Source organism: Nocardia sp. BMG51109, assembly GCF_000526215.1.
Lineage (GTDB): Bacteria > Actinomycetota > Actinomycetes > Mycobacteriales > Mycobacteriaceae > Nocardia.
This window is the reverse complement of the sequence record NZ_JAFQ01000004.1, coordinates 3,843,887-3,901,557: the sequence shown is the minus strand read 5'-3', so window position 1 is coordinate 3,901,557 and position 57,671 is coordinate 3,843,887. Positions and strand designations below refer to the sequence as shown.

General features: G+C 67.9%; 49 protein-coding genes, 1 tRNA gene and 6 pseudogenes (1 of these 56 cut by a window edge). 30 read left to right on the top strand and 26 right to left on the bottom strand.

The features are described 5' to 3' along the window. The first annotated feature begins 76 nt into the window (after positions 1-76). From D892_RS0119280 to D892_RS0119270, 3 genes are all read left to right on the top strand, one after another. The gene (locus tag D892_RS0119280) at positions 77-502 is read left to right on the top strand and encodes a hypothetical protein (protein ID WP_024802825.1); all 426 of its coding nucleotides are present in this window, start codon (positions 77-79) and stop codon (positions 500-502) included. A 102-nt stretch (positions 503-604) separates the two neighbouring features. Continuing rightward, positions 605-1,693 carry a TIGR03857 family LLM class F420-dependent oxidoreductase gene (locus tag D892_RS0119275; RefSeq protein WP_036567244.1) on the top strand — a complete coding sequence of 363 codons (1,089 nt, stop codon included), beginning with the start codon at positions 605-607 and terminating at the stop codon, positions 1,691-1,693. Positions 1,694-1,703: 10 nt separating this feature from the next. Then, positions 1,704-2,759: a phosphotransferase family protein gene (locus D892_RS0119270; RefSeq protein WP_024802823.1), complete on the top strand. Its 1,056-nt coding sequence runs from the start codon at positions 1,704-1,706 to the stop codon at positions 2,757-2,759. A gap of 50 nt (positions 2,760-2,809) precedes the next feature. On the opposite strand, the gene D892_RS0119265 is transcribed toward D892_RS0119270, so the two are convergent. Then, positions 2,810-3,418 (bottom strand): TetR/AcrR family transcriptional regulator, encoded by a 609-nt coding sequence (locus D892_RS0119265; RefSeq protein WP_024802822.1) that lies wholly within the window; start codon positions 3,416-3,418, stop codon positions 2,810-2,812. Between the two features lie 143 nt (positions 3,419-3,561). Between D892_RS0119265 and D892_RS0119260 the strand changes: the two genes are divergently transcribed. From D892_RS0119260 to D892_RS0119250, 3 genes are read left to right on the top strand one after another with little or no spacing between them, the layout of a single operon-like run. Further along, on the top strand, positions 3,562-4,935 hold the full coding sequence (locus tag D892_RS0119260; RefSeq protein ID WP_024802821.1) for an NAD(P)/FAD-dependent oxidoreductase: 1,374 nt from the start codon (positions 3,562-3,564) through the stop codon (positions 4,933-4,935). Continuing rightward, positions 4,932-5,879: an alpha/beta hydrolase gene (locus tag D892_RS0119255; RefSeq protein WP_024802820.1), complete on the top strand. Its 948-nt coding sequence runs from the start codon at positions 4,932-4,934 to the stop codon at positions 5,877-5,879. The genes D892_RS0119260 and D892_RS0119255 overlap by 4 nt, the downstream gene beginning before the upstream one ends. Further along, a complete protein-coding gene (locus D892_RS0119250) occupies positions 5,876-6,655 on the top strand; it encodes an SDR family NAD(P)-dependent oxidoreductase (protein ID WP_024802819.1) in 780 nt (259 codons plus the stop codon). The genes D892_RS0119255 and D892_RS0119250 overlap by 4 nt, the downstream gene beginning before the upstream one ends. Before the next feature lie 72 nt (positions 6,656-6,727). Here the strand turns inward: D892_RS0119250 and D892_RS0119245 are convergent, their stop codons facing one another. Then, positions 6,728-6,883 (bottom strand): hypothetical protein, encoded by a 156-nt coding sequence (locus D892_RS0119245; protein ID WP_156959577.1) that lies wholly within the window; start codon positions 6,881-6,883, stop codon positions 6,728-6,730. 47 nt (positions 6,884-6,930) lie between these two features. Here D892_RS0119245 and D892_RS0119240 point away from each other — a divergent pair, with 47 nt between their 5' ends. The 3 genes from D892_RS0119240 to D892_RS0119230 all read left to right on the top strand — a co-directional run bounded on the left by D892_RS0119240 (position 6,931) and on the right by D892_RS0119230 (position 8,934). After that, on the top strand, positions 6,931-7,383 hold the full coding sequence (locus D892_RS0119240; protein ID WP_024802817.1) for a MarR family winged helix-turn-helix transcriptional regulator: 453 nt from the start codon (positions 6,931-6,933) through the stop codon (positions 7,381-7,383). Between the two features lie 61 nt (positions 7,384-7,444). Beyond that, positions 7,445-7,795, top strand: a complete 351-nt coding sequence (locus tag D892_RS0119235) for a hypothetical protein (RefSeq protein ID WP_024802816.1) — start codon at positions 7,445-7,447, stop codon at positions 7,793-7,795. An 89-nt stretch (positions 7,796-7,884) separates the two neighbouring features. Then, positions 7,885-8,934 (top strand): crotonase/enoyl-CoA hydratase family protein, encoded by a 1,050-nt coding sequence (locus tag D892_RS0119230; RefSeq protein WP_024802815.1) that lies wholly within the window; start codon positions 7,885-7,887, stop codon positions 8,932-8,934. A gap of 8 nt (positions 8,935-8,942) precedes the next feature. Here D892_RS0119230 and D892_RS0119225 read toward each other — a convergent pair whose 3' ends face one another. Next, positions 8,943-9,410 carry a MarR family winged helix-turn-helix transcriptional regulator gene (locus D892_RS0119225; RefSeq protein ID WP_024802814.1) on the bottom strand — a complete coding sequence of 156 codons (468 nt, stop codon included), beginning with the start codon at positions 9,408-9,410 and terminating at the stop codon, positions 8,943-8,945. A 110-nt stretch (positions 9,411-9,520) separates the two neighbouring features. Between D892_RS0119225 and D892_RS0119220 the strand changes: the two genes are divergently transcribed. Together D892_RS0119220 and D892_RS0119215 are read left to right on the top strand one after the other, a co-directional pair. Next, positions 9,521-10,498, top strand: a complete 978-nt coding sequence (locus D892_RS0119220) for a pirin family protein (protein ID WP_024802813.1) — start codon at positions 9,521-9,523, stop codon at positions 10,496-10,498. Positions 10,499-10,669: 171 nt separating this feature from the next. After that, the gene (locus D892_RS0119215) at positions 10,670-10,981 is read left to right on the top strand and encodes an excalibur calcium-binding domain-containing protein (protein WP_024802812.1); all 312 of its coding nucleotides are present in this window, start codon (positions 10,670-10,672) and stop codon (positions 10,979-10,981) included. A gap of 96 nt (positions 10,982-11,077) precedes the next feature. Here the strand turns inward: D892_RS0119215 and D892_RS0119210 are convergent, their stop codons facing one another. Beyond that, entirely contained in the window at positions 11,078-11,302 is a 225-nt protein-coding gene (locus tag D892_RS0119210; protein ID WP_024802811.1) for a DUF3618 domain-containing protein, read from the bottom strand. 110 nt (positions 11,303-11,412) lie between these two features. Here D892_RS0119210 and bcp point away from each other — a divergent pair, with 110 nt between their 5' ends. After that, entirely contained in the window at positions 11,413-11,916 is a 504-nt protein-coding gene (gene bcp / locus D892_RS0119205; RefSeq protein ID WP_024802810.1) for a thioredoxin-dependent thiol peroxidase, read from the top strand. Positions 11,917-12,054: 138 nt separating this feature from the next. Here the strand turns inward: bcp and D892_RS0119200 are convergent, their stop codons facing one another. Then, the gene (locus D892_RS0119200) at positions 12,055-13,326 is read right to left on the bottom strand and encodes a hypothetical protein (protein WP_024802809.1); all 1,272 of its coding nucleotides are present in this window, start codon (positions 13,324-13,326) and stop codon (positions 12,055-12,057) included. Between the two features lie 282 nt (positions 13,327-13,608). On the opposite strand from D892_RS0119200, the gene D892_RS0119195 reads away from it, so the two are divergent. Further along, on the top strand, positions 13,609-14,235 hold the full coding sequence (locus D892_RS0119195) for a TetR/AcrR family transcriptional regulator (protein WP_232236355.1): 627 nt from the start codon (positions 13,609-13,611) through the stop codon (positions 14,233-14,235). Positions 14,236-14,281: 46 nt separating this feature from the next. Beyond that, positions 14,282-14,950 (top strand): Uma2 family endonuclease, encoded by a 669-nt coding sequence (locus D892_RS0119190; RefSeq protein ID WP_024802807.1) that lies wholly within the window; start codon positions 14,282-14,284, stop codon positions 14,948-14,950. 60 nt (positions 14,951-15,010) lie between these two features. On the opposite strand, the gene D892_RS0119185 is transcribed toward D892_RS0119190, so the two are convergent. Together D892_RS0119185 and D892_RS0119180 are read right to left on the bottom strand one after the other, a co-directional pair. Beyond that, positions 15,011-15,442, bottom strand: coding sequence for a holo-ACP synthase (locus tag D892_RS0119185; RefSeq protein WP_024802806.1), 432 nt, complete (start codon positions 15,440-15,442; stop codon positions 15,011-15,013). Between the two features lie 381 nt (positions 15,443-15,823). Continuing rightward, positions 15,824-25,225: a type I polyketide synthase gene (locus tag D892_RS0119180; protein ID WP_024802805.1), complete on the bottom strand. Its 9,402-nt coding sequence runs from the start codon at positions 25,223-25,225 to the stop codon at positions 15,824-15,826. Positions 25,226-25,610: 385 nt separating this feature from the next. Between D892_RS0119180 and D892_RS0119175 the strand changes: the two genes are divergently transcribed. Together D892_RS0119175 and D892_RS41535 are read left to right on the top strand one after the other, a co-directional pair. Then, positions 25,611-25,692, top strand: a tRNA-Leu gene (locus D892_RS0119175). Positions 25,693-26,254: 562 nt separating this feature from the next. Beyond that, positions 26,255-26,542, top strand: a complete 288-nt coding sequence (locus D892_RS41535; RefSeq protein ID WP_036567241.1) for a DUF433 domain-containing protein — start codon at positions 26,255-26,257, stop codon at positions 26,540-26,542. A gap of 127 nt (positions 26,543-26,669) precedes the next feature. Here the strand turns inward: D892_RS41535 and D892_RS0119165 are convergent, their stop codons facing one another. Next, complete coding sequence (locus tag D892_RS0119165; protein WP_369801828.1) at positions 26,670-27,962, bottom strand: LuxR C-terminal-related transcriptional regulator; 1,293 nt, start codon at positions 27,960-27,962, stop codon at positions 26,670-26,672. Positions 27,963-28,158: 196 nt separating this feature from the next. Here D892_RS0119165 and D892_RS0119160 point away from each other — a divergent pair, with 196 nt between their 5' ends. The 3 genes and pseudogenes from D892_RS0119160 to D892_RS48615 all read left to right on the top strand — a co-directional run. Further along, positions 28,159-29,244 (top strand): S-(hydroxymethyl)mycothiol dehydrogenase, encoded by a 1,086-nt coding sequence (locus tag D892_RS0119160; protein ID WP_024802803.1) that lies wholly within the window; start codon positions 28,159-28,161, stop codon positions 29,242-29,244. Beyond that, complete coding sequence (locus D892_RS0119155; protein ID WP_024802802.1) at positions 29,241-29,873, top strand: MBL fold metallo-hydrolase; 633 nt, start codon at positions 29,241-29,243, stop codon at positions 29,871-29,873. The genes D892_RS0119160 and D892_RS0119155 overlap by 4 nt, the downstream gene beginning before the upstream one ends. 130 nt (positions 29,874-30,003) lie before the next feature. Next, positions 30,004-30,219 (top strand): annotated as a pseudogene (locus D892_RS48615) (sulfurtransferase FdhD); the annotation flags it as partial. On the opposite strand, the gene D892_RS45350 reads toward D892_RS48615, so the two are convergent. The 6 genes from D892_RS45350 to D892_RS0119130 are packed head-to-tail and all read right to left on the bottom strand — an operon-like array spanning position 30,151 to position 35,310. Continuing rightward, a complete protein-coding gene (locus D892_RS45350) occupies positions 30,151-30,594 on the bottom strand; it encodes a transposase (RefSeq protein WP_232236118.1) in 444 nt (147 codons plus the stop codon). The pseudogene D892_RS48615 and the gene D892_RS45350 overlap by 69 nt on opposite strands. 59 nt (positions 30,595-30,653) lie before the next feature. Then, positions 30,654-31,913, bottom strand: a complete 1,260-nt coding sequence (eutH, locus tag D892_RS0119150; protein ID WP_232236117.1) for an ethanolamine utilization protein EutH — start codon at positions 31,911-31,913, stop codon at positions 30,654-30,656. Positions 31,914-31,933: 20 nt separating this feature from the next. Beyond that, positions 31,934-33,139, bottom strand: coding sequence for an NAD(P)/FAD-dependent oxidoreductase (locus tag D892_RS0119145; RefSeq protein ID WP_024802800.1), 1,206 nt, complete (start codon positions 33,137-33,139; stop codon positions 31,934-31,936). After that, positions 33,136-33,459: a 2Fe-2S iron-sulfur cluster-binding protein gene (locus tag D892_RS0119140; protein ID WP_024802799.1), complete on the bottom strand. Its 324-nt coding sequence runs from the start codon at positions 33,457-33,459 to the stop codon at positions 33,136-33,138. Before D892_RS0119140 ends, D892_RS0119145 begins: the two co-directional genes overlap by 4 nt. Positions 33,460-33,495: 36 nt before the next feature. Beyond that, entirely contained in the window at positions 33,496-34,866 is a 1,371-nt protein-coding gene (locus D892_RS0119135; RefSeq protein ID WP_024802798.1) for an NAD(P)/FAD-dependent oxidoreductase, read from the bottom strand. Between the two features lie 39 nt (positions 34,867-34,905). Next, positions 34,906-35,310, bottom strand: a complete 405-nt coding sequence (locus tag D892_RS0119130) for a hypothetical protein (protein ID WP_084161125.1) — start codon at positions 35,308-35,310, stop codon at positions 34,906-34,908. 181 nt (positions 35,311-35,491) lie between these two features. On the opposite strand from D892_RS0119130, the gene D892_RS41530 reads away from it, so the two are divergent. Then, positions 35,492-36,100: a TetR/AcrR family transcriptional regulator gene (locus D892_RS41530; RefSeq protein WP_084161124.1), complete on the top strand. Its 609-nt coding sequence runs from the start codon at positions 35,492-35,494 to the stop codon at positions 36,098-36,100. 135 nt (positions 36,101-36,235) lie between these two features. On the opposite strand, the gene D892_RS46800 is transcribed toward D892_RS41530, so the two are convergent. After that, the gene (locus D892_RS46800) at positions 36,236-36,394 is read right to left on the bottom strand and encodes a hypothetical protein (protein WP_156959576.1); all 159 of its coding nucleotides are present in this window, start codon (positions 36,392-36,394) and stop codon (positions 36,236-36,238) included. A 316-nt stretch (positions 36,395-36,710) separates the two neighbouring features. On the opposite strand from D892_RS46800, the pseudogene D892_RS48610 reads away from it, so the two are divergent. Next, a pseudogene (locus D892_RS48610) lies at positions 36,711-37,077 on the top strand (IS3 family transposase); the annotation flags it as partial. Positions 37,078-37,094: 17 nt separating this feature from the next. Beyond that, a pseudogene (locus tag D892_RS46795) lies at positions 37,095-37,232 on the top strand (aldehyde dehydrogenase family protein); the annotation flags it as partial. Between the two features lie 169 nt (positions 37,233-37,401). On the opposite strand, the pseudogene D892_RS0119110 reads toward D892_RS46795, so the two are convergent. The 4 genes and pseudogenes from D892_RS0119110 to D892_RS0119100 all read right to left on the bottom strand — a co-directional run. Further along, positions 37,402-37,866: pseudogene (locus tag D892_RS0119110) on the bottom strand (oxidoreductase); the annotation flags it as partial. Positions 37,867-38,027: 161 nt separating this feature from the next. Continuing rightward, complete coding sequence (locus D892_RS43805; protein WP_024802793.1) at positions 38,028-39,002, bottom strand: helix-turn-helix domain-containing protein; 975 nt, start codon at positions 39,000-39,002, stop codon at positions 38,028-38,030. A gap of 310 nt (positions 39,003-39,312) precedes the next feature. Next, positions 39,313-39,480, bottom strand: a pseudogene (locus tag D892_RS46790) (IS481 family transposase); the annotation flags it as partial. Between the two features lie 423 nt (positions 39,481-39,903). Further along, positions 39,904-40,647, bottom strand: a pseudogene (locus tag D892_RS0119100) (NADPH-dependent F420 reductase); the annotation flags it as partial. A 323-nt stretch (positions 40,648-40,970) separates the two neighbouring features. On the opposite strand from D892_RS0119100, the gene D892_RS0119095 reads away from it, so the two are divergent. Beyond that, positions 40,971-41,339 carry a hypothetical protein gene (locus tag D892_RS0119095; protein WP_024802791.1) on the top strand — a complete coding sequence of 123 codons (369 nt, stop codon included), beginning with the start codon at positions 40,971-40,973 and terminating at the stop codon, positions 41,337-41,339. Between the two features lie 73 nt (positions 41,340-41,412). Here D892_RS0119095 and D892_RS0119090 read toward each other — a convergent pair whose 3' ends face one another. Further along, complete coding sequence (locus D892_RS0119090) at positions 41,413-42,315, bottom strand: helix-turn-helix transcriptional regulator (RefSeq protein ID WP_024802790.1); 903 nt, start codon at positions 42,313-42,315, stop codon at positions 41,413-41,415. A 483-nt stretch (positions 42,316-42,798) separates the two neighbouring features. Here D892_RS0119090 and D892_RS41515 point away from each other — a divergent pair, with 483 nt between their 5' ends. The 4 genes from D892_RS41515 to D892_RS0119070 all read left to right on the top strand — a co-directional run bounded on the left by D892_RS41515 (position 42,799) and on the right by D892_RS0119070 (position 46,733). Further along, positions 42,799-43,272: a hypothetical protein gene (locus D892_RS41515; RefSeq protein ID WP_024802789.1), complete on the top strand. Its 474-nt coding sequence runs from the start codon at positions 42,799-42,801 to the stop codon at positions 43,270-43,272. Positions 43,273-43,457: 185 nt separating this feature from the next. After that, the gene (locus D892_RS0119080; protein ID WP_051499104.1) at positions 43,458-44,372 is read left to right on the top strand and encodes an SAM-dependent methyltransferase; all 915 of its coding nucleotides are present in this window, start codon (positions 43,458-43,460) and stop codon (positions 44,370-44,372) included. Between the two features lie 31 nt (positions 44,373-44,403). Beyond that, the gene (locus D892_RS0119075) at positions 44,404-45,111 is read left to right on the top strand and encodes a DUF6081 family protein (RefSeq protein WP_024802787.1); all 708 of its coding nucleotides are present in this window, start codon (positions 44,404-44,406) and stop codon (positions 45,109-45,111) included. A gap of 245 nt (positions 45,112-45,356) precedes the next feature. Continuing rightward, entirely contained in the window at positions 45,357-46,733 is a 1,377-nt protein-coding gene (locus D892_RS0119070) for an NAD-dependent succinate-semialdehyde dehydrogenase (RefSeq protein WP_024802786.1), read from the top strand. A 181-nt stretch (positions 46,734-46,914) separates the two neighbouring features. Here D892_RS0119070 and D892_RS46785 read toward each other — a convergent pair whose 3' ends face one another. Continuing rightward, positions 46,915-47,439 carry a hypothetical protein gene (locus D892_RS46785; protein WP_156959575.1) on the bottom strand — a complete coding sequence of 175 codons (525 nt, stop codon included), beginning with the start codon at positions 47,437-47,439 and terminating at the stop codon, positions 46,915-46,917. A gap of 506 nt (positions 47,440-47,945) precedes the next feature. On the opposite strand from D892_RS46785, the gene D892_RS0119055 reads away from it, so the two are divergent. Further along, positions 47,946-49,295 carry a cytochrome P450 gene (locus tag D892_RS0119055; protein ID WP_024802784.1) on the top strand — a complete coding sequence of 450 codons (1,350 nt, stop codon included), beginning with the start codon at positions 47,946-47,948 and terminating at the stop codon, positions 49,293-49,295. 163 nt (positions 49,296-49,458) lie between these two features. On the opposite strand, the gene D892_RS0119050 is transcribed toward D892_RS0119055, so the two are convergent. Further along, positions 49,459-50,067, bottom strand: coding sequence for a TetR/AcrR family transcriptional regulator (locus D892_RS0119050; protein ID WP_024802783.1), 609 nt, complete (start codon positions 50,065-50,067; stop codon positions 49,459-49,461). Positions 50,068-50,222: 155 nt separating this feature from the next. On the opposite strand from D892_RS0119050, the gene D892_RS0119045 reads away from it, so the two are divergent. Together D892_RS0119045 and D892_RS0119040 are read left to right on the top strand one after the other, a co-directional pair. Further along, positions 50,223-51,356, top strand: coding sequence for an FAD-dependent monooxygenase (locus D892_RS0119045; protein ID WP_024802782.1), 1,134 nt, complete (start codon positions 50,223-50,225; stop codon positions 51,354-51,356). Beyond that, entirely contained in the window at positions 51,356-52,831 is a 1,476-nt protein-coding gene (locus D892_RS0119040) for an MFS transporter (RefSeq protein WP_024802781.1), read from the top strand. Before D892_RS0119045 ends, D892_RS0119040 begins: the two co-directional genes overlap by 1 nt. A 134-nt stretch (positions 52,832-52,965) precedes the next feature. On the opposite strand, the gene D892_RS45335 is transcribed toward D892_RS0119040, so the two are convergent. From D892_RS45335 to D892_RS0119020, 4 genes are all read right to left on the bottom strand, one after another. Continuing rightward, complete coding sequence (locus D892_RS45335; RefSeq protein ID WP_198036930.1) at positions 52,966-54,366, bottom strand: tryptophan 2,3-dioxygenase; 1,401 nt, start codon at positions 54,364-54,366, stop codon at positions 52,966-52,968. A 357-nt stretch (positions 54,367-54,723) separates the two neighbouring features. Beyond that, complete coding sequence (locus tag D892_RS0119030) at positions 54,724-55,623, bottom strand: alpha/beta hydrolase (protein WP_024802779.1); 900 nt, start codon at positions 55,621-55,623, stop codon at positions 54,724-54,726. Beyond that, positions 55,620-56,948 carry a pyridoxal-dependent decarboxylase gene (locus D892_RS0119025; protein WP_156959574.1) on the bottom strand — a complete coding sequence of 443 codons (1,329 nt, stop codon included), beginning with the start codon at positions 56,946-56,948 and terminating at the stop codon, positions 55,620-55,622. Before D892_RS0119025 ends, D892_RS0119030 begins: the two co-directional genes overlap by 4 nt. 98 nt (positions 56,949-57,046) lie before the next feature. After that, positions 57,047-57,671: the 3' portion of an SDR family NAD(P)-dependent oxidoreductase gene (locus D892_RS0119020; RefSeq protein WP_084161603.1), read on the bottom strand. Its footprint extends 356 nt past the window's final position; only the last 625 of its 981 coding nucleotides appear in the window; its start codon lies off the right edge, out of view; its stop codon occupies positions 57,047-57,049.

Here is a 57,671-nt window from a genome sequence, read left to right as displayed (position 1 = left end):
CCTGTCTATCCTGTTGTCCGGAACACCCTTTCGCCAACTGAGGATCGGGCGCCGTCCCGGACAGAGGAGGCCCACCGTGACGAAGGTTCCCACCCGGAAAGCTCGACTGGCACACGCCGCCAAACACGCCGAACTATGGAACGCCGGCCGGAAAGAAGAGTGGGTCGACTCCTGGCGCACCATCATCCCGGCCGATGTCCGCCTGTTCGATCCGGTCGGCACGGAGGAGAAGACGGGCTTCGCCGCGGCCACCACCCACGCCTGGGACCTGTTTCAGCAACTCCTGCGGATCACGATGCTGACCGTGCAGGTCAACGGCGACGAGATGGCATGGGTGTGCGAGAACCGATTCGGCACCGGCGATGACACGGTGACGGTCCACAGCATCGAGACCTTCGCGTGGGACACCGAAGGCAATCTACTGATCAAGACGTACTATCCGATGCCCGAGCACATCAGCGCCGAGGATGACCCCTACGCGCACATCCTCGAGGGGAACTGACACGCCTCTCTCGCAGCGCTTCGAGATCGGTTGCCCAGGACCGCAGTAGACATTTTCCCGAATCTGTACACAGGTTGCTGCAACTGGTTCTAGATTTGGCCCATGGGCGATACCGTGACCGCGCTGCTCCCCGAGCTTGGTTACTACGCGCTGTCCCGGCATCCGGTGCGGCCGGCCGAACTCGTCGCGGAGGCGGGCGTGGCGGATCGGGCCGGGCTGGGGGCCGCGTTCGTGTCGGAGCGGTTCAATGTCAAGGATGCCGCGGTGTTGTCGGGCGCCCTCGCGGCGGCCGCGCCCCGGCTGGGGGTGGCGACGGCGGCGACCAATCATCACACCCGGCATCCGCTGGTCACGGCCACGATGGGAGCCACGCTCAGCGAGTTGAGCGAGGGGCGGTTCGCGCTGGGGCTGGGGCGCGGCATCACCGCTCAGTGGCAGGTCCTCGGGCTGCCCACCGTCACCGGCGCGCAACTCGACGAGTTCGTCGACGTCCTGCGCCGGTTGTGGCGCGGTGAGACCATCGTCGGGCACGACGGTGCGATCGGCGCGTACCCGGTGCTGCACCTGGGTGTCGACCTGGCGGCCCCGCCGCCGATCCTGTTGACCACCATGGGTTCTCGCACGCTGGAGCTGGCCGGCCGCAGTGCCGACGCGGTCGTGCTGCACACCTTCCTGAGCGACGAGGCGGTCACCGCCGCGGTCGGCACGGTGCGCACCGCGGCCGAACGCGCCGGACGCGACCCGGCCGCGGTGCGGATCTGGTCGGTGCTGGCCACGGTCGACGATCAGCACCCCGAGGAGGAGCGGCTCCGCCGGTTGTACGGCCGGCTGGCCACCTACCTGCAGGGCTACCCGGACTCTGTGATGCGCGCGAACGGTTGGCACACAGCGGATCTGGACCGCGTGCGGGCGAGCACGGCGTTCACCGGCGCGCGGGGAGCGATCGATGCCACCGCGACACCGGCCGAACTGCGCGAGCTGGCCGCGACGATTCCCGAAGCGTGGGTGCGTGATTGCGCAACCGGGTCCGCCGCCGCCTGCGCGAAGGCCGTGGCCCGCCAGTTCACGCTCGGTGTCGATTCGGTGATCCTGCACGGCGCCACGCCCACCGAGCTCGCGCCGGTGGTGGACGCCTACCGGGCGGTCCGCCCGGTCGACCGTGATCTGCCCGTGAATCCGGGTGCGAGTTAGCGAGGTAACCATGTCGACCGATATCCCCACGCGCGCAGAGGATCTCACCGCCGAGTGGCTCACCCGGCTGCTGCGGTCGGGAGGTCACGAAGCGACCGTCGAGGAGGTCGCGGCCACGCCGGTCGGATCGGGTCAGATGGCCGGAAGCTATCGGCTCGACCTGCGCTATCGGGGCGAGTGCGCGCTGCCGGACCGAATGGTCGCCAAGCTCGCTACCGGCCCGGAGGAGCAGCGCAGTTTCGGCAGCGGCGCGTTCCGCAACGAGGTGTGCTTCTACCGCACCCTGGCCGCCACGGTGCGGGTGCCGCTGGCGCGGTGCTACGCCTCGGCGCTGTCGGAGACCGGCAGCGAATTCGTGCTGCTGCTCGACGATCTCGCGCCCGCCACCCAGGGCGACCAGATCACCGGATGCAGCGCCGGACAAGCACGGGCCATCGCCGTCGCCGTGGCGGGACTGCACGGACCGCGCTGGTGCGACGAGACACTGCTCGGCGAGCCCGGGATGACCCTGCCGACCGCCGCGGACCGGGAACTGATGGACTCGGTGCTGGCCCCGATGACCACCACCTTCAGGGAACGGTTCGCCGACCGGCTGACCGGGCTCGAGTCCGCGGCGCTCGACTGGCTGGTCGCGACCGCGGGCGACTGGCTGGTCACACCGCTCCAGCACTTCGCCCTGCTGCACGGCGACCTGCGCGTGGACAACGTGATGTTCGCCTCCGACGGCACCGTGACCATCATCGACTGGCAGGCGATCACTCCAGGGAACCCGTTGCGCGACATCGCCTTTCTCCTGGGCACCAGCCTGACCGTCGACGACCGCCGCACCCACGAACGAGCGATCCTGGCGGAGTATCACGGCGCCCTCCTACGCCACGGCGTCGAGAACTATTCCCTGGAGCAGTGCCGGCGCGACTATGCCACCGGGCTGATACAGGCCCCGCTGATCATCGTATTCGGCAGCGGCGCAGCACAACCCACCGAACGTGGCGACCTGATGTTCCACACCATGCTCTCCCGCGCCGCGGCCGCGATCGACGATCTCGTACCGGGGGCGCTGCGATAGGCGACGCCAGGCATCCGGCCGAAACCGCGCCGACGGCACCAGGAGCCGTGCTACCGCTCGGGCACCGAGTTCGCGCGCAGGCCCGGCAGCACGAAGCGGTGGAGCTGGTGTCGCACCGCGGCCGGATCATCGGCATCGATCGTCTCGCCGGGCATCGTGCACAGGCTGATCAGCACCCGCGCCACCCACTCCGACGCCTCGCGCAGGTCGTGGTCGCGGTGGACCTCGCCCCGGCCGGCCGCCGCCTCGACGTAGGGCAGCCAGAACGCCGCCAGATCCGGGACCAGCCCCGAGACGCCGGCACCCGCGCAGGCCGCGAACTCCTCCGGTTCGGCCACACGCAACCGCAGCGGCAGCGCACCCGGATCGTCATAGGCGCGGCGGCCGATCCGCACGCCCGCCACCAGCCGCTCGGCGAAGGTGTCGACGGTATCGAGTTCGGCGCGCGCATCGGACCAGAACGAATCGGTCAGCCGGACGATCGCGGCGCCCAGCAGCGCCGACTTGTCCGGGAAGTGCCGATAGAGCCAGGCGCGCGACACCCCCGCCTCCTCGGCGACCTCGATCACGGTGGTCGCGCGAATCCCCTTGCGCGCCAGCAACGTCTGGGCGGCGTCGAGCAGCCGGTCCCGCACCTGGGTCGTCGGTGCCTCGGTCACGCGCCCCGCTTTCGCTCGAAGGTCCGCACGCGGCGGATCACCACCGGTTCCGCGAAAACGATAGCAAGCAGTGGACATATCTGAGATTCTGTCCATCAGTAGACAGAACTTTGCATCTGTCTACGGCTCGGAAGGGATTCGACATGGATCTACCGCGGACCGCCGTCATCGGTGCGGGCATCAGCGGACTGACCGCGGGCAAGATGCTCAACGACTACGGCGTGCCGTACGTGTGTTTCGAATCCTCCGACCGGATCGGCGGCAACTGGGCATTCGGCAATCCCAACGGACACAGCAGCGCCTACCGGTCGCTGCACATCGACACGTCGAAGCATCAGCTGTCGTTCCGCGACTTCCCGATGCCCGCCGGCTATCCCGACTTCCCGCACCACACGCAGATCAAGCAGTACCTCGACGACTATTGCGCGGCATTCGATCTCGCGGCGGCCATCGAGTTCCGCAACGGCGTCCGGCATGCCCGGCGGCTGCCCGGGGGCGGATGGGAACTCGAGACCGAGCGCGGGGAGGTGCGGCGGTTCGATCTGCTCGTGGTGGCCAACGGACATCACTGGGATCCGCGCCTCCCGGACTTTCCGGGCGAGTTCACCGGCGAGACCCTGCACGCGCACCACTACATCGACCCGCGCACCCCGCTGGACTTCCGCGAACAGCGGATTCTGGTGGTCGGCCTGGGCAACAGCGCGGCCGACATCGCGGTCGAGCTGTCGTCGAAGGCGCTGGACAACCGGCTGACCCTCTCGACACGCTCGAGCGCCTGGGTCGTGCCGAAGTACCTGTTCGGCCGCCCGGGCGACAAGTATTTCCGCACCACCCCGTATCTGCCGCTGTCGTGGCAGCGCAAGGTCATTCAGTGGGGCCACGTGCTGACCTCGGGGAGGCCGGAGAACTACGGGCTGCCCACCCCGAATCACAAACTGTTCGAGGCACATCCGACGCAGTCGGTGGAACTGCCGCTGCGCCTCGGCTCCGGCGACGTGATCGCCAAACCCGATATCGTCCGGCTCGACGGCCGCACCGTGCACTTCCAGGACGGCAGCAGCGACGAGTTCGACGTCATCATCTATGCCACCGGCTACAACATCACCTTTCCGTTCTTCGATCCCGAGTTCGTCGGCGCCCCGGACAACCGGATCGACCTGTACAAGCGAATGTTCCTGCCCGGCATCGAGGATCTGGTGTTCGCCGGGTTCGCGCAGGCCACGCCGACGCTGTTTCCGTTCGTGGAATGTCAGGCCCGGCTCGTCGGCGCCTACGCCGTGGGCCGGTACCGGCTGCCGGACGAGGCCGAGATGCGCCGCGTGATCGTGGCCGACCAGCAGCACCACTCCGGGCATATGCTCGATCGCCCACGGCACACCCAGCAGGTGGACTACTTCCTCTACGAGCACGACATGCGCGTGCACGAACTGCCGGCCGGTGCGCGCAGGGCGGCCGACGCCGGGCCGCCGCCCTGGTCACGAGCGGGCGAGGACGTGACGCGGGAGGTGCTGCGGTGACGGCGGATTACCGGCGGATCGAGTTCGACTCGAACGGAACGCTCTGCGACGCATGGTTTTTCGATCCCGCTCCGGGCGGCGCGTACGAGCGGTCCGGCGGCCGTCCGGTGGTGGTGATGGCGCACGGATTCGGCGGCACGAAGGATTCCGGGCTGGCGCCGTTCGCACGGGCGTTCCGCGATGCGGGCCTGGCCGTGCTCGCCTTCGACTACCGGGGTTTCGGCGCCTCGGCCGGCGAACCGCGGCAACGGGTTTCGGTCGCGGCGCAGACGGCGGACTACCGGGCCGCCGTCGCCGCGGCGGCGCGGCAGCCCGGCGTGGACCCCGAAGCGGTGGTGCTGTGGGGAGTCTCGATGTCGGGCGGGCACACGCTGATCGTGTCCGCCGGCCGGGCCGACGTCGCCGCGGTGATCGCGGTGGTTCCGCTGGTCTCCGGCCCCGCGGCCGGGAACCTCGTGCTGCGGCAGGCGGGAGCCCGGACGGTGGCCCGATCGACGTCCGCCGCCGTGCGCAGCCGGTTGGCCACCCGGCTGGGGCGCGCGCCGCTGACGATCCCGCTCGTCGGGCAGCCGGGCGAACGCGCCGCTTTGACCGGCGGCGGCTATTACGACAGCTACCTCGAGCTCGCCGGTCCGACCTGGCGCAACGAGGTGGATGCCGCGGTCGGCATGGAACTCGGCGGTTACCGCGCCGGCCGGCACGCCGACCGGATCACCGCGCCGATCCTGATGCAGATCGCCGATTTCGACCGTGCGGCACCACCGCACGCGGCGGCGCGGACCGCCTTCAAGGCACGCGCCGAGGTCCGCCACTACCCGTGCGACCACTTCGACCTGTTCCCGGGCCGGCCCTGGTTCGACGCCGCGGTCGACCACCAATTACGTTTCCTGCGAAGGCATCTCGCTTCGGCGCCGGGAGATGTGCGTTCGGGGCGTCCGGCATGACGGCGGCCGGCCGGACGGCCGTGGTGACGGGCGGCGCGTCGGGAATCGGCGCCGCCACGGTGCGAGCCCTGGCCACCGAGGGCTATCGGGTCGTCGTCGCCGATATCGATGAGTCCGCCGCCCGGGACCTCGCCCGCGAACTGGGCGACGCGGTCACGGCCGTCCGGATGGACGTCACCGATGAGGACTCGGTCGCCGCGGGATTCCGCACGGCGGCCGGTGCACACGTCGTCGTGCACTGCGCGGGCTCCTCGATACCCGGCGCCCTCACCGAACTCGAGCTGGCACAGTGGCAAGCCACCCTGGACGTCTGCCTGACCGGGACATTCCTGGTGCTCGAGCACGCCGGACGACACGTGGCCGACAACGCGAGCATCATCTGCCTGGCCTCCCTCAACGGCCGGCAACCGGGCACGGGAATGGCGTCCTACTGCGCCGCGAAGGCCGGCGTACTCATGCTGGTCGAGGTGGCCGCCCTGGAACTGGCCGAACGCGGCATCCGGGTGAACGCCCTCTCCCCTGGCCTGGTCGACACGCCGTTGGTCGCCGGAGTCGCACTGGTACCCGGCCTCCGCGAAGAATACGTGGAGAACACCCCACTCGGCCGCAGCGGCCGCCCGGAGGAAATCGCCGAAGCCGCAGCCTTCCTGGCCTCCGACCGTTCCGGCTGGATGACCGGCGCGACGATAGACCTCAACGGCGGCGCCCATCTCCGCCGCTACCCGGACGTCCTCGGCCGGGTCCGAGCCATGGCCCAGACCCCTCCGAACCCATAAACCGTTGCACCGCAGGGGTTTCGCCATCCCCCTACGAACCCGGCCCCCGGTCACCGCACATCACCGAGGTTGCTACTCGTCGGGAGTACTAGCACCCGTGCCGGTGCGCCCGGGTCGGCGACGGACGACCGCACTCGCGAAGACGCTGCCGAGTAGCAGTTCCCAGACCAGGATGGTCAGGTCGTTCGCCCCGTCGTCGACGTCGCCGATCGCGGCGGTACCCGGCACCGCGTGTGAATGCTGCCCCGCGAGTGGGTCTTTGCCATGATGCATCCATGCCGAGCCGCACCGCCGCCCAGGACCTGCCGATGCTGTTGCTGGCCGCCGCCGCGAACGTCACCGATGCCATCCGCGAGGGAGTCACGGCGGCCGGATTCGCCGATGTGCGGCCCGCGCACGGTTTCGCGTTCGGGCGCATGACGCCCGACGGTGCGACGGTCGGCGAGATCGCCGGGCATCTGGGGGTCACGAAGCAGGCGGCCAGTCAACTGGTCGACGACCTCGTGAACAAGGGCTACGCACAGCGCAATCCGCACCCGGACGACGCGCGGGCCCGGCTGGTCACCCTCACCGGCCGCGGCCGGGCCGCCACCCGTGCCGCCGACGCCGCCGCGACCGAGTTCGCGGCGCGCTGGGCGGCCGGTCTGGGCACGGAGCGGGCCGCCGACCTGCGCGATGCCCTCGCCAGCGTGGTCACGCCCGGGAGGACGCGCCCGTCGATGCGATGAGCGACTACGGTCGGGGGACGAGCGACCACGCTCGACGCCGCCCCTGCGATTCGAGTCCACCATGCCCGATTACGCACATACCGACCACGCCTCGAAGGGCCGCGCCGACAAGGCCCGGCGCTTGGCGGCCTACGTCTGGCACCGCGGCATCTCCGGCGCCGAACTGCTCGCGCTGCCCGCACCGGCCCGCCGCAAGCTCGCCCGCGCCGCCGGCACCAACCCGCCCGGCACCGACGAGACCTGGACGCTGGTCGCCCGGCTGCTCGACGAGAAGGACGCCTGGGCCGCCCGGCACCCGGACCACCCTGCCGCACAACGCGAGTGCCCCGACGAGAAGATCCTCTGGGTGAAGCCGCCGGTACGGCCGTGGACCACCGGCGGCACCGCGACACCCGACCGACACCCGAGCTGAACGGCAAGACCTCTCGACGTTCCGGCGTGCGCAGCTCCCGCGACAGGCCGCACTTGACTCAAGAAATGAACCGATGTTCACTTCTTGGTGTGGCACCCGACGACGAGCACCCCGGCACCCGCCCCGCGGCCTGGCGCGACGATGCGACCGGCGGCGACTCCCCCTACGCCGGCCGCCCCGCGCCCGACGCCGATATCGCCTATCGCACACTGACTTACGAGGTGACCGGCCGCATCGCGCGAATCACCTTCGACCGGCCCGAGCGCGGCAACGCGATCACCGCGGACACCCCGATCGAGCTGGCACATGCGGTGGAGCGTGCGGATCTGGATCCGCGCGTGCACGTGACGGTGCTGTCCGGGCGCGGCAAGGGCTTCTGCGGCGGCTACGACCTGTCGATCTTCGCCGAGGACGGCCTGTCCCCCACCTCCTCCGCGCAATCCACGGCCGGCACAGTGCTCGACCCCACCGTGCAGGCCCGCAACCACGACCCGGCCGGCACCTGGGACCCCATGATCGACTACCAGATGATGAGCCGGTTCAACCGCGGTTTCGCCAGCCTGCTGCACGCGAACAAGCCGGTCGTGGCCAAGCTGCACGGTTTCGCTGTCGCCGGCGGATCCGATATCGCGCTGTTCGCCGATCAGATCATCTGCGCCGACGACACCAAGATCGGCTACCCGCCGACGCGGGTCTGGGGCATTCCGGCCGCGGGCATGTGGGCACACCGCCTCGGCGATCAGCGCGCCAAGCGGCTGCTGTTCACCGGCGACTGCCTGACCGGCAGGCAGGCCGCCGACTGGGGCCTGGCGGTGGAATCGTGCCCCGCCGAAGAACTCGACGAACGCACCGAGCAGTTGCTGAATCGCATTGCGCGAGTGCCGATCAACCAGCTGATCATGACCAAGCTGGCACTCAACAGCGCCCTGCTCAACCAGGGCGTGGCGAACTCGGGCATGGTCGGCACCGTATTCGACGGTATCTCGCGGCACACCCGCGAGGGCTATGCCTTCCAGTCGCGCTCGACCACAGCGGGGTTCCGGCAGGCCGTGCGCGAACGGGACGAGCCGTTCGGCGACTGGAAGCGAGCGGGGGGCGACAATACCTCGGAGACAAACGCCTCGGGGACAAGCGAATAAGCCCTCACTCACCCGATGTCGACGGCCGCGGTGCGCTCCACCTCCGTGGCGACCTTGTCCGCCAGTGAGCGCACCGCCTTCGCCTCGTCCCCGCTCATATCGTCGATGAACAACCGGCGCACCAGTTCCACGTGGTTCGGCGCGGCCTGCTCCAGCGCCTCCCGGCCCGCCGCGGTCAGCCGCACCGAGATGCCCCGCGCATCGTCGGCCGCCTGCGTCCGCCGCACCAGCCCGCGCCGATCCATCCGCGCCAGATGCTTCGACAGCCGGCTCTTGTCCCAGCAGATCTCGGCGGCCAGATCCTTGGCCCGCAGCAGGTCGCCCGGCGCCGCCGACAGCGCGACCAGGATCTCGTAGTCCGACATCGACAGCCCGTCCCGGGCCAGCCCGGCGGCCATCGCCGCCTCCAGCCGCTGCCGCATCCGGATGTACGCCGACCACGTCGCCTGTTCCTCGTCGTCGAGCCATCGCACCATGGGAATGATCCTAGCGAGAAGTTGGTTGACACGGACACCAAGCACAGTAGAGCCACCAACCACGGCAGAGCCACCACCACGACCCTGCCACCGACCACCGGGAGGTTCCGATGCCCGCCGTCACCGTCGACGACATTCTGGTCCTGCCGCGGCTGCCCCGCCCCGACGGCACCCTGCGGCAGCGCCCGGTGCGCGGCGTCGGCACCGCCCACCGGCAGCGGGAGGGCGCCGGATTCGAGGTGCGCCGCCCGTTCCCGAGCCCGGAGCTGCGCTTCGCCGACCCGTTCATCCTGCTCGACCAGATGGGCCCGGTCGCCTACCAGCCGTACGAGGCCAAGGGCGCGCCGTGGCATCCGCATCGCGGCTTCGAGACCGTCACCTACATGCTCGACGGCACGATGGTGCACCACGACTCGAACGGCGGCGGCGGTGTGATCGGCGAGGGCGACACCCAGTGGATGACGGCCGGATCCGGAATCCTGCACGACGAACTCCCCGCCGAGGACCTGGTGATCTCCGGCGGGCTGTTCCACGGCATCCAGCTATGGGTGAACCTGCCGCGCGCGCAGAAGCGGACGCCCCCGCGCTACCAGGACCTGCGCGCGAGCGAACTGACGCTGGTGAGCTCGCACGACGGTGGCGCGCTGGTGCGCATCATCGCGGGTGAGATCGGCGGATTCACCGGCCCCGGCTCCACCCGCACGCCGATCGCCTATGCGCACGCGTCGATCGGCCCCGGCGGTCGGCTGGAAACACCGTGGCCGCAACGCTTCTCGGCGATGGCCTACGTGCTGTCCGGCAGCGGCCGCGCCGGCGTCGAGGGCCGCCCGCTCGCCGAGGGGCAACTCGCGACGTTCGGGCCGGGCGATGCGCTCACCCTGACCGCCGACGACCGGCAGCACACGCCCTCCGGCGAGCTGGAGGTGCTGCTGCTGGGCGGCGAGCCGATCCGGGAACCGGTCATGCAGTACGGGCCGTTCGTGATGAACTACCGGCACGAAATCATCGAAGCCGTCGAGGATTTCGAGGCCGGCCGGATGGGCCGGATTCCGGCCGAAGATATGACCGGCAAACGCCTCGGCCAGTAGGCACGCCCCGCGAGCGAACCCCTGACACGCGCCCCGCATCGGCGACTCTTCGTCGCCCGGTTGACAACAGGGCTACGCATAAGAACAGTAGACCCGGCGGTTCCCGGTTCAGCTACCGCGGGGAGTGCCGACCGGCCCGTCGTAGTCGACCCCTTAGACATCGAGGAATACATGAACGTTCGCAGGCTCATCGCGACCGCGGGCGCGGGACTGATCACCCTCGCGGCCCCGATCACCCTGTCCGCCCCGGCCTTCGCCGATTACGTCCCCTCCGGCTCCGCCGGCACCGGTTCGTCGGGCATCGACGATGCCATCGGCGCCACCGGATCGGCCGGACTCGCCCAGACCGGTTCGGCGGGGGGCACCTTCAAGAATTGTGACGAGGCTCGCGCCGCGGGCCGGGCGCCGCTGTTCCGCGGCGAGCCCGGCTACTCCCCCCACCTGGACCCCGACGGCACCGGAATGGCCTGCCCGACCGTCTGACCGGCCTCGGCGGCTCCCCGAAAGCGACGACACCCGGTGTGGCACTGCGCCACACCGGGTGTCGTATTTTGTCGGGACCGCTATTTCCCGGGACCGCTAGCGGCGGAAGATCCGGAGCAGCAACAGGAGCACGACCAGGATGCCGGCACCGGCCAGGCTGTACTTCACCTTGGGCTGGTTCACCTTTGCGACAACGGCCTGTTTGGTATTGCCGGCGATCCGCTGCGGATCGGCCCGCACCGCGAGTTCGTCGAGTGTGTTCGCGAGCCGGTTGCGCGCGGCTTCGATCTCCCGCTCGATGCTCTCGGTTTCCTTCGCCACAGTGTCTCCTGAAGTTCTGTCGTCGGTCGGCGTGCGTCGCTAGGGACCGAGTCTATCCGCCGACCGAATGTCGTCGCCGTTGTCACAGCCGTCGATTACCGTGCTTGGATATGACCGAGAATCGAGACGCGGCGGGCGGCAGCGCCACCGCCGAACGGCTCCGCCCCGGCGATACCGCGCCGGAGTTCAGCCTCCCCGATGCCGACGGCAAGACGGTGTCCCTCGCCGACTACCGCGGCCGGAAGGTGATCGTGTACTTCTATCCCGCCGCGAGCACGCCGGGGTGCACCAAGCAGGCCTGCGATTTCCGCGACAACCTCGGTGAACTGAGCGGAGCCGGCATCGACGTCGTCGGCATCTCCCCCGACAAGCCGGCCAAGCTGGCCAAGTTCCGCGACAACGAGAAGCTCACCTTCCCGCTGCTGTCCGACCCCGATCGCGAGGTGCTCTCCGCATGGGGCGCCTACGGCGAGAAGATGATGTACGGCAAGAAGATCACCGGCGTGATCCGCTCCACCTTCCTCGTCGACGAGCAGGGCACGATCGAGCTGGCCCAGTACAACGTGCGCGCCACGGGCCACGTGGCCAAGCTGCGCCGCGACCTGTCGCTGTAGCGGGGGCACTGTCGCCGTAGCGGGGGCACTGTCGCCGTAGTGGGCACAGAACGAGCAATGGCCCGGGACACCACGTCCCGGGCCATCTTTTGTGCGGCAGCCAGGCTCGCGCGCACGAGCCTGGCTGCGGGTGCCGGGTCAGGTGCGGGGCATCATCTGCGCCGCCCACTGCGTCATCATCCGCCAGTGGTTGTCCCACCACCGGCCGAACTCGGCCGTGCCGATCTGCGGCGGCGTCGGCTCGCCGGGGAACAGCAGCGAGCCGTTGGGCGCGCCGACCGGGCCGTTCGGGGCCGAGGGCACCGACGGCGAGGCCGCCGGTGCGGGATGCGGATCGGACTCCCGGACGAGGGGCCCGCCGTCATCCGAGGGCTCGGAGTCGAACCCGCGCACCCCGAGGCGATCGGAGTCCTGCGCATCCTCGCTGCCGGCCGCCGGATCGACGGTGAACACCTCGGAGCCCGAGTCGCCCGGCGCCGCACCGGGATTCGCGCTCTGTTGCTGGTCGGGCTCGGGCCACAGGATCGGATGCGGGACCGGATTTCCGGCCGGACGGCCGCGGTGCGCCTGGGCCGCGACCCGGGAATCGGTCAATGCCACGGCCGCATCCGTCCGCGTCTTGCCGGTCATCTGGTGGACGCCGACGACGGCCAGCCCGCCCGCGAGCACACCGGCCGCCGCGAATACGGCCGTGGTGCGGCGGGATAACCGGGCGCGGCCACCCGCCTCGGCGGCGCCCGCGGCCTCCGGCCGGGCCACCAGCGCCGCGCCGATCGCGGAGCCGGCCTGCGCCACCTTGCAGGGGACGATCGACGCGCCGAACCCCGTCCCGAGCGCCGACGCGACCGCGGGATCACCGGCGGCGGAACCGACCAGCACGACCGCGTCGGGACGGACGCCGGCCGCCTCGAACTGGTCCCACGCGGCCGTGACCGACGGGCGCATGCTCTCCCGCGTGACCGTGCCGCCGGCCGCGGTCAGGCCCGCGACCACCCGGTCTCGCTCGGGTGAGATCAGCGAGAAGCCCTGGTAGCCGGGCACGACCTCGCAGATCACCAGGTGCCCGAACTCGTCGACCCAGGTCATCGCGCGGGCCAGGGCCAGATGGGCGGATTTGGCCGACACCAGGGACGCCGCGCGCCACGGCCCGGACGCGAGACCGGTGACGATCGCGCGGCGCTCGGCCGCATCGCGGTAGGTGACGGCCGCGCCGACCGCCTCGTCGTCGGGGCCCAGCTCGGCGGCGAGATCATCCAGGACCGCGCCGACCGCCCGCACGAGACCGTGGGTGTCGTCGCCGGAGAACTGCCGGGTGCGATGGTGCAGTATCCGCTCGGGCAGCCCGCCCGCGCCGCCGCCCAGCGCCACCGCCTGCACGGCACCGCGTTCGGTGGACACACCGAATGTCACCGGTGAACGAACTGCCGCCGGTGAATGAGCTGCCGCCGCTGAACGAGCCACCACTGATCAGCCTTCCGCCGTGTCGAGGTACGCACTCGGTTATGAGTTCGTCACCGCACCGGATGCGGATGGGTTATGACCGACAACCAAATCGGACACAGTCGGCACCGCCGCATGTCCTCCGCGTGTCGCTACCGTTAGCCTGGTGAGGTGGTGGATGCGCGCACGGCAGCGGGAACGGACCGACGTGCTGACCCCGCATTGGAGTTGCAGGACGACCCGCAGGAGCTGATGCCGCGGCGCCGGCCCACCCAGGAACGCAGCAAACGCAAGTTCGACGCGTTGTTGCAGGCGTCCCGGGAGCTGCTCGTCGAGGTCGGCTTCGAATCGTTCACCTGCGAGGAGGTCGCGACCCGCGCCGAGGTGCCGATCGGCACGCTGTACCAGTTCTTCGCCAACAAGTACGTCATCGTGTGCGAGCTGAACCGGCAGGACCTGGTGGCGGTGTCGCAGGAGCTGGCCGATTTCCACGGCGAGGTCCCGTCGATGGACTGGCTGCGGCACATGAACAAGCTCGTCGACCACCTGGCCGACCTGTGGATGACCGACCCGTCCCGGCGCGAGGTCTGGCTGGCCATGCAGTCCACCCCGTCCACGCGGGCCACCGGCGCCATTCACGAGAAGGAATTCGCCGAGGTCGTGCAGCAGATGCTGCGCCCGCTGATGCCCCGCACCCCGCGCGCCCGCCGCTCGATGATGGCCCAGGTGCTGGTGCACGTGGTCTATTCGATGATGAACTTCTCGGTCCAGGACGGCCTCAGCCACGAGGCCGCGGTAGCCGAACTCAAGCGCCTGATGGTCGCGTATCTGCTGGTCGCGGAGAAGGACTCGCGCCTGGGCGGCCAGCGCGAGGGGTAGGTCGGATCGACGACTTGCTGTCGGACCTGCTCGCTACTATGGGTCCATGTCGATCCCGCATGTGGAGCCTCCGAATCTTCCCGAGACCATGACATGGGATGAACTCGAAGCGCTACCCGAGGAGGTCGCTCAATTTATCGAGCTGCACGATGGTCGGCCTGTGTGGATAGCCGACGAGGTCATTGCTCGACATGGGCCGGACGAACATCAGGTCTACTCACGGAGGTTCACCAACGCGCTCGAAGGCATAACGCGAAGGATCACGGCCGAATCCCTGGGTCCTTGCTGGCGATCCGGCATGGAAACGAACGTCTTCTTCACCGCCGATAGATCGAGCTTTGTGACGCCGGATTTCATGGTCTTCCGCTGCCTGGACGACGAGTTCGACTGGGTCTACGCCCAAGACGTCGTGCTCGCCGGCGAGATTCTCTCGCCAGCAAATACCCCCAGCAAGGTCGAGGAGAAGAAGATTCGGTACGCCGAGGGAGGAGTCCCCTGGTACTGGGAGGTCACACTGGCCCGCAATCCTCGGCGCGTCGATACGGTCCGCGCGTACGCCCTCGCAGTCGGTCACTTCCCATTGCCACCGGGTGTGACCCCTCTGCACCGCGCCAACTATATTCAGGTCGACGAATGGATTCCCGGCGACCACGACAGCGTAGAAACCATTCACCCGTTCTCGATCAAGATTCCCTGGGCCGACCTCGCCTACTGAGTCGGCGCCGGAAGTCGCACACCTCGGTCGATGTGCGGCTCGGCGCGGAGTGCGATCGTGTCAGCGCTCGCGGGATTCGATCAGGTCGGCTAGCTCGCCCGGATCTTCCAGGACCACCATCGCCGCGGCGGTGTCGCCGTCGTGGGTCAGCGAGAGGTGGACGCGGACGCGGGGCAGGAAGTCCGCGGCGAGGCCGTGCAGTTTGATGCTGGGGCGGCCCCAGGCGTCGTTGACCACCTCGATCAGCGGGTACGGGTTGTCGCCGATCTGCGGGCTGCGGGCGAAGCGGGACGAGGCCCATGCCTTGAGCACCGCCTCCTTGGCCGCCCACCGCGCCGCGTAGCTGCGGGCCGGCTCGGTGCCCTTGCTCTCGCAGTAGCGCCGCTCCCCCGGGGTGAAGCTCTCCCGGAGCATGGTGGTTCCGGCTCGCTTCATCTGTTCGGCGAAGTCGGTGATGGTCACCAGGTCCAGCCCGATCCCCAAGATGGTCACAGCGTCGCAGCTCCTCAGTACTGTCGGTACACGGCGGCATGGTCGGCCGCCGCCCGTCGGCAAAACTCGAACACGGTGACCACCGCGAGTGACGGCGGTCACCGACCCGGCAGCAACATACCAGTGGCGCATCCACTCCCGGAGCCCACGTGGCACCGTCCCCGACCGCACCGGCCCCGAACAACCATGCGCACCACCGGACATCCGGGAGCAGTGCGCACGGCGGCGAGACCGGTTGGCCGGCAACGCAACCGCCCGTCCGCAACGAGACTCGGAGGGCGCCGAGAGGGTTCACCGCTCGTCACGACCGACTCGGACGAGACGGCGCGGGAACCGCTGCCACAGATCCTGCTGTGCGGCAACGGTTCCCGTCGCTCGTGACTACCGGTCGGCCGGATCCCCGTCGACGACGTAGATGCCGTCCTCGGCCAGCCGGGCCTGATCCGACAGCAGCATGTCCGCCTCCAGGCCCCGGATCCGGTCGGCCGGAGTACCGTCCGCGCCCAGCCGGCGGTCGACGGGCCGCTCGTACAGCGGTGCCCCGCCGCACATGGCCTCGGTGAACCGCTGCCGACCGGCCAGCTGCCGCCGCTCGGCCCGGCGCAGATACTCCTCGCGCCGCTGCGGGTCGACGGCCTGGACGAACGCCTGCGGATGCACGATCGCCAGCAGCCCGGACACGTGCCCGAAGCCGAGCGAGGTGACCAGACCGGCCTTGAGCGCGAACCGATCTCCGAACCGCAGCGGCTCCCGCGCCCACACCAGGTGCGGGTACTCCCGCATCTTGTCGTCGACACAGTCGAGGCTGCGGTTCGGCGGCACCACGCCCTGTTCCAGCACCTGGCACAGGCCGATCAGCTGGAAGGCCGCCGCACCGCCCTTCGCGTGCCCGGTCAGCGACTTCTGCGAGACCACGAACAGCGGCGCGCCGTCCGAGCGGCCCAGCGCACCGGCCAGCCGCTCGTGCAGCTCGGACTCGTTGGGATCGTTTGCCGCCGTGGAGGTGTCGTGCTTGGAGAGCACGGCGATGTCGTCGGGTGTCACACCCAGCTTGCGCAGCTCGGACGCCAGCCGCGACCGCGCACCGCCGCGCCCGGCGCTCAGCGCGCCCAGCCCCGGCGCCGGGATCGAGGTGTGCACGCCGTCGGCGAAGGACTGCGCGTAGGCCACCACGCCCAGCACCGGCAGACCCAGCTCCAGTGCGACGTCACCGCGGGCCAGCAGAACCGTTCCGCCGCCCTGGGATTCGACGAATCCGCCGCGGCGGCGGTCGTTGGCCCGGGAGAAGTAGCGGTCGCTGATGCCCTTGGCGCTCATCGCCGCCGAATCCGCGGTGGCCGACATGTTGCCGAAGCCGACGATGCCCTCGATACCGAGATCGTCGAAACCGCCCGCGACCACGACGTCGGCCTTGCCGAGCCGGATCTTGTCGGCGCCCTCCTCGACCGACACCGCGGCCGTCGCACAGGCCGCGACCGGATGCACCATCCCGCCGTAGCTGCCGATGTAGGACTGAACCACATGTGCCAGAGCGACATTCGGCAGCGCCTCCTGCAGGATGTCGTTCGCGTGCGGCTCGCCGAGCAGGTTGTCGATGTACAGCGAGCGCATCGAGGACATGCCGCCCATGCCGGTGCCCTGGGTGTTGGCCACCAGCGACGGGTGGATCCAGCGCATCAGTTCGGCCGGGCCGAAGCCGGCGGACAGGAACGCGTCGACGGTGCAGACGATGTTCCACAGCGCGACCCGGTCCACCGAGCCCGCCATATCCGGCGAGATGCCCCACTTGGTCGGATCCCAGCCCGCGGGGATCTGGCCGCCGACCGTGCGGGACAGCTTCGCCTTGCGCGGCACCCGAATCTCGGTGCCCGCCTGGCGGGTCACCTGCCAGTCGCCCGAGTCGGGCACCGGCGTGATCACCGTGTGCTCCGGGTCGGCGGCGTGGAAGGTCCGCGCCTCGGCCTCGCTGGTGACCACGAACGACAGGTCCTTGTCCAGGAACACCGAGGTCAGCAGCGGCGCGGCGTTGTCGACCATGGCACCGTCGTCGCCGTAGCGGCGCACGCCGCAGCGCTCCACGACCGTGTCGTGGTAGCGGTCGGCCAGCTCGGACTCCTCGACGTACTCCCCGGACTCGGCGTCGTACCAGCCCGGCTCGGGATCGTTCTCCCAGGTGACCAGGCCGGTCGTCCAGGCCAGCTCGAGCACTCCGGCCGCGGACAGCTCGTCGGAGACCTCCATCTCGAAACGGGTCCGCGCGGAACCGTACGGGCCGAGTTCACCCGCACCGACGATGACCACCATGTCGGTGAGATCGGCCGTCACCGAACCCCATTCGGGTACCGGCAGCGCCGAGGTCAGCGTGGGCGGGGCCGGCAGCGCGGGAATCGTGCGCTCGGCCTCGGATCCGGTTGCGGCGGCCCCGAACTCGGCCTGCTCGGCCTGCCCGGCCTCCTCGGCCTCCCTGGCCAGCGCGGGCAGATCCAGCTTGGCGCGCGCCAGGCCACCGGTCAGGTCGATCTGCTGCGGCCCGGACGCGGTCACGACGCGGGCCCGGTTGGTGCACCACTTGAGCAGCTCGTCGGCGATCTCCACCGTGGACCAGGTGTGCACACCGGCCTTCTCGACCGCGGCGACCAGGGGATCGTTGTGCCCCATCAGCCCGGTGCCGCGCACCCAGCCGATCAGCGCGTGCACCAGGGTGACCCGCTGCGACCACGACTTCTCCACACGCCACTTGGCCACCACGGCGTCCAGCGCCGCCTTCGCCTCACCGTAGGCACCGTCACCGCCGAAGATGCCGCGGTTCGGCGAACCCGGCAGCACCACATGCAGTTTCGCGTCCACGTCGTGATCGGCGCCCAGCTTCGACAGACCGCCGATGAGCCGCTCCACCGACCACAGCAGCACCCGCATCTCCATCTCGGCGCGGGCACCCGCGTCGGACAGGTCGCCCGCCACGCGCGGCGCCGCGAACGGCAGCAGCAGCGTCGGGGTCATCGCCGGCTTGACGAGAACCTTTGCGCCACCGGCGTTGTCGGTCTGCTCGTTGCCCACCCAGTCGATCAGCGCGTCGACATCGGAGTAGGACGCCATATTGGCGGGCACCACCCAGAGGGCGGCGCCGTGCCGCGCGTTGTCGCGGTAGAGCCGCTTGTAGAACGACAGCCGATCGTCGTCGAGCCTCGAGGTGGTGACGATGACGGTCGCACCGCCGGCCAGCAGCCGACCGGCGCTGGCGGCCGCGATGGATCCCTTACTGGCGCCGGTGATCACGGCGATATCCGACGTCCAGGCCCCCACCTGCTCGGCGTCCAGCGCCGCCTCGGCGATCGCCCGGTAGGCGCCGGCGAGTACCGAGCGAGCCTCCGACATCGCCCGCTGCCGCCACCAGTTCGCCTGCGCCGCAACGGCTTCGCCGGACCCGCGGTAGCCCTCGACGGACAGGTCGGCAGCGCCCACGGCGGCATCGTCGGCGAGCCACAGCCGCGCCAGATCCTCGCGGGCGCTCGCCCAGCGGTCGTCGATCAGCACCGCCTTGCGGCCGTCGAACGCGGGCGCGACCAGCCGCGGCCAGTCCGACCCGAGTTCGGCCGACACCAGATCCACCAGCGCCTCGTCGGACGCCTCCGGGGCCGACACCTTCTCGTCGAGCCCCAACTGCTCGAGCACCACCCGGGCCGCCGTGGCCAGTACGCCGTGGCGGCCGGTGATCTGCTCGGTGAACTCGCCCAGCGCCGCCGCGTCGACGGTCGCACCGCCGCCGCCACCGGCCGAGGGCAGCGAGACGCTGATCCCGCGCCGCGCCGCCACCGACTGCACGGCGGCGTCGATCGCGGCATCCACCGCGGCACCGTCGCCGAGCGCACCGGCGACGAGGCCACCCAGGTCGCCACCGCGAACGCTGGCGCCCTCGCGGGTGCCGAGCGACACCTCGGCGGTGACGTGATGGGCCCAGCCGTCGCCGAGCTCCCAGACCTTCTTGACGCGGTCGGCGATGGACGCCGGCCGCTTACCGGAGGGGCCGAACACCTTGCGCAGATGGTCGCCGACGGCGTCGGACAGCACCGAGCCGAACGGCTTGTAGGTGCGGGCCAGCCGCTCCACGGTGGCCGACAGCGCGCCCATATCGGCATCGGCGGCGCCGTCGATGGCACCCAGCGACAGCTCCGACCCGAGGTCGACCAGCAGCTGGTTGCGCCGCGAGGACACGCCGTCGCACAGGGCCTCGATGGTGTCCACCGGGCCGATCTGGTCCAGGCGCAGCTTGGTCCACAGCGCGATCAGGACCCGGGTGGCATCCGCGGCGGTGAACGGGATGTCGTCCGGCCGCGGGCCTCCGGCGGGCACCGGGGCCGGGGCGGCCGCGGGCGCCGGGGTCGCGGGTGTCTCCGAGACCTGCTCGGCCACAGCCTCTTCCGGCTCCTCCACCGGCGCCGGATCGGTGTCGGTGGCGTACACGACGCCGGACTCGCGCTCGATGTTGAGCACCTCCACCTTGGCGGTGGAGAACTGCGGCTGCTTGAGCGTGTTGGTGGCCATGTTCGCCACGGTCGGCGTTGCGGCCAAGCCGATCTCGACGAACCGCTCGACCCCGAGACCGCCCTCCGCCGGATCGGCGAACAGCAGATCCTGGGTCTCGATCCAGCGCACCGGGCTGGCGAACTGCCAGGCCAGCAGCTCGATCAGGACCAGCCGGCACAGCTCGGCCGGGCGCGCCGACCAGTCGTCCCAGTTCGCCAGCACCTGTGCGAGCGGCTCGGACGGCACGTACCCGGCGATCTCGGCGATGAAGTCGTGCTCCAGCGAGAACGGCCGCGGCACCAGGTTCGGAACGTAGCGCCCGGCAAGGATTTCCGGATCCACGTTCGCCGGCAGCAAATCCGCCAGCCTGTTCCGGAACTCCGGCACACCCTCGCGCAGCACGGTGGAATGGAACGGCACGTCGATGCCGGGCACCAGCACGAAGGCCCGCTTGCCGCCGAACTCGGCGCGGCGGCGCTCGATTTCGGTCTCCAGCTCCTCGAGGCCCCTGACCGTGCCCGCGATCGCGTACTGCGAACCGCGCAGGTTGAGGTTGACCACCTCCAGGAACTCTCCAGCACGAGCTCCGATTTCGCCGATGAAGCCGATCACCTCGGCGTCGGGCAGCCCGATCTGCGACGGCCGGATGGCAGCCATCCGATAATCGCTGCGGCCCTGCGCATCCCGGGGCACCAGCTCGTGCATCGCCGACCCGCGCTGGAACACCACCTCCAGCACCGCCTCCAGCGGCAGCACCCCGGCCACGGCGGCCAGCGCGTTGTACTCGCCGACCGAATGCCCGGCCAGCATCGCACCCTCGACGAAGGCCCCGGACTCGCGCAGCTCGGCCACCTGGGCGACACCGAGGGTCGCCATCGCGACCTGGGTGAACTGGGTCAGGTGCAGAACACCCTGCGGGTGGCGGTATTCCACGCCGCGGGCCTTGAGGTAGGTCGGGTTGTCGCGCACCACGGCCAGGATGGAGAAGCCCAGCGCCTCGCGGGTGTGCTTGTCCGCGCGATCCCAGATCTCCTTGGCGGCCTTGGAGCGGGACCGCGCGTCCAGGCCCATCCCCTTGCTCTGGATGCCCTGGCCGGGGAAGGCGTAGACGGTCTTCGGCGCGGCCAGCCGGCCCGTCGCCGTCATCACGAGGTCGCCACCGGCGCGGCAGGACACCTCGACGATCTCGCCGCCCCGGTCGAGGGCGATCCGCTCGACGCGCACGTCGATCTCCGCGCCCGGGCGCACCATGCCGAGGAACCGGGTGGTCCACGCGGTCAGAGACCGTGCGGGGACCGGAGATTCGGGATCCACGGCCGACACGGCGTGCTGCGCGGCGGCAGACAGCCACATGCCGTGCACGATCGGGCTGCCCAGCCCGGCCAGCTTGGCGGCATTGTCGCTGGTGTGGATCGGGTTGTGGTCACCGGACACCGACGCGAACGCGGCCATGGCGCGCGGGGCGACCATGGTGAGGTCGCGACGGCGGCGGCGCGGCGTGTCGACGGCGTCGCCGGAGACCGTGCCCGCCGCCCGCGGCGGATCGGTCAGCTCGCCGGCTCCGTTGCGGCCGCGAATCGCGAACCGCTCCACCAGCTTCGCCACGGCCGGGGTCTCGAGGCCGTGATCGCGCATGACGCCGACGGTCACGGTCACCTCGACGACGCGGCCCAGGTTCGTGTCGAGCACCTCGCCCGATTCGGCGCGCACGGTGAGAACCGCGGCGCTGTCGGGCAGTTCGCGCACCAGCTCGATCCGGTGGTCGAGGTGCACCAGGTCGAGCATGCCCTCGATGACGCCGATGGCGGTCTCGCCCCCGGTGCGGGCCGCGCCCAGCACGGCGAACACCGCCGGCCAGCAGGCGCCCACGAGCACGTCCGGCACGGTGCGGCCGATGGTGCTCAGGGTCGGCGGCAGGCCGGAGCCGGTGACACCGGAGTGGTCGGCGATCAGGTCCGGGGTCCACGCCAGATTCACGTGCGCGACATGGCTTTCGGCCTCGCCCGCGCCGCCGGTGACGGACTTGACCTCCGGCAGCGACTGTCCGGCCGCGACGGCCAGCAGCGCCGACATGGCCTGCTCGGCGTCGGCCTCCGTGATCACCGGGGCACCGCCGTTGTAGACCGAGGCGGGGACCGTCATCCGGATCCGCACCGCCTGACCCGAATCCGGGCCGCCCGAAAGCGCCAGCGGCACCGTCAGTTCCACGTAGGCGTGGTCGGTGTCGGGCCCCTCGGTGGCGCTCAGCGTGGCGCCGGTCGGGCGGTGCACGGCGCCCCGGCCGTTGACGGTCCACTCGTGCAGATCGCCGAGCCGGTGGATCGGGTTGACCGTGGTGCGCCCGGCCCACTGCACGTCCGGTGCGGCGAGCACGATGTCGATCGCTCCGGCCGCCACCTCGACGCGGCGGCGGCCGTCGACGGCCTGCGGGGTGACGCCGCCACGCATCAGCGAGTAGGCGGTGTTCTGCTCGAACCGGTCCAGCAGCTCGCCGACGGGCTCGTCGGCGCGGGTGATGCCGGCGACCGAGACGGTGCCCGGAATGACGCACACCTGGTCGGCGGAGTAGCGCGGATCGTGTGCCTGCCACAGCGAATCCGAGCGCCACCAGCGGCGCACGTCGGCGTCCACGACCGGCACGAAGTTCACCGGCTTGCCGGGGGTCTTGCACAGCGAGACGAAGAACGGCACATCGGCCGGATGCAGCACGGTGCTGTCGATGGCCGAGTACCGTTCCCGCAGTGCGCGGATCGCCTCCACCGGCCGCTCGAACGCGGTGTCGTCGGCGAACAGCGTCGGGATCTCGCCGCGGTCGGCCGGATGCAGCCGGGATTCGGTGCGGCGCATCATCTCCGCGAACCGGTCGCGCCAGGTGATGTCCACCCACACCGAGCGGGTGGCGTCGGCGATGGCGTCGCCGAGGTCGGTGCCGCAGTCGAAATCCTTGCGGCGGTCGAGTGCGGGGCGAGCCTGCGGAGTGTCCGCGGCGAGTTCGACGTAGCGCTGCAGCCATTCCAGGTAGGTCATGCCGGCGACGTCCCCGAAATACGGCTTGGCCGTGCGGTCCAGCGCCTCGATGATCTCCGCGCGCCGCTCGGCGACCGCCGCACCGTCGCCCGCCACCTCGTCGAGCAGCCGGCCGGTGCGCGAGGCGGAGTTGTCGATCTCGTGGATGTCGGCGCCCAATTGGCTACGGCCGGAAGCCATTCCGCCGGAGGCCGTGCCCGCACCGACCCAGTCGGGGGTGCCGGGGGTGTCGACCAGCAACTGCTTGACCTCGGGCGCGGTGGTCGACTCCAGCGCCGCCATGGCGGCGGTGCCGACCAGCACACCGTCCAGCGGCATGGCCGGATAGCCGTGTGCCACAGCCCATTCGCCGGTCAGGTACTCGGTGGAACGTTCGGGGGTGCCGATGCCGCCGCCGACGCACACCACGACGTTGGCGCGGTTGCGCAGTTCGGCGTAGGTCTCCAGCAGCAGGTCGTCCAGGTCTTCCCAGGAATGGTGCCCGCCGGCCCGGCCGCCCTCGACGTGCATGATCACCGGGTAGTCCGGCACCGCGTCGGCGATCCGCAGCACGGCCCGGATCTGCGCGACCGTGCCGGGCTTGAACGCGACGTGGGTGATGCCGACCTCGGTGAGCTCCTCGATCAGCGCCACCGCCTCGTCGAGTTCCGGAATGCCGGCGGTGACGATCACGCCGTCGAACGGAGCGCCCGCCGAGCGGGCCCGCTGCACCAGCCGCTTGCCGCCCAGCTGCAACTTCCACAGGTAGGGGTCGAGGAACAGCGAATTGAACTGCACCGCACGGCCCGGCCGCAGCAGCGTCTTCAGTTCCTCGACGCGATCGGCGAAGATCTGCTCGGTGACCTGGCCGCCACCCGCGAGTTCCGCCCAGTGGCCCGCATTCGCCGCGGCGGCAACGATTTTCGCGTCGACGGTGGTGGGCGTCATGCCGGCCAGCAGGATCGGCGAACGCCCGGTGAGCCGGGTGAAGGCGGTCTCGACCACGACGCGGCCGTTCGGCAGCCGCACCGGCTTGGGCGCGAACGCCGTCCACGCGGACGCCACCTCGGGCGCGGCGCCGGGGGTGAACAGGGCACGCTGACCGGCACGGGTCGCTACCGCAACCGCACCGACGCCGGTGCCCTTCAGGGAGCCGTGGGTGAGCCGGGTCAGCAGGTCACCGGGCCCCAGATCCAGGATCCAGTGCGCACCGGTGGCCGCCACCTCGTCGACGGTGCCCACCCAGTCCACCGGTTCGACCAGGATCCGGCGGGCCAGCCGCTCGGCGGACTCGGTGTCGATGCCGCACTGACCCGCCCACGCCGTCACCAGATCCACGGTGTCGGTCAGCGCGGGGTGGTGGAACCCGATCTCGACGCCGACATACTCGAAGACCGGCGCGAACACCGACCCGCCGCGCTTCTTCGCCTCCCGGTCGCGGGTCTGTGCGTCGTGGATCTCCGCACACCGCTGCCGCACCCGCTCCAGCTGAGTCACGGTGCCCGACAGCACGACTCGGCGGCGCCCGTTGCGAATCGACACGGCGGCGGCGGCATTCGGATCCACCCCCTGTGCGACCTCGTCCACCACGGCCTGCAACTGCTCGGGATCGACGTTGGACACCGCCATCATCGGTGACTTCTCGCCCACCGGAATCGAACCGCGCCGCCGGCCCACCAGAGTCGCCGCCGCGCCGATCAATTGGGCCAGCGCCAGCAGCTCGGCATCCCGCGCGCCGCGCGCCTCGACCGCCTCCACCGCCAGCAGGCCCTGGGAGTGACCGACGACCGCGACGGGCGCATGCTCGGCCGGGTCCAGCCCCTGCAGCCGCAGCGCCCGCAGCGCCGCCACCTGCGCCAGGCACACCCCCGGCACGGAGATCGCGGCCGAGCGCAGCACCTGCTCCGGCGGCGCCGCCGACACCTCTCCCTGGTCGGGATCGGCGAGGTCGTCCTCCAGCATCCAAGCGACCGGATCGAAGCCGACCGGCCGCACCACCAGCAGTTGGTCCGCCACCGGCTGCAACATCGCGGCCGCCTCGTTCACGAGTGCGGTCAGCTCGGGCTCGAGTGCGCTGTCACGCCCGATCTGCTCCAGCTCCCCCAGCCACTGCGCGCCCTGCCCGCCGAAGGCCAGCGCATACGTCTCCCCGGCCAGCAGCCGGTCCAGCAGTGACGACTTGATCGCCGTATCCGAAGTTCCCCCAACCATCTTGGCGTCCGATCCGGTTCCGGTGCTCTCGTTGATCGTCAAGACGTTCGACTTCCTAACTCGTGGCGGCTGGTCCCTCGTGGGGGCCGCTGTCCATGCGCAGGTGTCCCTCGCCCCTGAGGACCTGATGAAACCCGAGGATGACACAGAATCATGAGGAAATCCTCACGTTTGCCACCGCCCCCGACCGTTACCCCGGAGTATTTCGGTACGTCCGTACAAGAACACCCCGAAACATGACCCTCCCTCATATTTGAACCCGCTGGTCCACCCGGTTACACCGCCGTAGGAAAGTTGAGGGTCCCTCATATTGCCCGTTACCGCATTGTTATAATTGCAGGTGGGGTTACTCATGGGTACGAAACACCCGAAGGGAACTTCGCGTTGCCGGTCAAGCCCGGTAGAGTTTGGACGGTCGTACCATCACGCGCGAGTGGCGGAATTGGCAGACGCGCTGGATTTAGGTTCCAGTGTCTTCGGACGTAGGGGTTCAAGTCCCCTCTCGCGCACAGATTCCCGGCAGATCCGCCGGATATGCGCGCCGTGTGTTCGAGCGCACTCGAACACACGGAGGTGACCTGGGAAAATGCGCACCCACCTGCGACGATTTCCGACAGATCCGCCAGGATCGGCGATCGACGGCCCCCACACCGGATGCGAACGGGGCCCCGCCGCTCATCCCCCCGCAGGCGCCGCTGGAACAGCTGATTCTCGGCCCCGTGCCCGGTCCGCCGGAACCCGCACCGGAACCGGATGACGACCTTCTGTACGGCGTATCGACACTCGGCGAAGCAGGCAGAGTCCTCGACCGATATGTGATGGCGGCACTCGATCGGCCACCGGGAACGCACTTGCAGATCCAGCCGCTGGACGACGTCCTGCTCGTCGGTCCTGCTCCGGACGGTCCGGTCCGCGTCACCGCCGACAGCTATTTCCGCATCCCCTTCCGCCAACGACGCCGAGTCGGCCTCCTCATCGGCCACCGCGTCCTGCTGACCGGCCGTCGTAGCCGCGGAACGCTTCTCATCCATCCACCGACCGCTGGCAGCCGGTCTCCCCCACGTCGGAAACATGGTGTACTTCCAGCATCCGGACGGGGAATGGGAAAGCGGGCTGCACCCGGACCAGACCGTCATCAGCAAGGTTCTCGCCCTCACACCGTTGCGCGAGCGCATCATCCGCTCCGCCACGCGCAGCCGCTCAGAGGCCGGGCGGATCGAGAAACGGCGCAAGGCCCTGGGCAGCAAACCAGTGTTCGCCGGCACCCGCATCCCCGTCGACACTGTCCGCCGCTACCTCGCCGCCGGTAAGACCCCGGACGAGATCTCGGCCGCCTACCCGGATTCATATCTCCGGTAGCGGTTTCGGCTACTTCGACGTGTGACGGTGACTCGGTGGCCCAGCGACCGCAATCACCTCGTCACGACCCGTTTGCGCGTGTTCCGCGCAGTTTCTGGATACCTTCCGACTCGGAATCGGAGGCGGCCTACTTCGCGGTCGGGTCTGTGGCGGCGGCGCCGGGTCGGTCTGCCATTCCTGCCCGCATTCCGATCACGGCGGCCTCTCCACGCGAGGACACGTCGAGCTTTTTCAGCAATCCGGCAACATGGAACTTGACCGTGCTCTCGGCGACACCCAGTTCGGCCGCGATGGCCTTGTTGCGCCTGCCCGCCGCGATGAGCGCCAGAACTTCTCGTTCGCGGCGGTTCAAACTCGTCAGCTCGTGCCGCTGGGCAGGGGCGGCGGGCGGGTCGAGCGGGAGGCTGATGGTCACCCTGCTGCCCCAGCCCGGTAGTACTTCGATATTCCATTCGGCGTGCAGGGTTTGGACTCTGCCTTCGAGGCTGTGTCGTACGGTGGCCGAATCCAGGCGGCCCGCTGCGTCGTCGCGGATGTCGACGATGAGCCGATCCGCGGCACAGCTCCAGGCGATGCGCAGGCGTTCGAGGTCGGGTTGCGCCGCGAAGGCGAGCACGACGGATTGTGTCATCGCGCGGGCGCCGTGGGCGACCTCGCCCGGCAGGCGCCGGCCGTCGAGCGGCGGCGCGACGAATTCGGCGGTTATCTGCCGATGGTGCAGCAGTGGTCCCAGGTCTCGCCGCAACCGTTCGAAAGCGGAGACCGGTGCCTCTTCGGTAAGCGCCTGATCGGTCTCGCGCGCCGAGCGCAGCTCGATCAACGCATCCGAGGCGGCCGATGCCGCTGTGGTGCGCGCCCGCTGGTCGTCCAGTCCGGGCGAGCGCAGTGTCAGGAGCAGACTGCCGAGCACGGCTTCGTGGGCGGCGGTCAGTTCGGCCACCGCGCGGGCCCGCGCGGTCGACGCTGCCCGTGACTCCGCCAGGTAGTCCGGGCTGGCCTGTACCACCTGCTGCCGGATCGAGGTCGCCACCATCCCGAATACGGCCATGAGTTGGGCCGGACACGGCAGCTGCCGGGGATGCGGCGGAACGAGGACCAGGAGGGTGTCCACGCGGTCCCGTACTGCCCAGACCCACCGCCGGCCCCCGGTCAACGCTGCCTCGCCGGCGTAGCAGCCGGCCGGCTCGACAGCTGATTTGAGTTCCTCGAGCTCCGCGATGGTGATCCGGTCGACGATTTCCTCGGCACCGGCCACCTTGCGCGGCCGGCCGGTACATTCCCGGGTGAAGATCACCAACGCCCGATGCGGCCAATCACCGGCCAGAAAGCGTGACAGCCGAGACGCGATCCCCACCAGGGAGCCATCCACCACCTCTCGCAGTCCCGGCAATACGGACGCTCCCACGTCCGGCTGCACTATCGCCACATCACTCACCATCCCGAATGTAGAACCACCTGAGGCTCGGGCGGGGGCCGCGCACGGAGCCATCCAACAGGATAGGTTTTCCCGTCCCTTCGGTCAGGTCCGCACACAGTCGCCTGCCGATACCGTCGATCCAGCCATGCGATACGACGCATGGTTGCCCTCGTTCGACGTCATCGGAGGATCAACCCGAATGCCACAGCAGGTCCGCGGAGTCATCGCCCGGAAGCCCGGTGCGCCGGTCGAACTGACCGATATCGTCATTCCCGACCCCGGCCCGGGGGAGGTCGTGGTGTCGGTGGCCGCGTGCGGGGTGTGCCATACCGACCTCACCTACCGTGAAGGTGGCATCAACGACGAGTTCCCGTTCCTGCTGGGCCACGAAGCGGCCGGCACCATCGAGAGCGTCGGCGAGGGGGTCGACTCCGTCGCGGTCGGCGATTTCGTAGTGCTGAACTGGCGAGCAGTCTGCGGTAACTGCCGGGCCTGCAAGCGCGGCCGGCCGCAGTACTGTTTCGACACTTTCAACGCGACACAGAAGATGACGCTGACAGACGGCACGGAACTCACACCGGCACTCGGTATCGGCGCTTTCGCCGACAAGACCCTTGTCCACGCCGGCCAGTGCACAAAGGTCGACCCCGCGGCCGATCCGGCCGTGGCCGGTCTGATCGGCTGCGGGGTGATGGCCGGGCTCGGTGCCGCGGTGAACACCGGCAACGTCGGCCGGGGCGATTCGGTCGCGGTGATCGGCTGCGGCGGTGTCGGCGATGCCGCCATCGTGGGTGCCCGGCTGGCCGGAGCGTCGACGATCATCGCCGTGGACCGCGACGAAAAGAAACTCACTTGGGCCCGCGAACTGGGCGCCACTCACACCGTCGACGCCACCACCGCCGACACCGTCGCCGCCGTGCAAGAACTGACCGGCGGGTTCGGCGCCGACGTCGTCATCGACGCCGTCGGCCGACCCGAAACCTGGCGGCAGGCTTTCTACGCCCGCGACCTCGCCGGCACCGTGGTCCTGGTCGGCGTGCCCACCCCCGATATGCGGCTCGACATGCCGCTGATCGACTTCTTCTCCCGCGGCGGGGCGCTGAAATCCTCCTGGTACGGCGACTGCCTGCCCGAACGCGATTTCCCGATGCTGATCGACCTGTACCAGCAGGGACGACTGCCGCTGGACAAGTTCGTCACCGAACGGATCGGCCTCGACGAGGTGGAGCAGGCATTCCACACCATGCACCAGGGCAACGTGCTGCGATCGGTGGTCGTGCTGTGACCGGGCGGCTCCGCATCGAGCAGGTGGTGACCTCCGGAGTCTTCGAACTCGACGGCGGCACATGGAACGTCGACAACAACGTCTGGGTCGTCGGCAACGACGACGAGGTCGTCGTGGTCGACGCCGCACACGAGGCCGGACCCGTCATCGAAGCCATCGGCGACCGCAATGTCGTCGCCATCGTCTGCACGCATGCCCACAACGACCACATCACCTTCGCCCCCCAGCTGGCCGAGGACACCTGCGCACCCGTCCTGGTCCACCCCGGAGACGATCCCCTGTGGCAGCAGACCCATCCGAGCCAGAAGTACTGGTCACTCACCGATGCCCAGCGCATCGCGGTGGCCGGCACCGAGCTGCGCATCATCCACGCACCCGGGCATTCACCGGGATCGGTGTGCCTCTACTTCCCCGAAGCCGCCGCCCTGTTCTCCGGCGACACCCTGTTCGCCGGAGGCCCGGGAGCCACGGGCCGCTCGTTCTCCGATTTCCCCACCATCATCGGGTCCATCCGCGACCGCCTGCTCACCCTCCCCGAGCACACCCGCGTCTACACCGGCCACGGCGACGGCACCACCATCGGCACCGAAGCGCCCCACCTGGCCGAATGGATCGCGCGCGGCTACTGACCGGCTCCCTACGAACGTACCGTCCAAACCATGCTCGGAACGCATACGCGCGGCCGACCTCACCACCGTCGAACACGCGACCGGTCCGACCCGTACGTAACTCGAACACACCGCCGCGCTGACCGTCACCATGCTCCTGTTCGCCGAAAACCTCATCACCAACAGCGCCTGCGGATTCTGCGGCAGAACAGCACTCAACGACGATCGAAACCGACACTCTGATCCAGCTGCCGGACAAGCTCCGTTGCGGCAATCGGGGTTCACCACTACAGGAGGGCTACCCGCCGCCGGCCTGTTCACCATCGACGGCACCCCTCTCGTAGTCCGCGAGGACGTCGGACGGCACGACGCGGTAGACAAGGTAATCGGCTGGGCACTGCGCGAAATAGGCAGGGCGAGAACGTCTTTCGCCCAGACGGGCAGCTGTCCGGGATAACCGCCGTCGGCCCGGACCAGCCGGATGGTGGAGAACCTGCCGCGCAGTGCGGTCAGGAGTCGGTGCGCGGCGTCGCGGTCCTGGGTCGAGGCAGCGGTGACGACGGCGAGCAGCAGTCCGTTCACGCACCCGCGGGCGGTCGCGCAGTGCGTCGACGATGCGCTGCCACGCCCCGCTGTGGGACCAGCGGGCGAAGACTGCGCACACCGTCCCGGCTGGCGGGAACTCCATCGGCAGTCGCCGCCACGCGATACCACCGCGGACGATGTACAAGATGGCGTCCACTATCAGACGGCGGCAATGCTGGTCGTCTCGACGAGTCGATCAGTCCGTTGATGTCGGTGTCAGCTCGGCGCCGATTCTTTCCGAATTCCCGACTTCTCCAATTTGTCGACGATCGGGAAGGCCAGCCAGCGTGCGAAGAGAATTGCGACTGCACCTGCGACAACCTTGCCGATGATCAGCGGTACCAAAAGATTGGGTTGCACGTTCGCGGCATACGCCAGGTGGCCGCCGAGGGCGTCCGTTGCGCAAACCATGAATGCAATAGCGATCACCTTGTCCCTCGGGCGAAGTGTGGGTACCAACCGGAACAAGGCCAGCACATTCGCGAGAGCCGCGACGAGCGCAGCCGTGCCGTCAGCGCTGAGCCCTAGTCGACGACCGATCACGCCCAGCGGCTTGGTGCAATAGGTGCACAGCACATAAACCATGGGGAAGACCCCGGCCAGGATGAGGCTTACGTAGCCTGCGACTTCCAGCGCGCGGAACTGATCGACCTCGTCGGCAATGATGGGATCGAGTCCCCAGCCGCCCAGCAGTTTGCTGAAAAAGCCGGTGAAGTACTCGACGATGACAAGTGCGAAGACGATCTTGGCGAACCAGTCGACGCCGCGGCCGAACCACATGAACGTCCTGAGTGTCGCTTCAGGAGCAAAACGAAGCCCCGCGGCAATCGCGATCACCAACACAGTTACCGGCGCCAACCCTAAAAATAACGAGCCCCAACCAATATCGAATCGCCAGCTCGATTCCGCATCTGTGCTGACGTCCGGTCGCAGCATTGCACCAGTTTTGAGCGCGAGTATGCTCAGCAGCGCGCTCAGCGGGACGGTGAGGATGCCCGACATGATGCCCAATCCCAGGTAGCGGTGGTCCGCGCGCGGAATCATGGCCATGCCCACGGGAATGTAGAACACCAGTGTCGCGCCGAGCGTGAATGCGAGCAGCGAGGCGAGTATCCACCCGCCTAGGCTGTCGGCGGTAGTTTCGGCAAGCTGGTATCCGCCCATGTCGACCGCGATCAGCGAGGCGGCGATCGCAGGGTCGGCCCCCATGACGCGTAGGCCCGGGGCGACGTAATGCTCGATAAGGTTCGCAATATAGGGCAGTGCCGCCATGATGCCCGCAACCGGGATGAAAATGGGACCGATGGAATAGACACCGTCTAGAAATGCCTTCCCAACTCCACGCTCTGGACGGACGATTGCTCCGATAACCCCCACAACGACGAAGGCCATAATGATGTACATGATGATGGAACCGATTTGAGCCACGGCGAGCCCTTCTCCCGGAAGGTTGGCTGCGCGATCGGCAGATTGCACAGCCGTGGTTGTGCCTGATGTCAGGCGGCAGTTGTTGGCTTGAATTCCCGACTCTGCAGTGTGAGCCGTTTCCGCCCGCGGGCGAATGCCCCGGGTTCATTGACGGCGTGCACACTGAGAAGTTGGTCGCCGCGGTAGTATTCGATCACGAGTTTGTCCGCGGCGGGTGTTGACGATATCTGACAGCGATCGTAGCCGTCGATCAGACCGACCATCTGGAGCGCTAGATGGCCCTGGGTCGACCAAAACCAGGGCACGGGAGGCCATTCTGGCTGGCAGCCCATGATCCCTGCCGCTGCAGCCTTGGCTTGAGTGATCGAGTTGTGCACCGATTCGAGTCGCAACGGCGCCTGATCCGGCACAGGATGCGGCTGAATTGTGCAGTCACCGACTGCAAATACTCGGTGGTGACTGGTCCGACCTTGCTTGTCCACTACGATGCCGTTGGCAACCGACAATCCGAGTTGCTGGGCGAGCTCTACGCGCGGTTCCATACCGATACCCACTACGACAAGTTGAGCGGGCACACAGGTGCCGTCGTCGAGCTGAACTGCTGAGACGCGACCTCCCTTGGTGACGATGCGTTGCGCCGAGACGTTGAGGTTGACCGTCGTGCCGGTTGCTCGGTGCGCTCTCAGCAGGAAGTCCGACAGCTCGGGCGCCGCGGCGCGTCCCAGTAGGTGGGGAGCGGCTTCGATCAGGGTCACCGACTTGCCCAGCCCACCTGCGAGGGACGCGACCTCGAGACCGACGAATCCACCCCCGATGATCACGATATTCTCGGCGGTGTCGAGCTCACTGGACAGCGCCGTGGCGTCGTCGATCGTGCGCAGATAGTGCAGACCTGCCGCGTCGGCGCCAGGGATGGTCAGCCGACGCGGGCGCCCACCGACGGACAGGACCACGTATTCGAAGTTGTGTGTCCGGCCATCGGAGGACGTTGCTCGCCCGACACCCGTTGGATCTTCTGGTAGCTCGATATCGACGATGCGGGAGTTGGTCAACACGGTGATGCCGAGTTTCTGGTAAGCCTGCGCTTTACGCAGCTGCAGGTCTGCAATATCCTTAGAGCCGGTCAAGAACGCCTTCGACAGCGGGGGGCGCTGATAGGGCATGTACGGTTCGGAGCCGACGATGGTGATGTCGGCCTCGTATCCTAGATCGCGTAATGACAGCGCTGCCTGAGCACCGCCCTGTCCTGCTCCAACGATCAGCGTTCCGGTCATTGCTGAACCTCAGGAACTTCGATCTTGAGGCCGGCAAGAACTCGAGTCAGCTCTATCTGACATGCGAGCCGACTGGTCTGCCGACGCTCGGCCATCGTGCAGTCGAGCATGTCGTCTTCGAGGTCGGTAGGCGGGCCCACTCGGTCGAAATCTGCACTGTCGACATAGATATGACAGGTAGCACAAGCACCTGCTCCACCACATTCACCGATGATGCCGGGGACGCCCTCCTGCACGGCGGCCTCCATCACCGACACGCCGATGTCTGCATCGAGCTCGTGGACGCTGCCATCCTGGGCTTTGACAAAAATTGTAGTCATGATGATCCTTCGCTATTGATACTTTGGCCGACCGGTTTATTGCAGGACGCCATCCAGCTCGATGACCTCTTGCGGGTAACGCGCGGGGTCTATCTGCGCGGCGGTCCGCCCAGCGGCCAGCCACCGTTCGACGCTGGCATGCACCTCCGGTGTCTCGAGGACTTCGGGGCGGATGTACCAAGTGGCCTCGCCCAACGCGTACGAGATCTTGGCGTCAACGGTGGCTAGCTCTTCGAGGGCAGTGGCAATTCTGATCTCTTCGTCGGTTGGAGCGGTGAAATTGACCAACTGCACCCCGGGAAAAGTTGCGTCAACCGCGGCCGACATCGAAAACGCATCGTCCACGATGTTCGCCAGCATGTCCTGCACCCGCCGCCCCAGCCCATCGAGGGTCGGTCCTGCTGCGAGGGCCTCGCGGAGCAGGGTGCCGGCGCTGGCAGCCAAGGTGATGCCCTGTCCGTACACCGGGTTGAATGACGCCACGGCGTCGCCCACAGCGAGGAAGCGGTCGGGTCCGACTACGGCCTCCCATTTTCGGCGGAGGTTCCCGGCCTGGTGATAAATTCGAATGTCGCTGACGGGTTCCGAGCGGCGGGCAATGGCACCCAGCAATGGCGTCGGCGCCTGATCGAGAAATTCCAGGAATGCGCCCTGCTCTCGTGGGGGGTAATCGCGCATCATGCCCACGGCCGATAGCGAGTGGACACCATTGTCCGCAGGTAGCAGAACGCCGCCCTTGAGGTGCCCGGGAATCGGCAGTGCGACGATGCCCCTGATATCGCCGAGCACGTCCTCGGGAATGCGGACGAATTGCGTGGCGTAACCCATGTAAGCCTCAGCACGCACCTCAGTAGGCTTGTCGTAGCCATGCTCGGTGAGCCAATCAGGAGAGCGGGTCCGACGGCCGGAGGAGTCGATGACCAAGTCGGCAGCGATGACTGATCCGTCCCGCAGGCGAACACCCTCTACGCGGCGTTGGTCGTCGGACAGGACGAGACCACGTGCCGAACCGTAGACGACGGTCACGTTTCCGAGCGATAGCACTCGGCGGCGAATAACGAGTTCCAGCAACGGCCTGCGGAATGCGATCGTGGGCAACGACTTCACACGCATGCGCCAACCCACCGAGGAAAGCAGAGGGCAGTCTGCCTGCTCGTCGAAGGTGTCGCATCCGGCCGCGAGCAAGTCGTCGGTGACTCCGGGTAGCAAGTCTTCGAGGCGCTCCAGACCGACAGGCAGCAGCGCGTGGATCTGGGTGCCCTGCGGGACGCCGGCCCTGGGCTCGGCTGTTTCGACCAATCTATCGCGTTCGATCAGCGTGATACGGGCAAAGTGTTCACTGGCTGCGGCCGCCGCGGCCAAGCCGCTGATGCTGGCACCGATGATTACAAGGTGTTGATTTTCCATTTCTTTTCCAGAATTGAGGTGCTGAGCGATTCGGATTCTTCAGAGCTCGAAATAGCGGTTGATTTCTGATCCTTTCCCCGACGGGTTAGGGGACTGGATTACAATCATTCGCGCGTGCCGGGGTGCCCAATATTTGGCGGACGACCCCTTGGCGACACGCACCGTGTCACCCACAGTCGCTACGACAACGATCCCGCGCGACTCGACGTGCAATTCGCCCTCGATGATGACGTTGATCTCATCGTTAGGGTGTACGTCCTCCCAACCGGCGCTGTCCAACTGCCATTCGCCGAGGGCAATCGAGTCGGGCCAGCCGGCCGCGTCGGGTTCAATGATCCAGCGGCTCGTCATCTTCGGCATGTCGGGGGAGTCCACCGTCATCGACGTTCGCCGGATCAACTGCACCGCAACATCGTCAGCAGACGTTTCGTCGACATCATTCATCTGGATCTCTCACTTCCCGTTGTGGTGGTGGGCCGGGGCGAGTCCCGGCACGCTGATGCGGTACATTTGTTCGCAAAGAGGTTCAGCAGGGCTGGCCTACCAGTTGTCCGTAGTGGGATCGACGTTGGTTGCAAAGAGTTTTCAAAGGTGAGCCATACCGCCGAGAGGATGGATTGTCGGCATGAACAGTGACCGTGCAACCGCGATGCCTAAACGGCGCCGTCTGGAGCCGGGGAGACGTAGCCGGATCATCGATGTCACTATCAGCGTTATTGCCGAAGAGGGTGCAGCAGGTACCACTCATCGCCTGGTGGCGAAGGCCGCAGACGTGCCGCTCGCTTCGACCACTTACTACTTCTCCTCGCTCGACGATCTCATCTTCGAGGCTTTTAAGCGTTACGCAACCAACCACATTGAACGGTACAAGCTGAGCATCGCGGCGACCGCAAGCCGAGACGATCTGCTTGCGACTCTGACCGAATTGCTGGTCGAATCGATAGACAACGAGTCTACTGCTTTGGCGGTCGAGCTTTACTCCATCACTATCAGCAAGCCGGCCTTCAAGCCGCTTGCCGATTACTGGATCAGGGGAATCGAAGCCGTCCTCCGCACCAGGATGACGCCGGCAACAGCGCGAGCCATCAACGCGCTCACTGAGGGCTATGGGATCCATAAGCGAATGGCCGCAAGGAACTTCAGCGCAGAAGAGTTGCATCAGCAGATCGAAAAACTGCTTCCCGCCGAAGAATTCGGAGATTATGGGCAGCCCGAATTGCCGCCGTCGCCCTGATCTCGACGTTGAGTATTGCGCTGTCAGCCGCGAGCAGCCTAGATAGGTACGGACTCTGGCAATCGACAGCATGGTTTACCTCCATGACATCCGGTTCGCGGTGACCCATGTCTCAGGTTAAGGTACATCTGTACCTTACATCTGTCCATCGCTGCGGGAAACAAAACGTGGCCGGATCGAGGGCAGTTGTTCGGCCGGGATCGGCAGATCCCAGGTCAGCGGCCGGAACGGGGTCCACAGTCCGGCGTGGACGAGTACGGCGATGTGTGCGCTCGAGACAGTGAATGCGCTCATGGTGGGTTCCTCTCCCCTACTGGCCGGCCCGATGAGTCCGGTGTCTGTGCCACGGTGTTTTCGCCGTCGGTGTTCGGCGCGAGGAGAGCCAGCAACGCACGGGCACGCCGTCCTGCCCCGGAGACGACTACTACTGGCCAGATCAACCTACGGTTGTGGATTAACTTCGGGATGCGGGACCCAAGGACGCGACGGCAACAGAAGTCCGCGTCCGGAGTGCGCGCGTCATCGAAACAGATTGGAAGCAGCACCAATTCGACGAGTGAAGCGGTGAGGACGATGTCGATAGCGGTCTCGCTGGGCACGATATGCCATCGACGGTGACGCCGACGGGGTTTCCACGGAGTCGGCCAGGATCATCCGCGAGCAGAAACGCAAGATCGCCGAGCTGGAGCAGACGATCGAAATCCTTTCTGCCGCAACATCTTTTTCGCGCGGGACAAGCACCCGCGACACCGTTAGTGTGTGAGTTCATCGCCGAGCACCGTGTCCGGTTCTCGATCACGGCGATCTGCCGGGCACTGCCGCGGCTGGGCATCGAGATCGCCCCGCGCACCTACCACGCGTGGGTTAGCAGGGCGCCGTCGAAACGCAGTCTGTGGGACACCACGGTCACCGAGGTGCTCGCCGGCTGTTACGAGCCCGACGAGCGTGGTCGCCGCAGGCCTGAGTGCCTGTACGGACTGGCCGCGTCCGTGTTCACTACTCACCGGAGCACACGTCGACGATTCGGCGCGAACCCATCGGAGTGATCGGGTCCATCGCCCCCTGGAACTACCCGTTGCAGATGGCGGCGTGGAAGATTCTGCCCGCGGTCTCTTCCGGAGCGGCAGTCGTGTCGAGGTGCTTGCCGACCGAGGCGAAGGCACCGTCACGATCTCCGGCTGAGACTCTGCCAGCCGGAACGAGGGCGTGCTCCCTGTGCGAATTCGGAGCACGCCCTCAATTCATCGCTGGCGCGCCGTGTCGATAAGGGGCCCGGGGCGTCGGCGCCTTGGCCAACTGTGCTACTCCTCGAACAGTTTCCTTTCGCGTAGATCGCTGACGTACTTGTTGATGAGCTGTGCCGACAGATGCGGAATATCTCCGGTGGGGCCGATGTCGGCGGCTCGCACCGCTTTCCGGAAGTTGTCGGTGGGCAGGGCCGAACCGCGGACCGGGGTTCCGGGACGGCGGTAGGCATGTAGCAGCGGGAGCAGCGAATGCTGTTTGTACGCATCGGGCAGCGCTTGCAGGGCCGTGTGGAATCGGCTCGACCAGTCGTCGTAGTCGTCGATTCGCTGGATCGGATGGCCCGCCTCGATCAGCCAGTCGACGAACTCGTCCAACGAGATGCCGTCGTCGTGTGGATTGACCACGTTGTAGGAGCGATGCCCGTGGGTGCCGTGTAGCCCGAGGGTGGTGACGGCCTCGGCGGTGAAATCGGCGGGCAGCACTTCGAGGCGCCGGGCGACTCGCTGGCCGCCGCGATCGACACCGGTTGCGCGCGACCGAATCTGGGCAGCACCGCCCTGACGACCTCTCCTGATGCAGCACCGTCATCGCCGAACACGGCGATCGGATCGGGGTAAGCGTGCCGGTGCGGACAACGTCGTCGGGACCGCGAGTGGTGCAGCTGTCGGGCGACAGGCGGTCACCGCACCGGATTTTGCAGCGCCCGATACTCGCCGGGCGTCATTCCCGTCTCCTGCTTGAAGACACGATAGAAATGCCGATCCGAGGCGAAACCGCACGCCGCGGCGATCGATTCGAGCGACCGGACACGGCCCGCGCGGAGCAACACCTGGGCGGTACCGATGCGACGGCGTCGCACCATCGCGCCGACACCCCCCTCGACGTGCTCGAACAATCGATACAGGGTGCGCCGCGACACCGCGCACGCCCGCGCGATCCGATCCGTGGTGAGATCCGGTTCGGTGTAATGACTCCGCACGAACGCCAGCACCTGCTGCCGGACCAGCGCCTGCGCCGACCGCTCGGTGAGCCGGCCCCCGCACGCCAGCAGAACCGCCGAAGCCATCAAGTCGACCGCGTGCTCGCCCAGCACCGCCGCGGCCGCCGGATCGCTCTGCTGCACCTCCAGCAGATCCCGGAAGAACCGCTCGATCACACCGATCGCACCGCTGGTGGGTATCCGGACATTGATCGGCAGCCGACCGATCGACACCCCGGTCCGCTCCACAATGCTGGACAGCGGCGCCTGCGGGAACACTATTCCCCACGTACTGCTGAAGTGCGTAGCCGACGGCTGGACGCTGTCGTAGAGGAGCAGCCCACCCGGCTCGAACGCGCTCGTCCGGCCGGCCCCTTCCAGGACGCCGCGGCCGGCGGTCGTAAAGAACGCCGACAGGACCGGCTCGTCCGGCCGATCCATATGCCGCCGCGACCGGTACACACTGATCGGCGTGCCTTCGACCAACGAGACGCTCACGTCACCGTAGGTCACGGCCCTGATCCGGCCGTGGAACCTCTCCCCCTGCGGGCTACTGATCCCCATCGGGTAATAGGATTCGGAGAGCACACCCTCCCACTGCTCGAGCGCCCGCTCGGGCTCGAACTCGAGCGTCGACCGTATGTCGACCACAGTGTTCACCGGGGTGCCACCCACCGGATGATTCTCGCACCGGGCTCGCCGGAACGGCGCCGAAATCCAGCCGCCTATCACAACTTCGGCAACACCACACTGACAAATCATGCCTAGGCACCGACAGATCGGGCCGGATCGCACGTGCCCGGCGCTTCCCCGCCATAGTCACGTACCACCGCGGCCTACGCTTCGCCGTGAACGGGACTGCCTGATCTCCAGCGGCGATAAACCTGAAAATACTACAGCGGCAGGCATATTCACCCCGCACACCGCAACATCCTGCCGCCACCACAGCGTAACCACGGAATTCGGGACAGAGCCGACAGTGAGTGATCCGCTGATGCCGGGCACCGAGCAGAACCTTCGCGAAGTCGCGTGCTGTGCCGCAGGCGGCATTGCCGGTGACGATGCGCTCGATCCTTCCGATGCCGTACGCGGCGAAGAATGCCCGCGCCCGGAACACGAAACCGATTGCCGTGACAGCCTTCTCGTCCGCCAAGGGCGACCCGACGCCCGAGTCCCGAATGGCGGCCCGGACCCAAGCATCGGATGATTCACGGGTGCCGCCGGGGCGGCGGGCGACTCGATATGATGGCCGGGGCGTCCGAGGGGGATCAGGCCCAGGGATCCGGAGTTCGGTAGCCGCTTGCGACGAGTGCGCGGAGCCGGTCCACCGTTCCCGCGTCGGTGGCGGCGGTGCCCCTGATCCAAGCGATCGAGACGGCCGCGAGGAACAGGTCACTCCCCGCCCCGAGTCCCGTACGGTGCCGGCGAGTTGCGCGGCCCGCAGATACTGGTCGGTGGCGGCGATGAGGGTATGGCAGGGGAGGGGTGAGCGGGTTGTCCGGCTCCTCCGTACCGAGTCGACCGTAAAACGGAGGCGGTATCCGATCAAATCAAGCGGGCGCACGGGCCGGGAGATTCACATGAATACCGCACGGTTCACGACGACGGCGTGTTCGGGGGTCGACCTCAATTCCTCGATTCGCTCGAATATGACGGCCGCCGCCAGGTCGCGGCGCTTCGGCAATCTCGCGGCCTCGGCCGCCGCCAGCGCGGTCGGCATCTCGCCGCTGGTGAGGTCGGTGCAGTAGCAGGGGGCGCCGGGCTGCTGGCGCCACGATTGCGCCAGGGGTCCGGCGTCGAATCCGTCGAATCCGGTGTCGTCGACCAACGCCATCCCCACCGCGCGATCTCTCTCGTCATCGGCCGCGACCGGGATGGCGATGCGGCCCTCGATACCCGCGGGCATACCCTTCCGGGCGAACGAGTTGGACCCGATCGCGTTCCATGCCTTGACGATCGGGCGGCCGAGCTGTTCGGCGACCCAGAGGCTTTCGACCTGACCGGCTTCGATGGCCTCGATGGCGGAGTCGCGTGACGGGTAATAGTTCGATGTGTCGATGACGACCGTCTCGGCGGGCACGGTGGCGATCAACGGCGCGATGTCCGGAAGCCGGTTCAACGGGATGGACAAGATCACAGCGTCCACATCCCGCACCGCGTCGGCCGCGGCAACCGCGCGCGCACCCGAGACCAGCATATCGGCGCCGATCGTTTCCGGGCCTCGTGAGTTGGCCGCCTTCACGTCGTGCCCGGCCGCACTCAACTTCAGAGTCAGGGTCTTGCCGATGAACCCGGTACCGATGACACCTATCTTCATGCAGAAACTCCTTCTGTTCTCACCATTTCATTCCACGCAGGACGCTCGTTCTGCCCGTCCGGTCACACTGGACATCCACGCGCAGCCTGCGCTCGGGCCGACCTGCTCCACCCGCATGGCCTCCCGACTGCACCACGCCCGAGAAGCAAAACGGAGGCAGCATCCGTATTTGAACAGCATAAAACGGAGGCAGCATCCGGTCAAGTCCGGTGTCGGGAGTTTCCACGCCACTGCCCGCGCAAGAACATCAATCGGACACTGGTCTCTGTGCTGCGACAGGTCAACTCGACGCTGCGCGGGGATGGGCGGAGTACTTCCGCTACGGCGTGCCGAGCGCGACGTTCCAGTTCCTCACCAACGGGCGAGAAGAATGGGAGCGCGCAGCGGCGTTGGTCCGGCGCTTTCGTCAGCCGAACAGGAATGCGCTGCCGGTATTCGCGCTACCGGCGGCGCTGCCGGTCGCCATGAGGACACGCACCATGCTGACCGCGGTGATCAACGATCTGCCGCCGAATACGGAGGCAGACGAAATCCTCTACCTCGGCATGGGAATGACGCTGCACGTCGCCCTCCGCATCGCGGTCGCACGGCCCGCACATGTCGGCAGACAGGCACTGATCGAGCGGGCCGCCGCCGCATCCGCCATCACCACGCCGCTGCTTGCCGAACACCCGGCCGGGGACCGTCCCGGCTGAGCATTCTCGGACCAGCGGAACGGGGCGCCGAGTCTCGCCGCGAAAGTCCTTCCGCGCCTTGCGCTTTACGTTGTTAGGCGGTGGCGGCTCGGTCGCAGAGTTCGGTGCGCAGTGTGGCGAGGAATTCCGTACTGGATTTCGGGGGTAGTGCCTGGACGCTGAGCCGGTCCATCACCGACTTGTACGCCTGCACGTCGCGTTGCCTGTCCAGATAGACCGAGCTGGTGAGCTGTTCGGTGTAGACGATGTCGGGCAGTTCCGGTTCGGGGAAGCGCAGGATGCTGAACGGGCAGCCCGGAGAGGCGGAACCTCCGGCAGCGAAGGGCAGCACTTGAATTCGCACGTTGGGCAGTGCCGCGGTCGTGTCGAGAAGGTGATCGATCTGGTCGCGCAGGATGTGAACGCCGCCGACCGGACGGCGGAAGGCACTCTCGTCGATGATCGCCCACACCAGCGGCCCGCTGCGCCGGGCAAGGATCTGCTGGCGCCGGAGCCGGAGGTCGACGCGGCGGTCGGTCTGTTCGCCGTCCCCCGCGGAGACGACGGCCCGGGCGTAGTCGGCGGTCTGTAGAAGGCCCGGAACGAATTGGGGTTCGTAGGACCGGATGGTCGTGGCGGCCTGTTCGAGCCCGAGGTAGGTTTCGAACCACGACGGCAGCAGGTCGTTGTAGTGCTGCCACCAGCCCGGCTGGTTCGCCCGCCGGGCCATGTCCAGATACAGCTCCCGCCGCTCGGAATCGTCTACACCGTAGAAGGTGAGCAGGTCGCGGACGTCGCGCTCCTTGAACCCGGTGCGCCCCAGCTCCAGACGGCTGATCTTGGCGTGCGATCCGCGGATGGTGTAACCGGCCTGCTCGCGGGAGATCCCGCGATCCTCCCGCAGGCCGCGTAGCCGGCTGCCCAGTGCGATACGCAGCACCATCGGCCCACGGTCGGCGGTCAGCAGCTCCGCATCCTCGTCGTGCTCATCGGTCATGTGCCGCCTCCGGCCACGGTAGGGGTGGGACCTTCGTCAGGGGTACTGCGCGCCCCATTCACCGATCGTATCCGCTGACTGTGCAACTCTCGAATCCTGCAGCGGCGCACCGGCGTCGGGCCAGGTCCGGCGGCCGACGACGAGGTCCCCCGCCCCGGAACGGCGAGCGAATCCTTTGTGGCACTTACCGTCACGGATAAACAGACCCGTAGGTTCCCCGTATCGCCAGGGCGGCAATGAATGTCACTTCCCTCGGTTTCCCGGCACACCGGTGGTGACCGGCCGTAGACTCGGCGCCGTCGCAAGCAGCCCGCTCGGGACGGGGTAGTCGTGGGGGCGCCACCAGGGGGCTCGTGCCGGGGACATCGATGCCGTCGCGCCGAGCATCGCCCATGCCTACGGCTGTGCGCCGAGTGGCGACGGACACCTCGTCGGCGGCGTTGCGCGCACGCCCCGACGACCACACCATTCTGGGAGACTGACATGGCAACACCCGGGCCCACGATCACCGAGCAGGACATCCGCACCAAGCTGTCGGACATCCTGACCAGCCCCAGCATCGACCTGGCGACCTCCAGCAACGGCGTAAACTGGTGTTCCAACGCGTTTTTCGCCGTACTGGACGACGATCCGTTCCGGCTGACCCTCGTCCTCGAGTCCGCCGGCCGGACCCTGGAGGGCCTGCGGTCGAATCCGAACGTCGGCGTCAAGATCGTCCCCTCCGGTTTCCTGCAGCCCTTCGCACAGGGGCTCGGCACCGCCGCGGTGCGCGACGCCGCAGGCCGCGACGAGACGTTCGAAGCCTTGCGCCGCAAGGAACCTCAGATCGAACCGTTCCTCGCCGCACCGGTCGACCCCGTGGTGATCACCATCGAGTGGTGGCGCGTCACCCACGTCGAGGGCGGCTGGCTGCCCGGGCGGGTCCTCACCCGCACCACGCCCGCCGGCACACCGTGACCGAACCATGACCAACCGGCCCCGCGGAGCCGCCGTGCACACCGAAACCTGTTAGGTTGCAGCAATACTCGTCCTGCCCCACAGAGAGGGCAACGGCGAGCCCCTGACTCTGCCGGTCCCGTTGCCGCACCCGACGCGCGGTTCTACGCTGATGAGCCGAGTCATCCCAGTACAGAGAGGTTGTCATGCCCGAGGTGTCCGAACCCACCCTCGTCACGGGGGTCCGCATACCGGTCGGTGTGGACACCAGCCGAGCCAGCATCGCCCGCGTCTACGACGCCACCCTGGGCGGCAAGGACAACTACGACGTCGACCGCAACGTACGGGACAAGGTCGCCGAAATCGCGCCCCAGCAAAGCGATGTCGCGCGCATGAACCGGCAATGGCTGCACCGCGTGGTCCGCTACCTGTCCGGCCCGGCCGGTATCGACCAGTTCCTCGACATCGGCGCCGGCCTGCCGACCGTCGGCAACACCCACGAAATCGCGCAGCAGCAGAACCCGGCCGCGGCCGTCGTCTACGTCGACAACGACCCCGTCTGCAACATCCACGGCCGGGTCCTGCTGGAAAGCAACGACTACACCCATTTCGTGCCCGCCGACCTCACCGAACCCAACACCCTGCTCGCCCACCCCGAGGTCGTCGCCCACCTCGACCTCACCCGCCCGCTGGCGCTGATCCTGTGCGGCATCCTCCACCACGTCGACGACCACCTCGACCCCGCCGGCATCATGCGCCACTACATCGACGCCATCCCCACCGGCTCCTACGTCGCGATCACCCACTTCGCCGATCCCGACGACGGCACCGAGGCCCACGAGATGGCCATCGAGCTGCAGAACCGGTTCATCAACGCCGGACTCGGATCGGGCTGGTACCGCACCCACGACCAGATCGCCTCCTACTTCGGCGATCTCGAACTGCTCCCACCCGGCCCTCACCTCGGACCCGACCTCGCCGAACTCGACGACTGGTGGCCGATGGGCCCCGAACTCGAACCCCGCTGCACCGAAAAACGCCTGCTCCTCGGCGGAGTCGGCCGCAAGACCGGACCATCGAATCCGGTCGTGACGCCCCTGCGCCGCCGCACCGACCGATAACCGTGCCCCGCTCGCCGAGAGACGACAAACGATGACCTCCTACGACGACCTGTCCGGCCCCACCTTGCGCGATGACCGCTGGCAATACCTGCAATTCCCCATCGGCGACGACGAGACCTGGACCTACGCCGAACCCGACGCCAAGACCGATGTCGGCGACGGCGCCGTCTCGGTCCGTATCGACGAGTTCACCCGCTCCCATCCCCAGGTCCAGCTCCTCGACAACCCCAAACACCTGCTCGTCTCCACCGAGGAATTCGACCTCACCACCGGGCCACGCACCTTCGCCGTCGACATGACCGCCGAGAACATCGGCTCCACCGGCGAGGACTATCGCGACGGCTTCGCCGCCTTCAACGTCCTCGACATGGCCACCGCCGACATCTTCGACCTCATCGTCACCAGCCGCCACGCCTACGCCATCCACGAACGCCTCTACGTCCCCGGCGTCATCGACCCGGCCGACGCGTTCACCCACGTCGTCCACGCACCCCTCGCCGGCATCTCCCCCCGCCCCGGCCATCACCACCGCTACGCCATCACCCTCGACCCCGCCCGCCACACCGTCACCTGGCGCATCGACGACACCCCCGTCTACACCGCACACCCGGCAACCCTGCCCGGTTCGGTACGCATCGGATTCGGAATCATCACCCTCCACCCGATCGCCGACGGCCACTCCACCTCCCTACGCGGCCAAGGACTGCACGGCCACTGGCGCCACTTCGACATCACCTGACCCGCGGCGACAGCCGTCGATCCGATCCGGGCCAGGGGTGGCCGGGGCGCTCAGAGTGAGAGCGCAAGCGCCCCCGACCGACTGACCACTCCGCGGTCGGACCGACCCGCCCGCGAACTTTCGAGTGCATAGTGCCGAGTGCGCGGGGTAGTGCGCCGATATGACGCGAGGTGGCCGAGCGGAAGGTGCGCGCCCGGCCGCCGAGGCGAGCAGAGCATACGGCCGCTGATACGGAGGAGTGCGTTGTGAGTACTTATGTGACGACCAATCCGACCACCGGTACCACCGAGCGCGAGTTCCCGGGGCTGGCCGACGACCAGATTTCGGAGGTCGCCGAACGTTCCGGCGCGGGATTCGAGACATGGCGGCACACGCCCGTGGCCGAACGGGCCGCCGCGCTGGCGCGGACCGCGGATCTGTACGAGAAGCGGTCGGCCGAGCTGGCGGCGACCATCACGAGGGAAATGGGCAAACCGGCGAAGCAGGCGGCCGAGGAGGTGCAGCTGTCCGCGGATATCTATCGCTGGTACGCCGAGCACGGCCCCGACCTGCTGACCACCGAGCGGCTCGATCCCCAGGGCGCCGAGGAGTCGGTGGTTCGGACGCTACCGATCGGGCCGCTCGTCGGGGTGATGCCGTGGAACTACCCCTACTATCAGGTCGCGCGCTTCGCCGCGCCGAATCTGTTACTGGGCAATACGGTCGTGCTCAAGCACGCCTCTATCTGCGCGGCCTCCGCACAACTCATCGCCGATGTATTGCACGAAGCGGGGATTCCCGACGACGTGTACATCAACGTGTATGCGAGCGCCGGCCAGGTCGCCGAACTGCTGGCGCATCCGGCGATCCGCGGAGTATCGCTGACCGGCAGTGAGAAAGCCGGCGCCGCGGTCGCCGCGGAGGCCGCGAAGAACCTGAAGAAATCGGTCCTCGAACTCGGCGGTTCCGACCCGTTCATCCTGCTGGATACCGACGACATGGCCAGGACCGCCCGGATCGCCGCGCGGGCGCGACTGTCGAATGCGGGGCAGGCGTGCAATTCGCCGAAACGCTTCATCGTCGTCGGCGAACTCTACGACGACTTCGTCCAGGCGCTGGTGGATCAGTTCGATCGCGCGGTCGTCGGGGATCCTGCGGACCCCGAAACCGAGGTGGGCCCCTTGTCCTCGGTGTCCGCGCGGGACAATGTCGCCGACCAGATCCGCACCGCCGTGCGGCAGGGTGCGACGCTGCACACGGGCGGCTCGCCCGTCGAGGGTGACGGAGCGTTCCTCGAACCCGCGGTCCTCACCGGCATCACCCCGGAAATGGACGCCTACTCCGAGGAGATCTTCGGCCCCGCCGCGATGGTTTATCGGGCCTCCTCCATCGACGACGCGGTGCGGCTCGCCAACGACGTCGGCTTCGGCCTGAGCGGATCGGTGTGGAGCACAGACCTCACCCGAGCCGCACTGGTCGCCGACCGCCTCGAAGTCGGAATGGCCTACATCAACGAACACGGAACGACGTTGCCCGGCTTACCGTTCGGCGGCGTCAAACGCTCCGGTTACGGACGCGAACTGGCGCGCTGGGGCATGGGCGAATTTGTCAACACCAAACTCCGCCGAACCTCGGCTCGCTGACCGGGTAGCGCCGCCACAGCCGACTTCATGAGGCACACGCATTGTTGAGAGGATCGGTGAGAATGCGCTGAAAGAATATATTTCATGCGGCGCGGTCCATTCATTCCGCCGGCCGATGGGTGGGAGAATTCGGCATCGGTAACGAAAGGTCGGTGTCTTCGGTGGCTGGTATCCCGAAAGTTCAGGTCGGCCGGATGGGGCAACGATGAGACGGCGCGATCGATTCAGGGTCGCGGTGGTCGGTGGGAGCATCGCCGGGTGTGCCGCCGCCCTCGCGATCACGCGGTCGGGCGGTGCCGTCGTCGTATCCGAGCGCAGCAGCGCCCGTTTGCACGACCGTGGGTTCGGTATCGGTATGCCGCACAGCATGCGCGACACCCTGGCCGATGCCGGGTATCTGGACGCGACGATGCCGATACATTCTGTGACGCACCGGATCTGAATTTTCCCCTACATCCATCCCTCCGACACCGGCCACCCTGGCGGTCCCCGCATCCTCTAGACCATCACACATACCCTCGATCTCGACCCGTGCCTGCTCGAGCCATCGCGCCGCAGCCTCCAGGAACTGGGTAACGCCGGTTCCGTCTCCGTCCTCGACGTCACCGCCCGCTTCCTCGCCGCTCCGCCGCCCGACCCCGCCGAAGGAATACTGCTCGCCGTCGGCCCCGGTCTCACCGTCATCGTTTGCCGCTGCTCCTGGCACGGGCGGGCATACACCGCCGATCGTCCGGACCGACGGACCCGCCGAGGACCGCGTGTGGCCGGACAGCTCGCCTCTCTGCGGCACTTCAGGCCGGATCACGCTGCGCGGGACGCAGGAGAAGCCTGGACTTGCGAAGTAGCAATCCGGTAGCATCACATACAGAATCGCAGTTCAACGGTGGAAATCAGACAATTCTGCATCTTATCGCGGATGTCGCATACGATATCCGACCGCCTCGCGCGTAGTTCGGATAACTACATAATTCCGACGTACTGACAGCACGCAGTTCTTTCGAGTCCGTTCACCGGACCGCCATCGCCGCCGCAGCACAAATCGGCCTCGCGTGATCACCGCACCCGTCCCTGCCGATCACCTCGACCGAACAGCAGAGAGGCAGCAGCCATGACCACCGGCAACGCTCCCATCCACCATCATTGCGACATTCTGCGCACAATCTACGCCGACGTGGGAGAGCGGGCGATTACCCCGCCGATCGGATCACTGTGATGCGTGCGGAGATTCCGGTAGCCGTTCCCGCCGCACCCGGCCGCATCCCCGTGCTGGGTCACCTGATCCCGATGACCCGCCGACCAGTGGAATTCATCCGGGAGATGAGCGCACTCCGGGGGCTTGTCAAGATACGGCTGGGCACGGAGGAGGTCTACCTCGTAACCGATCCGGCGCTGGTCCACGAAATACTGGTGCCCCAGGGCGCGGCGTGCGAGAAAGGTCGCCTGTTCGATAATCTTCGGACGCTTCTGGGGAACGGATTGGTCACCTCGTCGGAGCCATTACACATGCATCAGCGCAGAATTTCGCAACACGCCTTCAAACCCGCGGCACTATCCAGTTACGTGCCCGGGATCGGGGAAAACGCCCGCCGAGCCACCGAATCCTGGCGGCCGGGGCAACGGGTGGAATTAGTGGACGTGTTGGACCAATTCACCTTGAAGACCGTGATGAACACAATTTTCTCCGCGGAACTGAACCCGCGCGGTGCCGAGGAGGTGACCCGCCTGCTGCCGACGGTGCTACAAAGCGTGGCGGCAAACACGTTCGTGCCCCGATTCTGGACGAGACTCCCCACTTCCAGAAACCGGCGGTTCCGCGAGCTGAGCGGGAGAATTCGATCGGTTATCGATGAAATCATAGCCAGCTACCGGCTGTCGGAACCCGACCCCGAGCATTCCGGCCTGTTATCGACGATCCTGACCACCCGGGACCCCGAAGATGGGGAAGGTATGTCGGATATCCAGGCCCGGGACGAGCTGATCACATTCATGATCACCGGCTTCGTCACCGCCACCAGCACCCTGGCTGCCCTGTTCTACCAGCTCAACCGCCATCCGAACGTGGAAGGACGGCTGCATCACGAACTCGAGGATGCGTTGGGCGGAAGACAGGTCTCCGAGGAAGACTTTCCGCACCTGACATACACACGCAACGTGATTACCGAAACGTTGCGACTACACGCACCGACCTGGTTCCTCATGCGCAGGACGACCGATGAGATGCGGCTGGGCGGGATCGATATTCCGGTCGGCACGGAACTGCTGTTCGCTCCACCCGCCCTGCACCGAGATCCGGCCGTGTACCCCGATCCCTCGGCCTTCGACCCCGACCGCTGGGTCGATCGGCCGCCACACAGTCTCCCCAAGGGAGCCTTCGTCCCGTTCGGAAACGGTCGCCGGATGTGCATCGCCGCATCCTTCGCACAGACGGTGATGCTCGTGTTCGTCGCGACGGCGTGCGCCCGCTGGCGGCTGGTCGAGGATCCGCTGATCGACCGCTCACCACTGTACAAAGGGGCAATTTCCCGATTCCCCGAGCTACCGGTCACCGTGATGGCCCGCTGAGCGTACTGATCACGGACGCCGACAGCTCGGTCGGTGCGGTCGAACACGCGGCGCTCCCCTGGCCCTGTACACCGAAAGTTGATGCGGCACTTCGACTTACCGCGCTGAACGCACACGTGGCGGCGCTCCGTCGTCGGCCCGACAGCGCGGCCGAGGCGACTGCTCAAGGGTGCGGTGCCGTGGCCCGGATGCCGGCCAGTACCACGCCGACGATGCGCTCCGCGTCCGGGCGGGTGAACTGGCGCACGCCGCGGTTGACGATGAGACGCACCGGGCCGGAGATCATTTCGCCGAGGAAGGAGCTGTCGACCGGGGGGAGCTCGCCGCGGCCGACGGCGAGGTCCACTCGCCGCCGGATGGCGGCTCCGCGCTGCTCGAGGATCCTGGCCACCGTCTGCCGGACGGCGGGGTTCTCGCGGGTGGGCTGGGTGGCCAGTTCGAGGGCCCGGCCGAACGGCGTGTTCAGGCCGCCGGCGAGAGCCACCAGGTAGTCGACCAGGTCGCGCTGGATGTCGCCGGTGTCGGCGATGGACGCGAGATCCTCGGCGTATTGCAGCAGGGCCTCGGCGACCAGTTCCTCCCGGTCGGGCCAGTTGCGGTAGACGCTGGTCTTGTGCACGCCGGCGACCTCGGCGACCTCCTCGTAGCGGAAGCCCGCGATGCCGTCGCGCGCCACGAGTTCGGCGGTCGCGGCGAGGATCTGCGCCCGCACCCGCGCGTTGCGGCCACCGGGGCGCCGCGCGGGCGGCCGGTCCGCGGTCCCGTCGACCATCGCCGCGCTCACCTCCTGTTTCGTGTTCGGGTGCCGATTGTCGCCAGCCGCGGCGTTGCGGTGCAAGCCGGGCATACGTATGCTCACTAAAAGCGACATATTGTTTCTTTTAGTTATCGGTCGCGCATCCCTCTCAGCGAAACTGGAGCGCACACGTGAACATCCTCGTCTCCGGAGCCGGTATCGCCGGGCTCGCCTGCGCACTCGAGTTCGGCGCCCGCGGCCACGACGTCACCGTTGTCGAGTACGCCCGCCGGCTCCGGCTCACCGGCACACCCATCGACATTCGCGGCGCCGCGATCGAGGCCGTGGACAGGATGGGACTGCTCGCGAAGATCCGGAAGCAACGAGTCCGGGTGTCCGAGCTGACCCGGTTCGTCGACAGCCGGGGCGAGCCGGTGGCCCGGATCCCGATGGCGGAGATCAGCGACTCCGACGACGACATCGAGCTGCTCCGCGAGGACCTCGTGCGCATCCTCGCCGATGCGCTTCCGGATACCGCGGTGATCCGCTTCGGCGACTCGATCGAGACGCTGACCGACAGCGGCGACGTGCGTTTCGCCTCCGGCGACATCGGGCGGTACGACTTGGTGGTCGGTGCCGACGGCCAGCACTCCGCGGTACGCGGGCTGGTGTTCGGGCCCGAGGAGGACTACCTACGGCATCTCGGTGTCTACTTCGCTCTCGCCGATCTCCCCGGCGAGGCGCATTCCGGGGGCGCGAACTCTATATACAACGTCCCCGGCCGGATGGCAGGCGTCTTCCGGTACCGAGGCAAGGCCGTGGCGAACTTCCAGTTCCGTTCGGCGCCCATCGATTACGACCACCGCGACCTGAACGCACAGAAGAAGATCCTCCTCGACGCCTTCGCCGGCCACCGGTCATGGCGGATCCCGGAGCTGCTCGAGGCGGCCCGCGCCGATCCCGGCTTCTTCTTCACCTCCGCGAGCCGGATCCACCTGCCCTCCTGGCACCGCGGCCGCGTCGTCCTCGTCGGGGACGCCGGGTACTGCCCGGCCTACCTGTCGGGCCGGGGCACCTCGCTGGCGCTCACCGGCGCTCGCTTTCTCGCCGAGGAACTCGAACGGTGCGGCAACGACCACACAACCGCGTTCGCGCGGTACGAGGCCCGGCTGCGGCCCTACGTCGCCTTCGCCCAGGACCGCGTCGAGGGCGGCCGCGACCGCATAGTGCCGGCCACCTGGGCCGACATCGCCGCCCGTAACCGGGCGCTGCGAGCACTCGACACCGGCATCGCCGAAACCCAACGCGCCGAAGAGAATCCATAATGACGGACACGTTGGAAAACCCCGCCGTCCGAGAACACCGCTGGCGTGGACGCCTCATCCTCTGGGCGGCCGTTCTCACCCTCGCCAACGTCCTGGCCGACGTGGTCATCGGCTCGCCCATGATGGTCCTGCCCCAGCTGCTGGAGCATTTCGACACCGACCAGGCCGCGTGGCTGAATGCGAGCGCGATGCTGGCCGGGGCGATCTGGTCGCCGCTGCTCGCGAAGAGTTCCGACCTCTTCGGCAAGCGCCGGATACTCATCGGCACGCTGCTGCTCGCCTGCGCGGGAGCGCTGGTCTGCCTCGCCGCCCCCAACGTCTGGATCTTCCTGGTGGGCCGCTTCTTTCAAGGTGCCGCCTTCGCCGCGGTCTTCCTCACGGTGACTCTCGCGCGCCAGATCTGCACCCCGCGAGTGGCGATGGCCGTGGTCGGGGTCGTGACATCCGGCTCGTCTCTCGTCGGAATCATCGAGCCGTTCCTGATGAAGCCGATCATCGATGTGTTCGGCTACCGCAGCGTGTTCATCGTGGCGGCGCTGCTCGCCGCCGCGGCCGCACTCTGCGTGCGTTCGTTCCTCCCGGAGTCGCCTATCCGCGGCACCGGCCGGATCGACGTGGCCGGTGCGCTCCTGCTCGGCGGCGGACTCGGCGCGATACTCGGCTACATCAGCCTCGGGAGCGACCTCGGATGGTCGTCCGGGGGCATGATCGCGCTGCTGACGGCCGGCGCCGCGGCGTCGGCCGGCTGGGCGTTGCGCGCGCTGCGGGTCGACGAACCCCTCATCGACATCCGGGCACTGAGCGGCCCGATCCTGCTGACTCTGCTGGCCCTGGTACTGGCGGCCGGCTCCTTCCGGAGCATGCTGCAACTGACGAGCATCATCGCCCAGGTGTCCCCCGACCTGGGCCTCGGCTACGGGCTGGGCGACGGAGAGGCGATCGCGGTCCTGCTCGCCACGCCCAATATCGGCATCGTCATCGGTGGTGTCTGCGCCGGATGGCTCGCCGGCCGGTTCGGTCCCGCGCTGCCCCTCCTCGGCGGCATCGCCGTCGGGGCGGTGGCTACCTTCGCGATGCTGGCGGGCGTATCGGCGCTCCCACCGGCGATCGCCTGCGGCGCCGTGATCGGCATGGCCGCCGGCGCGATCGGCGCCTCCGGCTACAACCTGGCGACCAGCCTCGAAGCGCCCGAGCGTCAGGGCACGACCGCCGGCCTGGTGTCGGTCGTGCTCGCCCTCGGCTCGGTCGTCTTCACCATCGCCGGAGGCGAGATACTCAAAGCGACCCAGGTTCCCGGCACCTTCGCCGACGGCGACCCGGCGAGCACGGCAACCGGCGTGTACCTCTACGTCACGATGGCAGGAGTTCTCTTCGTCCTCGCCGCGGTGCCTGCGATCATATTGACGCGCAACCGATTTCCCGCACCGGCCGGGCCTGGGGCACCACGGCGACCGGAATCCGCGGCCGGGCGATAGCCCGGAACGGATATCTTCGCGCTGCTGGCATTCGGACACCTGCACCACCGGATCCGGCGACAACCCGCCCGCACCGATGAGCGGAAACGCTTCGCCCCCGCACCGGAATGCTGAACGGCGACAACGGATCCGACTCAGGCCGGGCCTCCGGACAATTGTAAGCGCGCCTCCCACAGTTCGGGGAACACGTGGTGGGTGGCGACGTCGCGCAGCCATTCGACGCCGGCGGTGCCGCCGGTTCCCGGCTTGTAGCCGATGATCCGCTCGACGGTGAGCAGGTGGAGTCGGCGCCATCTGCCGACGGTTTCGGCGAGGTCCATCAACGCCTCGGCCCAGCGCACCAGGTCACCGGAAACGGTCTCCTCCCGATAGATCCTGGCCCACGCCGACCGCACCGCGACCGGATCGCGATCGTGCCCGGCGTCATCGTCGGCGAGCAGCCCCCGGCGGACCAGCACTCCCAGGGCGTCGTCGTAGGCGCTGGCGTCGTGCAGGGCGCGGTACACCTCCGCAGCGACGGCCGGCACGCCGTCGTGCCGCGCCGCCATGGCCGGCGATTTCGCCCCGAGGGCGAACTCCAGGGTGCGGTATTTGTAGGAGCCCAGGCCGGAGGCCTCGCCGAGCGCATCCCGGAACGAGTTGAACTCCGCCGGCGACAGCGTCGACAGCAGATCCCAGAACCCGCACAGCAACCGCATCCCGGCAGTGGCCCGGCGCAGATGCCAGCCACAGCGACCGAGATCGTCGACGACCATGCCCTCCTGGGCGGCCCGCACCTCACCCAGGACCAGGGAGAACAGCAACTCCATGGACTGACCGGCGAGATAGAACGACGATTCCGGCTGATGCTCGGTGCGCGGCTGATGCAGAGCATGCAGCAGGGGGATGCTCTGGTAGTCCAGGTACGGTCGGCCGGTCGCGGCGGGCAGCCGGGGCGCGTTGTCGTACAGGGCGCGGAACTCGGCCGGAACCTTTCCCTCCTGGTACCACCGACCGAACCTCCTGTCATATTCGGCGAACAAGGCGGGGTCGGAATGCAGGAACAGGATGTCGTGAAAAGCCATCCGGCGCAGGACGATCAGCGGCACCGGTGACCGCGAGACCATGAAGGACGGATTCCAGTACCCGGGCTCGGGGCATTCCGGATGGAACTGGCCCACCATGAGGCCGGCCGCCACCACCTCGCGACGAATCCGGCGCTGCGCGGCGTCGAGGAGCCGCCAGCGGTGCCTCGGCAGCCCGTCCATCACCGTCACGAGGCTGTCGAGCGGCTCCCTACCACCGGACGCCGGAAACTCGCCGAAACGGTGCACCTGACGACGGAGGGCCGCGACCAATTCTTCTATGCCGTCTCCAGATTCGGCACGCAAGCATTCCGTTCGGATCGCTCCGGCTTCGTCGGCGGGCCGCACGAACGGGCACACCGGCCCCTTCCGCCCCAGTTCGTCATGCGCCCGAGTGAGACCGGCCATCCACTCCGCGACGGCCTCGGCGACATCGGCCGGCATGGTGCACAACTGCATGACACGCCCCATCTATCGCTCCCTCCGGGCAGATCGAGAATTCCGTCCACGCGGCAGGTGCTCGGCATAATGCGTGACGCGCGTTGAGCATTCGAAGGACGAAGGCCGGGCCCGGTAGTTGATCCGTACCTCCGACGCACCCGAAATCGGTAGGCCGCGGCCTGGCATGACCACGACTTCATCATCGGTCGCCGATGGGCTGCTGGGGAGTCCCCCGCGTACATAGCCGCAATTCGTTTGCCGCATACGGTCATCACCCGGACCGAACCGAGGCGGGCCGACGTGCGGCGGCGCCCGGCGGGTCGACGACCGGTATCACACAAGATCGACGGCCGGCCGAAATATGGGATCCCGCTGCTGCGCAACCGGTTACGTGCGTAGGCCAAGCAGATCGAAGACGGCGTGACCGAGGACGGTATCGGGCCGATCGAGGTCGAAAACGAGATCGAAGTGATTGCGCCCGGCGACGACGAGATCCGTCACGCTGGTGCGTGGCGCGAGAGCGGCGGCCGCGCGAGCGTGTTGCCATGCGAAGGCGTCGGTCTCGTGCTCGCCGCGGGCGACGATCGTCGGCGGCAGCCGGCCGGGCAGACGGTCGAGCGGGCTCAGCCGTCGCGCCGTCGGCGCATCGAGGCCGAGCGCGTCGTTGATATAGGTGCCCACGAGCGGCTCGAGATCGTAAATGCCATCGAGCAGAACGGCTCCGGCGATCCGCTCGCGCGGTCGGGTGCCGTCGATGCTCCACTCGTCGAGCAGGCCGGTCAGTGCCAGGTACGCCCCTGCCGAACTGCCGGCGAGAATGATGCGTGCGGGTTGAATACGCCAGGTGGCGGCGTGTGTCGTCAGATATGCGATCGCGGTGCGCACACTGTCGATGATTGCCGGCAGGTCGAGGTCGGGTGCGAGCCCGTGGTCGAGTGCGGCGTACGCACAACCGGCGCGGGTCAGGCCCGCAGCGGGAAAACTCGCGTCCCTTTTGCCCAGTTGCTGCCAGTAGCCGCCGTGGACGAAGACGAGTAGAGGTGCGTCGGGATAGCGGGCCGGGAAGAAGTCGATCGTGTCGCGACGGCGGCGACCGTATCGCACGACCGTGGGCGGAATCTCCTGGCGCGTACGGGCACTGCGGGTAGCGTATTCGTCGAGCAGGCCCGGGAAGTCGGCGACGAGCAGGCTCGGCGAGTACTCCTGATCGCGTTGCGCACAGGTCCATCGGCGCCAATAGTCGGCGGCGACCGAATGCGCGCGACGCGGCCGCGGCGTATCGGTCATGTCTCGCAGCGTTCGATCTCCGCGAGCAGATCGCGCAGTACGGATTCATCCGTGGCGGGGCTCATGACGGTGGCACGCAGATAGCGGCGACCGTTGACGAGGGAGGACGCCAAGTGGTGGGTGCCACCGGCAATGAGCCTGTCGCGCACGCGGATCTGGTGGGTGTCATCGGTACCGTGGCGGAAGCAGACGATATTGCTCTCCGGCGGAAACGGGGTCTCGAAGTTCGGATGGTCGCGGACCAGTTCCCAGAGCCGCTGCGCCATCCGGTGGGTCGCGGTGATGTATTCGCCGAGCCCTTCCTGTCCACGCCAGGCGAGGTTGAGAAAGAGCTTGAGGCCGAGTTCGGCCTTGGCTCCCTCCACGGTGCGCAGCATGAGGTCGATTCCCGTGCGCTGGTCGTCGAAGAACAGATAGTCCGCGGGCTGCCCGAATGCCTGCCCGAGCGCCGCGGGGCGGCGGACGAGGACCGCGGCCGCGAGCGTGGACGTCCGCAACATCTTGTGCGCGTCCCAGACAACCGAGTCCGCCCATTCGATTCCGGCGAGATGGTGACGCAGGCCGGGAGACAACAGTGCGGAGCATCCGTGAGCACCATCGACGTGTAGCCAAATCCGGTGGGCCGTACACACTTCGGCGAGAGCGCCGAGGTCGTCGTAGAGGCCCGTGGCCGGGGCGCAGGCATTGGCGACCACGGCCACGACGGTTGCCCCGTCACGGTGCAGGCCGTCGAGGACGGCGGGCAACCGGCCGATGTCGATGCGGCCCCGGTCATCGGTCGGTGCGGCCACCAGGCCGCGACGTCCCATACCCATGATCCGGACCGCCCGGGCGATGGAGACGTGGCTGGTGCCGGGCGCGACGATCACCGCGCGCCGCGAGACGCCGTCCTCCCAGGCGTCGGGCAGCGCGACGGCGCGGGCGGCGAGCAGCGCCGTGAGATTCGCGAGGGAACCGCCGTGAACGAGGACGCCTTCACCGGCGGCGGGCGACCATCCGAGCATGGTCAGCATCCAATCGATCACGGCGAGTTCGACTGTCGCCGCGGCGGCGCCCATCTCATACAACGACATGGCGTTGTTGGCGACCCCGTGCACGAGATCACCGAGCGACGACGGGACATCGGGTACGGCGCATTGGTGCGCGAGATACCCCGGGTGATGCAGGCGGGTGCCCTCGTCGAGGTAGGCGGCGAGGAATTCGTCGAAGGTCTCGGGCGTCATTCCGCCGCTGCGAATCCAGTCGGCCAGTTGCAGGCGCGCGGCCACGTCACGGGGCGGCCGGCGCCGGATCACGGGCGTGCGTCCGGCTCGGCTCTCTTCCACGTACCGGTTGAGGGTTCGAGCGGTTCTGTCCGCCGCATCGATGAACTCGTCGCCATCCCACCCCGCGCACCCGGATCGGTTCGGGCCGTTGCCATTTCTCACCGCCGTGCCGCCGGGTCCGTCGCCGTGAGCAGGCCGGGGTGAACGCCCAGCCCGAGCGATGCGTCGAGGACCGCACCGCGCAACACCCGGGCGCTGTCGCCACACAGCCAGGCGATGAGCTCCCCGATCTCGTCGGGGTGGACGAGCCGGCCGTCCGGCAGTCGCCGGATCAGACCGCGGCGTCCCGAGTCGTCGAGATGATCGAGTGTGCTCGCACGCAGCATCGGAGTGTCGGTGGCTCCCGGACAGGCACAGAAGACGTCCACCGGGTCGTGTGCCAGCTCGGCCGCCAGATGGCGGGTGAGGTAGGCGATCGCTGCCTTACTCATTCCGTCGGCGTAATCGAACCCGGGAAAAGCGGCAACACCGCCCCCGACGCTCGATACCAGGACGACCTTGCCCCAACCGCGGTTCACCATGCCGGGCACCAACTCTCGAACCAGTCCCAGCGGCCCCAGACAGTTGACCCGGAAGAACACTTCGTCCCGGCCGGCCTCGTTCGCCTGCGTTCGCACGCTCGCCGTACCCACCGCCGCGTTCGCGACGAGTACGTCGACGGGACCGGGCAACGCCGCGAGGAGAGAGCGAATACCGTGGGGCCGGAGATGATCCAGCGGAAAC

What these genes read in the sequence shown, in the direction of transcription:
- D892_RS0119275 (WP_036567244.1), top strand. Translation starts at nt 605, where the DNA reads ATGGGCGATACCGTGACCGCGCTGCTCCCCGAGCTTGGTTACTACGCG.
- D892_RS0119270 (WP_024802823.1), top strand. Translation starts at nt 1,704, where the DNA reads ATGTCGACCGATATCCCCACGCGCGCAGAGGATCTCACCGCCGAGTGG.
- D892_RS0119260 (WP_024802821.1), top strand. Translation starts at nt 3,562, where the DNA reads ATGGATCTACCGCGGACCGCCGTCATCGGTGCGGGCATCAGCGGACTG.
- D892_RS0119250 (WP_024802819.1), top strand. Translation starts at nt 5,876, where the DNA reads ATGACGGCGGCCGGCCGGACGGCCGTGGTGACGGGCGGCGCGTCGGGA.
- D892_RS0119240 (WP_024802817.1), top strand. Translation starts at nt 6,931, where the DNA reads ATGCCGAGCCGCACCGCCGCCCAGGACCTGCCGATGCTGTTGCTGGCC.
- D892_RS0119235 (WP_024802816.1), top strand. Translation starts at nt 7,445, where the DNA reads ATGCCCGATTACGCACATACCGACCACGCCTCGAAGGGCCGCGCCGAC.
- D892_RS0119225 (WP_024802814.1), bottom strand. Translation starts at nt 9,410, where the DNA reads ATGGTGCGATGGCTCGACGACGAGGAACAGGCGACGTGGTCGGCGTAC.
- D892_RS0119220 (WP_024802813.1), top strand. Translation starts at nt 9,521, where the DNA reads ATGCCCGCCGTCACCGTCGACGACATTCTGGTCCTGCCGCGGCTGCCC.
- D892_RS0119215 (WP_024802812.1), top strand. Translation starts at nt 10,670, where the DNA reads ATGAACGTTCGCAGGCTCATCGCGACCGCGGGCGCGGGACTGATCACC.
- bcp (WP_024802810.1), top strand. Translation starts at nt 11,413, where the DNA reads ATGACCGAGAATCGAGACGCGGCGGGCGGCAGCGCCACCGCCGAACGG.
- D892_RS0119195 (WP_232236355.1), top strand. Translation starts at nt 13,609, where the DNA reads ATGCCGCGGCGCCGGCCCACCCAGGAACGCAGCAAACGCAAGTTCGAC.
- D892_RS0119190 (WP_024802807.1), top strand. Translation starts at nt 14,282, where the DNA reads ATGTCGATCCCGCATGTGGAGCCTCCGAATCTTCCCGAGACCATGACA.
- D892_RS41535 (WP_036567241.1), top strand. Translation starts at nt 26,255, where the DNA reads ATGGTGTACTTCCAGCATCCGGACGGGGAATGGGAAAGCGGGCTGCAC.
- D892_RS0119160 (WP_024802803.1), top strand. Translation starts at nt 28,159, where the DNA reads ATGCCACAGCAGGTCCGCGGAGTCATCGCCCGGAAGCCCGGTGCGCCG.
- D892_RS0119145 (WP_024802800.1), bottom strand. Translation starts at nt 33,139, where the DNA reads ATGACCGGAACGCTGATCGTTGGAGCAGGACAGGGCGGTGCTCAGGCA.
- D892_RS0119140 (WP_024802799.1), bottom strand. Translation starts at nt 33,459, where the DNA reads ATGACTACAATTTTTGTCAAAGCCCAGGATGGCAGCGTCCACGAGCTC.
- D892_RS0119135 (WP_024802798.1), bottom strand. Translation starts at nt 34,866, where the DNA reads ATGGAAAATCAACACCTTGTAATCATCGGTGCCAGCATCAGCGGCTTG.
- D892_RS0119130 (WP_084161125.1), bottom strand. Translation starts at nt 35,310, where the DNA reads ATGAATGATGTCGACGAAACGTCTGCTGACGATGTTGCGGTGCAGTTG.
- D892_RS41530 (WP_084161124.1), top strand. Translation starts at nt 35,492, where the DNA reads ATGAACAGTGACCGTGCAACCGCGATGCCTAAACGGCGCCGTCTGGAG.
- D892_RS46800 (WP_156959576.1), bottom strand. Translation starts at nt 36,394, where the DNA reads ATGAGCGCATTCACTGTCTCGAGCGCACACATCGCCGTACTCGTCCAC.
- D892_RS0119090 (WP_024802790.1), bottom strand. Translation starts at nt 42,315, where the DNA reads ATGACCGATGAGCACGACGAGGATGCGGAGCTGCTGACCGCCGACCGT.
- D892_RS41515 (WP_024802789.1), top strand. Translation starts at nt 42,799, where the DNA reads ATGGCAACACCCGGGCCCACGATCACCGAGCAGGACATCCGCACCAAG.
- D892_RS0119080 (WP_051499104.1), top strand. Translation starts at nt 43,458, where the DNA reads ATGCCCGAGGTGTCCGAACCCACCCTCGTCACGGGGGTCCGCATACCG.
- D892_RS0119075 (WP_024802787.1), top strand. Translation starts at nt 44,404, where the DNA reads ATGACCTCCTACGACGACCTGTCCGGCCCCACCTTGCGCGATGACCGC.
- D892_RS0119055 (WP_024802784.1), top strand. Translation starts at nt 47,946, where the DNA reads ATGCGTGCGGAGATTCCGGTAGCCGTTCCCGCCGCACCCGGCCGCATC.
- D892_RS0119050 (WP_024802783.1), bottom strand. Translation starts at nt 50,067, where the DNA reads ATGGTCGACGGGACCGCGGACCGGCCGCCCGCGCGGCGCCCCGGTGGC.
- D892_RS0119040 (WP_024802781.1), top strand. Translation starts at nt 51,356, where the DNA reads ATGACGGACACGTTGGAAAACCCCGCCGTCCGAGAACACCGCTGGCGT.
- D892_RS45335 (WP_198036930.1), bottom strand. Translation starts at nt 54,366, where the DNA reads ATGGGGCGTGTCATGCAGTTGTGCACCATGCCGGCCGATGTCGCCGAG.
- D892_RS0119030 (WP_024802779.1), bottom strand. Translation starts at nt 55,623, where the DNA reads ATGACCGATACGCCGCGGCCGCGTCGCGCGCATTCGGTCGCCGCCGAC.